Source organism: Methylobacterium sp. J-026, from assembly GCF_022829585.1.
GTDB lineage: Bacteria > Pseudomonadota > Alphaproteobacteria > Rhizobiales > Beijerinckiaceae > Methylobacterium.
Window position 1 is genome coordinate 1 of record NZ_JAKSYC010000066.1, and the last position, 55466, is coordinate 55466.

Here is a 55466-nt window from a genome sequence, read left to right on the forward strand (position 1 = left end):
GTCGCCGTGCCGCGGGTCCGGCCCCGGGACATCGTCCGCGCGCTCCGCCCGCATCAATGGGCGAAGAACGCCCTCGTCTTCGTGGGGCTGGTGACCGGTCATCATTTCGATGCGCCGAGCACCCTCGAGTCCTTCACCGCCTTTCTGTGCTTCTGCATGGCGGCGTCGAGCGCGTATCTGATCAACGATCTGCTCGACCTTCCGGCCGACCGCGCCCACCCGAGCAAGTCCCGGCGGCCCTTCGCGTCGGGGGCGGTGCCGGTCCTGTACGGGGTCGTCCTCGCGGCGCTCCTCGGCGCCGGGGCCTTCGCGGTGTCGTTCCTGCTGCCGCTGAAGTTCAGCTTGGCGCTCCTGATCTACCTCGTCCTGACGCTCGCCTACTCGTTCTATCTCAAGCGCCGGATGATGATCGATATCGTGGTGCTCGGCGGCCTCTACGCGATCCGCGTCTTCGGCGGCGTCGCCGCCCTCGGGCTGTCGCAGACGCCCTGGCTGCTGATGTTCTCACTCTTCCTCTTCACCAGCCTCGCCATCGTGAAGCGCTGTAGCGAGCTGACGGCCACCCTCCGGAACGAGGCGCCCGGCGAGAAGCAGACGCTTAACGGCCGCAGCTACGGAGCCGACGATCTGCGCGTCCTGTTCCCCCTCGGCGCTGCAGCCGGCTACGGCTCCGTCTTCGTTTTCGCGCTGTACATGTCGAGCCCGGAGGTGGCCGCGCTCTACACGCACCCCAACCGGCTGTGGCTGATCTGCCCCCTGCTCATTTATTGGGTCAGCCGCATGTTCCTCCTCGCGAACCGGAACCAGCTCCACAGCGATCCGGTGGTCTACGCCCTGACCGATCGCATCAGCCTCGCGACGGGGGCCTGCGTCGCCGCCGTGCTGGCCATCTCCATCTGAACCCAGGCCCCCGACGTGCTAGAACCTGACCGCCCGCGCGTCCCGCTCAGCGGGTGGGGCCGGTACCCGCGCCGCGACTGCGATGTCGCGGCACCGGGCGACCCGGCCACCGCGGCGGCCGCGCGTTCCCCGAGCCTGCCGCTCATCGCCCGCGGCAACGGCCGCTCCTACGGCGATGCCAGCTTCGGCCCGGGCCTGACCCTCGACATGCGCCGCCTGGGCCGGCTCGTCGCCTTCGACGAGGCGACCGGGGTGCTGACCTGCGAGGCCGGCACGCTCCTCAGCGAGATTATCGCGGTGCTGACGCCGCGCGGCTGGTTCCCGCCGGTGACGCCCGGCACCAAGTTCGTGACCGTCGGCGGCATGGTCGCCTCGGACGTGCACGGCAAGAACCACCACGGGGCGGGCTCGTTCTGCGATCACGTCCTCTCGGTCCGCCTCGCACTGGGCGACGGGACGATCCTGACCTGCTCCCCGACGGAACATGCGGATCTCTTCGCCGCGACCTGCGGCGGAATGGGGCTGACCGGCACCGTGCTGACGGTGACCTTCCGGCTGATCCCGGTGCACTCGTCCAAGATCTTGCAGGAGACGGTCCGCGCGCCCGATCTCGCGACCGCGATCGATCTGTTCGAGGCGGGGGCCGCGCGCACCTACTCGGTCGCCTGGATCGACTGCCTCGCCTCCGGGGCCGATCTCGGCCGGTCAGTGATCATCTTCGGGGAGCACGCCACGCCCGCGGACATCGAGCCGGGTCAGCGGGCGACGCCCTTCGCGCGCCCGGCCCCCCGCCGCAAACGCGTCCCGGTGGATTTCCCCACGGTCGCCCTCAATCGGCTCTCGGTCTCGCTGTTCAACAAGGTCTATTACCGGCTCCAGACGCCGGGCCGGAAGGTCGTCGACATCGATCCGTACTTCTACCCGCTCGACGCCATCCAGGACTGGAACCGGATCTACGGGCGCCACGGCTTCGTCCAGTATCAGTGCGTGCTGCCCCTCGAAACGAGCCGGGACGGGCTGACGGCGCTCCTCACGGAGATCGCCCGCGTCGGGCAGGCCTCCTTCCTGGCGGTGCTCAAGCGGCTCGGGCGCGAGTCGTTCGGCTACCTTTCCTTCCCGCGGGAGGGCTATACCCTGGCCCTCGACTTCCCGGCCCATGCCGACACCTTCGCGCTCCTTGAGCGGCTGGACCGCATCGTGATCGAGGGCGGCGGCCGGCTCTACCTCGCCAAGGACGCGCGGATGCGCGCGCCGATGCTGCGCTCCGGTTATCCCCGGCTGGAGCGCTTCGACGCCGTCCGGCGAAGCTACGGCCTCGATGGGCGTTTCCGATCGGCCCTCTCCGATCGCCTGGAGATCTAGTGTGACGCCATCGTCCGTCCTCATCCTCGGCGCGCGCTCGGATATCGGCCGCGCCGTCGCCCGGCGCTTCGCCCAGAGCGGCGCCTCGGTGATCCTCGCGGCCCGGCGCGCCGACGGCCTGGCCGACGAACTCGCGGATCTCAGGATCCGCTTCAAGGTCGCGGCCGAGGCGATCGAGTTCGACGTGACCGACGGGGAGGCCGAGCGCTTCTTCGACGCGCTCCCGGAACTGCCGCACACCGTCGTCATGGTCGTCGGCCTGCTCGGGGATCAGCCGCGCAGCGAGGCGGATCTCGACGCCGCGAGCGCCGTCATGGCGACCAATTACACCGGGCCGGCCTGCTACCTCCTGGCCGCGGCCCGGCGGATGGCGATGCGCGGCAGCGGCTGCATCGTCGGCATCAGCTCGGTCGCGGGCGACCGGGGTCGGCAATCCAACTACGTCTACGGCTCGGCCAAGGCCGGCTTCACCGCCTTCCTGGCCGGACTGCGCAACCGCCTCTTCCGCCGGGGCGTGACGGTGGTGACGGTCAAGCCGGGCTTCGTGGCGACCGCGATGACCGCTGGGATGAAGCTTCCGCCGCTGCTGACCGCGCAGCCGGACGAGGTCGGACAGGCAATCTTCACGGCCGTGACCAAGGGCAAGGACACGATCTACGTTCGGCCGATCTGGCGGCTGATCATGGCGGTGATCCGGAACGTGCCGGAAATCGTGTTCAAGCGGCTCTCCATGTAATGTACAGGGTTCTTAGAGACGTCATCTCTATCGCCGCCGAATTGGTTGCCATGTGGTTTTCGTTGATGCTGTCCATTTCCTGCTGAGCGTTCGTGGATGGTGTGGCGACGGCGCACTTATGATTGCGTGCATCGTCGGCATCGGAGCGTGATTTCAAGCCCTGTGTTTGCGCGAAACGCGGATTGGATCCCCCGGCGGTTTAAGTCGGGGCAGGTTTGCCGCACCGCGGGGTGATGAGACGGGTCGAACGTCCGGCCGTCGCCGCGGGGCTGCCCGGCCGCAGTCGAGACCGCACGGGCTGCCCGCGCCGGCTTGGGCGACACCAGGCCTCAGCACGGTTCGGGACTTGATAAATCCGGGCTTTGCCGTAAGCCGTCTCCGGTCGCCAGCGCCGAAGATTGACAGAAAAACCTCCTATCCCGCGTCGAGTATTTCAGCTCCCGCTCGGAACGGCTGCCCATGCATTGGAACGACGAATTCCGGCCATCGGTGCTTTCGAGACGGAGGTTGCCCTGGGAGATCATTGATCGTGTTTCAATATGCCTGTTCAGATCTGCATATTCTCATCGCTTAATCCTGAGAGAGAGAAATTAGATGGCGAGTCTGGTTGTCGGCATTCCGAGTTCGGGTCGGAAGGAGTTGTTGAGCCGCACGATCGAGCATCTCAGCCGGCAGGTTCTGCGTCCCGACAAAGTGATCCTCTGCACCCCGGAGGATGAAGAGAGTCAGACGCCGGAATACGACCCGACATTGAACTTGATTCATGTCCAGGCCCCGAAGGGATCCTGCTCGCAGCGCAACGCGATGCTGGACATGTTGAAGGGCGAGGACGGGATCCTGCTCATCATCGACGACGACTTTTTCGTGCATCGGACCTATCTCGCCGCGATCAAGACGATCATGCTGGCCCGTCCGGATATCGCGCTGGCCAACGGCTTCATCATCAAGGACGGGATCATCGGTCCCGGCATCCCGGTGGCGGAGGCGAACAGGATGCTGGAGGAGACGCAGCATGATCCCGCGCGCCCGGTGACCGTGCAGGAGAAGATCGTCGGCTACGGCTGCAACATGGCGATTCGGCTCGAACACGCCAGGAGCGTCCGGTTCGATGAGAATCTGCCGCTCTATGGCTGGCTGGAGGATGTCGACTTCTCGCACCAGCTCAGCAGAACCGGGAAGATCGTCGATGTGTCCGCGGTCGCGGGCGTCCATCTCGGGATCAAGATGGGTCGCACGCCCGGGAAGAAGTTCGGATACTCGCAGATCGTCAATCCGATCTATCTGATCCAGAAGGGGAGCATGAAGAAGAGACATGCGCTGTTCCTCATGCTGCGGAACATGGCGATGAACGTGACGCGGAGTGTTTCTCCCGAGCCGTATCTCGACAGGAGAGGCAGGCTGTTGGGCAACATTCTCGGATTGTGCGATGTGATCCGCGGACGGATCAATCCGCAGGCGGTGGCCCTATTGGATCGACCGAGACCGGGCGAACGCATGGTCCTATAGGACTGAACGCGAGCGCCTGGATGAAACCGATGCGGCAAGCAACGTCTTCCAGAGGGCCAGATCTGCGCGACGCCGGGTCTTGCTGCGGTGACGAGCGGGCGTCGAAAGCCGGTCCTCCGACTCCTTCCTCAGTGTCCGGGGGCCATTTGCAGGAGCCGCGCGGGGGCTTGTCGGGGCCGTGTCGTGTGATCTGGGCGGGATTGGTGTAATGTATGAGATCTTAACGTTAAGAGTAGACCGCTAAATCATGTTGATGGTCCGAAAAGCGCGCTTTCCCGGATCGGTAAGGCTTAATATTGTTGGCACACCAATCAACGGATTGATTTGCCCTAGTTCAGCCGACGTCAAGCAAGAGCCGCCGGCTCGGTGGCCGGAGGCCGGTGTAGAGATCCTGCACAGATCGGCAGGAAATGTCATGCTGTTGAGATCGAGAAAATCTTTGTTGGCATCGTGCCGAAATCCTATATTTGGTAATGAAACGGCCGCTCTATAGGCTGAGGACCGGAGTTATCGAATGGCCGATGTGGATGTCGTCGACAGGATTTCCGGTCTGATGGGGGGGCGGTCGCGCGTCAGATCGCTCGTCAACAGGCTGGGCTACGATACGACGGATTGGGTTCGGACGGTCATGTACCGGGAGTGCTTCTCGTTCATCGAGAGCCTGTCCCCGCATCGGCTCGATACGCTCGAAATCGCGGCCGGTCCGCAATGGAAGCGCAGGTTTCAATTCAAGTCCTATACCGCGGCCGATTATCCGGAATTCGATATCTGCGAGGGTCGGCTCGACCGGACGTTCGATCTCATTATCGCCGATCAGGTCTTCGAGCACCTGAAATGGCCGCAGCGCGCGGGGAAGAACGTCTTCTCCATGCTCAAGCCGGGCGGCACCTTCATCGTCACCACGCCGTTCCTGATCCGGCTGCACGACAGCCCGATCGATTGCTCGCGCTGGACCGAGACGGGGATGTCCTATCTCCTGCAGGAATGCGGCTTCGAGGCGCAGAACATCAAGACCGCCTCCTGGGGCAACCGGGCCTGCGTGCGCGCCAACTTCCGCCGGTGGCCGCGATACGGCTGGTACAAGCCGCTCCATAACGAGAAGAACTTCCCCGTCACGGTCTGGGCGTTTGCCCGACGCTGACCCGGTCGCCCTATAGGGGCACCGGGACAGAGTCTGGGCCGGCGCCGACGAGGCGCCGGCCGATTGGCGCCGTGATCGGCGCCGGGGCGCAGCCTCCGGGTGGCCTGCCCCGGGGGCTCAGGCCGTCGCCTCGGGACCTTCGGTGAATTCCCGCCACAGCAGCACGAGGGCCGCCATCACGGCCGGGCCGAGGAACAGGCCGAGCAGCCCGAACGTCTCCACGCCGCCGAGGATGCCGAGCAGCACCCACAGGAACGGGAGCTTCGTGGTGCCGCCGATCAGCGCGGGCCGGACGAAGTGGTCGGCCGCGAAGGTGACGACGAGGCCGGCCACCGCCACCACGATGGCGGCCTTCGTCGCGCCGGCCGCAACCAGGAGGATGGCCGCGATGGCGATGGCCAGGGCGGCGCCGAACGGGATCATGGCCGCCACGGCGGTGAAGGCGCCGAGCAGGACCGGGTGCGGCACGCCGGCGAAGTAGTAGACGATTCCGAGAATGAACCCTTCTCCGAGGCCGACCAGGACCAGACCGTCGACGGTGCCGTGGACCGAGGCGACCATCTGGCGGGCGACCCGCTCGCCGCGCGGGCCGAACAGGCGGTGACAGGCGGTCAGCGACTCGTCCCGCACGGTCCGCCAGTCGCGGAACAGGAAGAACAGGGCCACGAGGCTGAAGCCGAACAGCACGATCCGGTGCATCACCTCGCGCCCGAAATTGCGGGAGGCCCCGATCACGGAATTGTTCTCGAACCGGTGCAGCAGGTCCGAGCCGGCCTGGGCGTGGCCGAGGTTGTTGTTCCACCAATCGGTCGCCTGTGCGGCTCCGTAGGGCAGGTGCTGGAGAAATTCCGGCGCCGGAACGCCGTTCGCCTCGGCGTTGCGGACGAAATCGGCCACGTCGTGGGCCTCCCGGGCCGCCTGAACGCCCAGGATGGCCAGGGGGGCCAGGAAGACCAGCGCCACCGCTACCGTCATCAGGCTCGGCAGGAGGATGTTGTGCTTGCCCGGCGGGAACCGGTGTTCCAGGCGGGCATAGAGCGGCCACAGGGCGATCGCGAGCACCAGCGCCCAGGCGAGGGCCGGAAGGAACCCGTGCAGAATCCAGAGGCCGAGGGCGGAGAGCGCCAGGACCAGCAGCACGCGGGCCGCGCCCTGCGAGCGGGCGCGCTCGTGCGGCGGTCCATCCTGGAGTGCCGGAGGCGGCGCCTCGATCCGCGCCGGCGGGGCGAGGGGCTTTGTGATCGGTGGCATCCGTCTGATCTCCTGGGAACGCGCGGTCGGTCGCGCCCGTTCGCTCGGGCCTGCGCCGCCGTACGGTACGCACGTCTTCGCACGCGGCGGCGTGCGATGGTGGACACGCGCTGAAACGCCGGGGAACCGCTGCGGTTGCCGCCCCTGATACCCTCGTGTAGAGGTCGCCGCCATTCAGTGGGGCCGTGTATCGGGGCCCGCAGACGCGTAGGATGACCGCGCGGGGTGCGCGCGCCGGGCTGCCCGGCGCCAGGGGGCGCCCCGCCCGACCGATCCGGAATCCGACCAGCCCGCGAGAAGACATGTCCGACGAGCCCGCCCACGGCAGCGCCACCTTCGAGCGCGTGGCCGACATCATAGCCGAGACCGCCGACATCCCCCGGGACAAGATCACCCCCGAGAGTCACGCCATCGACGACCTCGGCATCGACAGCCTCGCCTTCCTCGACATCGCCTTCGCGGTCGACAAGGCGTTCGGGATCAAGCTGCCCCTGGAGCGCTGGACCCAGGAGGTCAACGAGGGCAAGGTCCCGGCAGAAGAGTATTTCGTCCTTAAGAACCTGTGCGCGCGCATCGACGGCCTGGTGGCCGAGAAGGCCGCCAAGGTCTGAGGCCGGCAGCCCGGTCCGCCCCGCCATGCGCCTCGAATATTTCGAGATGATCGATTCCGTGCGGCTCCTCGACCGGGCCGCCGGCCGCATCGAGGCCCTCGCCCGGGTGCCCCTGGAGAGCCCGGTCTTCGAGGGGCACTTCCCCGGCCATCCCCTGGTGCCCGGGGTGCTCCTCACCGAGACGATGGCGCAGGCCTCGGGCTATCTCGTGCTCGCCCATCTGGACTTCGCCCGGATGCCGTTCCTCACCGGGGTCGACAAGGCCCGGTTCCGGTCCTTCGTCGGGCCGGGGGCGGATCTCGTGGTGACGGCGCATCTGGAGCATGACGGCTCAGGCTATGCGGTGACCAAGGCCGCGATCAGCCACGCCGGGAAGGCGCTGTGCGACGCGGAGCTGCGCTTCCGGACCATGCCGTTCCCGGATGGGCTCGACGCGCCGATGCGCGCCCGCGCCCGGGCGATCGGCCTGTTCCCGGACCCGGTGCAGCCGTGAGCCGCCCCGTCGTCGTCACCGGCCTCGGCCTGGTCTCCTGCGCGGGCGAGGGCGTCGAGGCCCACCTCGTCGCCCTCGACGCGGGGGTCGCGCCCCGCACCGACGCCGAGACCTTCGCGCCCTACCCGGTCCATCCCGCGCCGGCGATCGTCTGGGACGGACAGATCCCCAAGCGCAGCGACCAGCGCCAGATGGAGGCGTGGCAGCGCCTTGGCGTCTACGCGGCGGGCCTCGCCCTCGACGCGGCCGGCGTGAAGGACGACGCCGCCTTCAAGCAGGCGCTCCACCTCGTGGTGGCGGCGGGCGGCGGCGAGCGCGACTACGCGGTCGACGGGGCGATCCTGACGGGGCTGCGGGATGCCGCCGATCCGGGCGCCTACCTGAACGAGCGGCTGCAGAACGACCTGCGCCCGACCCTGTTCCTCGCCCAGCTCTCCAACCTGCTGGCCGGCAACATCGCCATCGTGCACGGGGTCACGGGGGCGTCGCGCACCTTCATGGGCGAGGAATCCGCCGGGGTCGACGCCCTGCGGATCGCCCAGGCGCGGGTGGCCTCCGGCCAGATCGACGCGATTCTGGTCGGCGGTTCGTACAGCGCCGAGCGGCCCGACGTGCTGGTGATCCACGAGATGGGCGGCTACCTCGCCCGGGACGCGTTCCGGCCGGTCTTCGAACGCGCGGGGCGGGGCGGGTTCATCCTCGGCAGCTGCGCGGCCTTCCTGATGCTCGAATCGGAGTCCCACGCCGCCGCCCGCGGCGCCCGGCCGCTCGCCCGACTCGACCCGGTGGCGAGCGACCGCACCCGGCGCGCTCCGGGCAGCGTCGCCGGCAGCCTCGAAGCCCTGTGGGGGCAGGCGGGACTCTTGGATCCGGACCGGGTCCTGTCCGGCGCGACCGGGGTGGTGCCGATCACCGCGGAGGAGCGGGACACCCTCGCGCGGCTCGCCCCCGGGGCGCACCTGTGCGCCCTCGGCGACGTGATCGGGCACGGGCTCGAAGTGGCGGCCCCCTTCGGGGCGGCCCTGGCGGCCGCCCTGGTCGCCGCCGGCCGCGCCCGCGAGGTCGTCGTGACGGCGGTCGGGCATCGCCGCGGCGAGGGCGTCCTCCGCGTCACTCCAGCCTGACCGGTGCTGGTCTGCGGCGCGTGCCGAATGACACCCGCCGAACATCGCATTTGAATGCAGATGCGGGGCTGAATCCGCTTCGGCTCCGGGCGGGCGACCCGTTCCAGCCCCAGCACCGGGATTCATCGGGCCAGAAAGCGCCCCCGCGCAGACCCGTACACCCGCGGAAACATGCCTCTGCGCTTGCCAAAAAACCGAGACGGCGCTATCTCAACACCATCGGCACGTGTCCGGATATCTTGGACCGTTACGCCTTCGCAGGGCGGTTCTGACTTTCCTATCGCTATCGGTCGATACCGGCGCCGACCCGAACGGGTTGGAGCCATCACTCACTATGCCTGCGAAGATCAAGGACTGCCATGAGCACCGGAACCGTGAAGTGGTTCAACGAGACCAAGGGCTACGGCTTCATCCAGCCGGATGACGGCGGCAAGGACGTGTTCGTCCACATCTCAGCCGTCGAGCGCGCCGGCCTGCGGGCTCTGAACGAGGGCCAGAAGGTCACCTACGAGCTGGAGACCGACCGCCGCAGCGGCAAGCAGTCCGCCGGCCAGCTCCAGACGGCCTGATCTCCGACCGGACGTCTCTCTCCGAAGCCGCTCCCCAAGAGCGGCTTCTTCGTATCGACCATCCCTTTCGGGGCGTGGCCTTCGCCGCGCCCGACCCAGGAGTGTCTGTGAGCTTTCCGAACAAACAGGGCGTCGTTGATCGCCTGGAGACGGCCGCCAAGGCGCGGTCCGAGATGCTGGCCCGGTTCCGGGCACGTCCGACGGCCGACGATCCGGCCGTCCTGGCCCGTCAGTCGGCCCGCCGCGCCGTGGTCGATGCCCGCGAGGCCCGCATGGCCGAGCGCGCCGCCCAGCGCCAGGCCGAGATCGAGCGCAGCGCCGCCCAGGCCGAGGCCGATCGCCTTGCCGAGATCGAGCGCAAGCAGGCCGAGCAGCTGGCCGCCCAGGAGCGCGCGAAGGCCCTTCAGGCCGAGCAGAAGGCGCAGCGCGACGCGCGTTACCTCGCCCGCAAGGCCAAGGCCCAGAAGCGGCGCTGAACCGCCGCTTCGATATCGCGTCCCAGGAGGCCGGCATGTCCCACAAATTCAAGATCGGCGAACGCGTCCGCCGTCCCCGGCTGGGCCTGCCCGGCGACAAGGGCGAGGGCGAGGTGTTCGAGGTCCTCCGGCTGATGCCGGCGGATCAGACCGGCGAGCCCAGCTACCGGATCCGCACCCAGTCCGGCGAGCGGGCGATCCGCGAGAGCGACCTGGTGGCCGCGCCCCACCTCTGATCGATGCCGGTCCTGGACCAGCCCACCACGGGGGGCCGCGAGGGGTGAGTCGCCATGGCGATGCTCCCCGCTCCGACAGGTCTCCGGAACGGGCCGAACATTGCTTCAGCGTGATGGAACCCCAGCGGGCGGCAGCCGGTCAGCCGAACTGCTCGCGCAGGATGCGCTCGTCGAGGCTGTGCCCGGGATCGTGCAGCAGTACCAACTCGGTCGCGCGATCGAGGGAGGTCTCCACCGTGCAGACCCGGCGGAACTCCGTGTGATCGGCCACCGCCGCCACCGGACGGTGGGGCGCGTCGAGCACGTCGATCCGGATCCGGGCGTAGTCCGGTAGGAGCGCGCCGCGCCAGCGCCGGGGTCGGAAGGCCGAGATCGGGGTCAGCGCCAGCAGCTTGGCGTCCAGGGGCAGGATCGGCCCCCCCACCGACAGGTTGTAGGCGGTGGATCCCGCCGCCGTGGCGACCAGCACGCCGTCTGCGATCAGCAGATCAAGCCGGACATGCCCGTCCACGGCGATCTTCAGCTTGGCGGTCTGATGGGTCTGGCGTAGCAGATAGACCTCGTTGATCGCCCGCGCCCGGTGCGAGCGGCCCTCGGTGTCGAGCACGTCCATCACCAGCGGATGAATGACGCTGCGCTGCGCGCTGTCCAGGTGCTCCAGGAGGTCGTCGTCCCGGAACTCGTTCATCAGGAAGCCGACCGTGCCGCGGTTCATCCCGTAGATCGGCTTCGGGTTGTCCATGAACCGGTGCAGGACCTGGAGCATCAGACCGTCGCCGCCGAGCGCCACCACCACATCCGCCTCCTCGGGCGAGACGTGGTCGTAGCGGCGCATCAGGGCGGCGGCGGCGTCGCGGGCATAGCCGGTCGGGCTCGCCACGAAGGCGATCTTCTTAAAATGCGGCATCGGTCAGGCGAGGCCGGGCGGGGGCGTCGAGGTCGCGTCGGAGGTCACGTCACGGCTCCAGTGCTGACGAGCGAACCGCCCGGTTGACGTCGGTGCCCCGCATGTCCCTCTCTCACCGGACGCATGCGCGACCCGGAGGCATAGCATGGAGCGTCCGCTCCTCGTCTACACCACCTTCCCCGATGCCGCCTCGGCCCTCGACATCGGCGAGGCCCTCGTCCGCGAAGGCCTGATCGCCTGCATCAACGTTCTGCCGGGCATGCGCTCGGTCTACCGTTGGAAGGGCGCGGTGGAGCGCGGCGAGGAGGTGGCGGCGATCCTCAAGAGCCGCGAGGGACTGGCCGAGCCCCTGTCGGCCGCCCTCAAGGCGCGCCATCCCTACGAGACGCCGATCATCCTGCACCTGCCGGTCGCCGGCGCCGACGCCGAGACCGCGGCCTGGATCCTGGCCGAGACCGGGTTCTTCGGGGCGCCGGGGCCTTCGGCCTGACCGGCGGCCCCCGCCGGGGAGCGCCCGCGGGGCCGGGGCGATCCGGATGCTTCGAACCCGCGCCTGCCGCGTTCTCCCCCGGTCCGTCCGCTCGACTTGGGCGGGTCGGCGGCGACCGCGTTCGCCGGTGCGGGCGGAACGTACCGTGGCCGGCACGAGGGGGAAGATGACACCATGGCACCATCGAAGACCGGTCGTCGCGTCGCTGCGCTCCTCATGGCGGTCGCTCCAGGCTGCGCGGGTGTCCGGGCGGCCGACGGCCCGCCGCCGATGACCATCGTGCCGGCGCCGTCCGGTCCGGCGGGTCTCGCCACCGCCGATCCGCCCGCCCTCCGGTATGGCGTCCTCTACGCTGACGCCGCAGGACGCAGCCATGTCCAATATTGCGATCTGACGAACTTCACCTTCAAGAGCTACGCCCCGCCCGCGCCACCGCAATACGTCGGCACGCCGCCGGGCGACGTGGCGGCGATCGCCTACGCGGTGCTGCCGGTCGGCTATGTCGGCCCGTGGCACAGCGCGCCCGGCCCGCAATGGGTGATCACCCTCTCGGGACGCTGGTCGGTGGAGGCGACGGACGGCACCGTGCTGGAGCAGGGACCGGGGGAGGTCCAGTTCAACGCCGATGCGGGGTCGACCCCTCAGGGGCCGGATGGCCGGGCCGGGCACCTCACCCGGCAGGTCGGCGCCGCGCCGACCGTGCAGCTCATCGTGTCGTCGAAGAAGCCGCTGCCGGGGCAGGCCTCCGGCACCGGTCCCTGCGAGCCGGCCCCGAAATGACCGGCCGCGCGGATCGGAGCCAGCGGGACGCAGGGGCTTCTCAGACGCCGCTCACCGGATAGCTCCGGCCCTTCCAGGTCGCGGCGCCGGCGCGCTCCCGGCGCAGCAGCACGTTCCACTGGATCGCCAGCGCCACCACGACCGCGGCCGGGTGGAGCGGGATCGTCGCCAGGGGGGCCCGAACCGCCAGGGTGATGGCGCCCCGGGTTGCCAGCGACAGGGCGAAAGCGGCCGACGCGAGGGCCAGGGCGGCGGGCGGTGCGAGGCCGAGCAGGCCGGCCGCCACAAGGAGCGGCGGCATTAGCTGTCCGCCTCCGAGCAGCAGGGTCCAGACCGGTAGGGCCCGGGGCGTGGCCATGCCCTCGTGGGCGTTCTTGGAGAAGCCCGCCCAGGCCTGTGCGAAGGTCTGATACATCCGGCAGGTCGCCAGGGAGGCTGCCGCAACGAGGTCCGTCCGGTAGCCCGCTGCGCGGAACAGGCGCGGCAGGCGGACGCCATCGTGCAGCGCGGCGCGGATGGCGCCGTGGCCCCCGGTGGCCGCGTAGGCCGCCGTCTCGAACAGGATGAGCTGGCCGCAGGCCGCCCCGAGGGACGGGTCGGGCAGGCGGCGCATCAGCGGCACCGGCAGGTAGCCCAGCAGCAGGAAGTCGATCATCGGCACGGTGAGCTTCTCGCCCAGCGTATCGACGCGCTGCCGCGGAACGCCGCTCACCAGCGCCGCGCCGGTGCGGCGGGCCCGCGCCGCCAGGGAGGCGGCGGCTTCGGGGGCGAGGCACACGTCGGCGTCGATGAACAGCAGGTGGCGCCCGCGCGCGAGACCGGCCATGTGGCTGCAGGCGTGGTTCTTGCCGGTCCAGCCCTCGGGCAGCGGCGGCACGGCGGCGAGGCGCAGGCGCGGATCGGCGATGGCGCGCACGATCTCGGGAGTCGCGTCCGTGGAATGGTCGTCGCCGACGATCACCTCCACCGGCACCATCGCGCTGGCGAGCGCCGCCCGGACGGTGGCGGCGATGTTGCCGGCCTCATTGCGGGCCGGGATCAGGATCGAGACGAGGCCGGGATCCGCCTCCGGCTCCGGCCGGCGCAGGACGGCGAGGTTCACCGCCGCCACGACGGCCGGCAGGAGGGCCAGGACCAGGCCGAGCAGGGCGAGGGCGGTGAGAATCCAGTCGGTCATGCTCCACCGCACCGGGATGGGACGTCGCCGGTCCCTAGACCATGCCGGGCGGGCCGGGCGGAAGCGGTCATGCGGCGCGATCCCGCCCGTCCGCAGGGCGGTGGGCCGGGTCGAAGCGGCGCCCGGAGAGCCGGGCCGCCAGATGCCGCCAGAGGTCGTAGACGCCGCCGACGCCCTTGCGGCCCGAGATCAGGGCGCGGAAGCGTTCGGGTTCGCGGCTGATCACATCGGCGCCGAGCCGATCCAGGGTCGCGGTCAGATCGCCCTCCAGGCGGGCGAGCCGCGCCGGCCGGGGGAGGGCGGCGAGTTCCGCTCCGGGTATGCCGCGCCCGAACGCCGCGAAGGCCCCGGCGCCGCGCTCGTCCCAGAAGGCGTATTCAAGGGCGAGCGGCACGAACAGGGCGTCGGGGGCGAGCTCGGCCAGGCGCGCCACGCCCGGTCGCAGGCCCAGCGGCCGCGTTCGGGCGTCGGCGAAGCGGCCCTGCGCGGTGATCCAGAGCATGCCGTCCGGCGCCGCCAGGATCGCCCGGGCGGCACCCAGGAACTGCGCCGCTCCTCGCGGGCTGTCGAGGTCGACCGCGAAGGCGCCGATCCGCGCGAAGATGCGGTAGCGCGCCAGCGTCGCGGCGTCGAAGGGCGCCCGGCTCAGCCGCTCTGGGTACAGGCGGCCGGCCAGGACGAGGATCACGGCCGCGTCCCACCAGGCGGGATGGTTGCTGTAGATCACCAGCGGGCCGCGATGGTCGCGTGCCGGCGGCGTGCTCCAGAGCGGCAGGCGCAGGGCGTCGAGGTGGCGATGCAGGTAGCGCTCGAACCACGCCACCATGAAGTCGCGGATCCGGCGCGAGACGGGGGGCAGGGCGGCGATGCGCGTCCGTCTCCCGCCCCCCGGCCGGTCCGGGGCCTGCCCGGGCAAGCCCGAACCGGGATCGGGGGCGGGGGGAGGCGCGGCCGCCGCTGTCACGCCGTCTCGCGCAGGGCGCCGCGGGCGTCCTGATCGTGCGCGTCGGCGGCGATCCAGCCGGACATCATCACCATCGGCATGCCGGGTCCGGGATGGGCGGCGCCACCGGCGAGATAGAGCCCGCGGACCTGCCGCGAGCGGTTGCCGGGCTTGAACGCGCCCATCACCCGGCCGTGCGAGGCGAGCCCGTAGATCGCGCCGTTCAGGACGCGATAGCGCTCGTGGATGTCCTGCGGCGTCAGGTGGCGCTCGACCACGATGCGCTCCTCCAGGTCCGGCATGCCGGCGGTGCGCTTGAGCTTGTCGAGGATGGTCCGCCGGTAGTTCTGGAACAGCGGCCCGTCCGGGCGCCAGTCGTGGTGCGGCCGGAGATAGGGCGTGTGCACCAGGACGTAGAGGGCTTCCCCGCCCTCGGGCGCCACACTCGGGTCGGTGGAGGAGGGGGCCGCGAGATAGGCGGTCGGGTCCGGGGCCGGCTCGCCCTTGTTGTAGATGTAGTCGAACTCCTCCTCGGGGTCCCGGGAGAAGACGAAATCGTGGTGGTTCAGGTGCTCGTAGCGCCTGTTCAGCCCGAGATAGAGCACCACGCCCGAGCAGGCCGGCTCGGGGTTCTTCTTCGCGTAGGCCTTGCCGGCCGCGCCGCCGACGAGTTCCCGGTAGGTGCGCACCGAATCCATGTTGGAGATCACCGCGTCGAAGGGCGTCACGCCCGCGGCGGTCCGCACCCCCCGGACCACGCCGTTCGCGGTCTCGATCCCGGTCACCTCGGTGTCGGTCTTGCAGGTGGCGCCGAGTTCCTGGGCGAGCTTCGCCAGCCCTTCCGCCACCGCGCGGGTGCCGCCCATCGGGTACCAGACCCCGTCGGCGGTCTGCATGTGCGCTATGGCGCAGAGCACCGCCGGGGCGCCGTAGGGCGAGGAGCCGACATATTGCACGAAGTGGTCGAGCATCTGCGCGAGCCGCGCGTCCTTGACCTTGCCGCGGATCGTCGAGGCGACGGAGGCGTGCATGCGCAAGGACAGCACGTCGCGCAGCGTGCCGGGATTCATGTTGGCGCGGATGTTGATCGTATCGAACAGGTCCTCCACGGGCTTCCAGAAGAAGAATTTTTCTGAAACCCCGTGAAGGTGCTCCGAGATGGTGAGGAATTTCTTGTAGCCGTCACCGGTGCCGGGGGCAAAGCGATCCATGTCGCCGGCCATCCGCTCGATGTCCTGCATCAGGTCGATATGGGTGCCGTCGTCGAAGAAGCAGCGCCACTGCGGGTCGAGGCGGCGCAGGTCCATGTAATCGTGGACCGAGCGGCCGGCCTCCGCGAAGATCCGCTCCAGGACGCGCGGCACGGTCAGGATGGTCGGTCCCATGTCGAAGCGGAAGCCGCCCTCGTGCAGCACCGCCGCCTTGCCGCCGAGCCAGCCGTTCTTGTCGTAGACCGTCACGCGGTGGCCCCGCGCCGCCGCGACGCACGCGGCTGCGAGTCCGCCGAGCCCGCTGCCGATGACGGCGACCGTGGAATCCTGGCTCATCCTGACGTGTCGCTCCCCGGGCCGTGGAACCGGCCCGCAGAAGCGAAGCTAGACCTGGGGCCGGGCGGGTCAACGCGCCACCCCGTCGCGGTGACGAATCTTCAGCGGGCCGTCGTCGACAACTGCGCCAGGAAGTTGCCGATTTCCCGGCGGCGCAGATCCGCGTCGAGGACCTCCGGGCCGATCCCGTGCCGCCAGGCCAGGCGACGGGCCGCCTTCGGGTCTGTCCCCTGCAGGCCGGCGATCTCGTCGGCATAGACGGCCACGGCCCGCGGATTCTCCGCGAAACCGGCCTCCACCAGGGCCGTGTCGCAGAGGCGCAGCATCGCGGCCAGCTCGTCGAGAGCGAGTTCCGGATGGTATTGCGTCCCCCAGAACCAGCCGGCGCCGTGCCGGATCTCGAGGGCCTGGATGCCGAGAACACGATTGCCGGCGAGCACGCGGGCGTTCGGGGGCGGCTCCAGCACGGCATCCGAGTGAATCGCCGGGGCATCCCAGGTGGCCGGGCGGCCGGCGAGCAGCGGATGGGTTCGGCCCTCCTCCGTCGGCGTGATCGCCCGGGCGAACCCGTATTCGGGCCCGCGCGGGTTCTCGGCGGCCGTACCGCCGGTCACCGTGGCGGCGACCTGCACGCCCCAGCACGAGCCGAATACCGCGAGCCCCGCCTCCAGGGCCGTCCGCATCAGATCGAGCTGCCGGTGCACCGCCGGCGTGTCCTCCGCGACCTTGAGGGTCGATCCGGTGAAGATCAGCCCGTCGAAATCCGCGAGGCCCGCCGGCAGGGCGGCGTCGGCATCGGCCGGGCTGACGAGGCGGCAGGTGGTCCCTGGTGTCAGATCCCGCACGACCGCCGCGTAGGATTCGGCCGAGGTCCGGCCCGTAGCGGCGACGTGCCGGTCGCGGGCCGCGCGATCGTTGCCGTCGGCGATGAGCAGGCGCAGCATGGGGTTCCTTCGTCGAGCGGGCCCGGACCGTGCCCGATCGCGGCGACCGTGTCCGCGCGCGGCTGGTCGCAGGGCGGGCGCGGATCGTCGCGCCCCGGCCCGTTTCGAAGCGATGCCGGACGGGTGACTCGGCTCCCGGTATTCAGAATGGCAGAATACAGTATCCGATGATCAAATCAGCCAGTTTGCCGCTGTGATCGGCGGATATATGGGGCGACATCCAAACAGGGGATGCGCCATGGCTGTTTGTGATTGTATCCAGCGATCGCGAATGCGGTTACAGGATCGACGGGGGGTTGGGATGCACGATCTCGCTCAGGTTGAACTCTACTGCTTAGAGGCCCGCGCATTGATCGCGCGCGCCGAGGATGCCGCGAATCGCCTCGGCCAGAGCGAGGCCTGCGACGGGCATCGTTTGATGGCGACGCAAGGCCTCGTGGCGATCCGGCACCTCCACAGGATCATCGAAACGCACCGAAACCGCTTGGCCTTCGAGGCGCTGCCCAACGCCGTCAGCCAGCCCGTCCCGCCCAGACGGACTTGGCTATCCGTCATGCGGCGGCACCTCTCGAGCGGAAGCCGCGCCCTGGAAACGCAGGCCTGATCCGCTCCGGCCGCTGCGCACGCTCGTCCGTCCTGCGCCGGGCGGACATGTCGGATGGTGGCCTCCCCGGCTTCGCCGCCCTGTCGGGGGCCTGACGGCCACGAACATGCGACGCCGAGAGCGGGGGGCGGAACCCCGCGACAGCCGTCGGCGGTCCCCGGCAGTTCGTGCGGCCTGGAAGGGTGGTTCAGGGAGGCGACGCCGTGATGAGAGCCCTGTTGATATGGCCCGTGCTGCTCCTGATCGGCGCGGCGTGTCCGGCCTTCGGAAAGCGGCTGCGACCGGTCGTCCATCAGGCTCCGGAGATCGAGACCCTCGTCAACCGGGCGTCCGACTTCCTGGAGGAGCGCGGCACCGGCGCCTTTGCGGACTTCAGGAGCAAGGGCAGCCCCTGGCGGTATGGCGACGTCTACCTGTTCGTCGTCGACATGCGCGGGATCGTCCTGTTCAATGCCGCCGAGCCCGACCGCGAGGGGCGGGATCTGCTCGGCGAACGCGACGCCAACGGGAAGCAGTTCCACCGGGACTTCATCGATACCGTCAGCCGGTTCGGGTCCGGCTGGATCGACTACATGTTCCCGAAGCCGGGTCAGTCCGTCCCCACCGTGAAATGGAGCTACGTCTGCCAGACGCACGTGGCGGGTTCCGAGGCGCTCATCGGAGCCGGCGTCTATGTCGAATAGCGCTGCCTCGCCCGCTCAGACCGTCCGTCGGGCCGCGAGCGCGAGGGCGAAGCCGAGGCCGGCGAGGGCCAGTGCGGCCAGGACCGCCAGCGCCGGGGCGGCGGCGGTGAAGCCCTCGCCGAGCGCGTCCTGATAGGCGGTGATCGCCCAGGCGTTGGGGGTGAGCCAGCCGGCCTGCTGGAGCCAGGGCGGCATCAGGAAGCGCGGCACCATCGAGCCGCCTACCGCCGACAGCAGCAGCACCCCGAAGGTCGAGGCGAGGTGCGCCTGCTGGCGCGAGGCCGCCAGTGCGCAGGCGGCGAGCGCCAGCCCCGCCGCCATCGCGGAGACCAGCAGGCACGTGGCCAGGAAGGCCGGCCAGTGCGGCCCGATCTCGACCCCGTAGAGCAGCGCGGCGGCCAGGAAGATCAGGCCCGCCTGCACGACGCCCTGGAGCGTCAGGAAGCCGAACTTGCCGAGCACCACCACCGGCAGCCCACCCGGCCCGGCCATGAGCCGCTCGCTGAGGCCGGTCTCGCGCTCCTCGACCAACGACATCGCCCCCTGCATCGCGGCGAACAGCAGGAACACCGCGGTGATCGCGCCCGCATAGTAGCTGATCCGGGCGTTGGCGGTGCTGGCCGCGGTACTGCGCTTTTCGACCATGTCGGCGAAGCTGAACGGTTCCTTCTTCGCCCGCTGCTCGGCGAAGGCCTCGTCGAGGAAGCGCCGTTCGTCCGGGCCGATCTTGCCGGTGCGCTCCACGTCGGCGACGATCCGCGAGAGGACCACGTCGGGCAGTGACTCGTTCAGAACGCGCTGGAACTGGCCCAGGGCGATCGGTGTCGCCAGGGCCTTGGCGGGATTCTCCACCAGCACCACCGGGCGGTCGGCGGCGCCCGGTGCGCCCTCGGAGGGTGTCGCGATCAGATCGCCGCGCAGGGCGAGCGCCACGTCGACCTCGCCCGAGCGCACGGCCCGGACCACGCCCGCGAGCTCGGTCTTGGGCAGGCGCGTGACCCGCAGGGACGGATCGGCCGCGAGCGCGTCGGTGAGGCGGCGTGTCGCGGCGGTCTGGACGAGGTCGGCGAGTCCGAGATGGATGCGGATCCGCTCGCCGGTCGCCCCGGAGAAGATCGCCGCGAAGATCGAGAAGATCACGGTCGGCAGGACGAACGCCATAATCAAAGCGGCGCGGTCGCGCAGCAGGCTCAGGGCCATCACGCGGAAGGCGGCGCCGATCATCCGGCCGTCCCGTCCCGCAGGGCGGGGATTTCGGCGTCGGTCACCGCGCGGGGCCGGAGCGCGTCGAGGTAGAGGGCCTCCAATCGGGGGGCGCGCACCCGGACCTCGGCCACCGGCACGCCCTGAGCGCGCAGGCTGCCGAGCAGGGCCGCGCCGTCGAGGCCGGACCGCTCCACCGAGCGCCAGGTCAGGCCACCCGGCTCCGCGACCGCGAAGCCGGCCCGGCGCAGGGCCGCCTCGGCGGGTTCGTCGGCCGGGACTGTGAGGCTCAGTTCCCGCTCGGGGACGCCCGTGCGCAGCTGCGCCAGCAGATCGGTGAGGCGGCCGGCGCGCACGATCCGCCCCTGCGCCAGGAACGCGACCCGCGCGGCGAGGCGCTCCGCCTCGGCGAAATCGTGCGTGGCGATCAGGATCGCGGTGCCGGCCGCCTTGAGCCGGTCAAGGACGGCGTGGATCGCCGCCCGGGCGGCGAGGTCGACCCCACTCGTCGGCTCGTCGAGGAGGACGAGGCGCGGCCGGTTCATCAGGCTAGCCGCGATATTGACCCGGCGCCGGTAGCCCCCCGACAGGGTCCCGACCGGGCGGCGCGCCACCCCGCCGATCTCGGCCATCGCCAGGGCGGCCTCCACCGCTGCCCGCCGGTCGCGCCGGGGGACGCCCGCGAGTTGGCCGAACACGCCCAGATTCTCAGCCACGGTCAGCTTCGGGTAGAGGGCGATCTCCTGCGGCACCCAGCCGATGGCCCGCCGGGCACCGCCCTCCCGGTACGGATCGGCCCCGGCGACGCGCACGGATCCCGCGTTCGGGCGCAGGCGGCCGGCCACGAGGCGCATCAGCGACGATTTGCCCGCTCCGTTCGGCCCGAGCAGTGCCAGGGTCTCGCCCGGGTCGAGATCGAGGTCGACACGCTCCAGGACCCGCCGTCCGCGGAGGTCGAGATCGACGCCCGCGATTCGGACCAGGGGATCGGCCATCGCCTCAGCGCCGGGGCAGGGCGCGGGCGAGGCGCACCCGCAGGGCTGCGCCCGGCTCTCGCAGCACGAACGCGGCCTCGGCGAAATCCGGCCGCGCCCGCCGCCCGGCGGAGCCCGAGAAACCGTAGGGTTCGAGGGGCAGGCCCAGCCCGGTGCGGTCGAGGCGGCCATTGCTGTTCGCGTCCTGAAAGGCCGCCACCGCGTAGGTCCCCGCCGGCACGCCGCGGAAGGTGAACAGGATGCGGTCGCCGGAGGCCGGCGCCTCGTCGCCCCGGGCGCAGGCGGCCTCCGACAGGCTCCCCTGGCAGAGGGCGATGCGCACCGGGCCGCCGCCGGGTTCGATTCCGTCGATCTCGACCTGCACGCTCGCGGCCGCCGCCGGCAGGGTAGCGCTGAGGCAGACCGCGAGGACAAACCCGGCGAGACCGTTCCGCCGGCCCGCCGGCCTGGTCACGAAGCCTCGCCGGAGGTGGCGAGCGGTGCGGTCTCGGGGATGCCCGCGGTGGCGGCGGCGCGGGCGCCGGCCAGTTCCTCGATCAGCAGCCGGGCCGTGATCCGGGCGCCCTCGTAGATCACCGGCAGGCCGGAGCCCGGATGGGTGCCGCCGCCCACGAGGTAGAGTCCCGGCCCGAAGCGGTTGTGGGGCCGGAAATACAGCATCTGCATCAGGTCGTGGGCGAGGTTGAAGGTGGCGCCCTCGTGGACGGCGAAATCCTCCTCCCACTGGGTCGGGTCGATGATTCGCTCGTAGCGGATCCGCGACTCGACATCGCCGAGGCCGAGGAGTTTCAGCCGCTCCAGGATCAGGCTCCGATAGGTCTGACGGATCGACGGCCAATCGATCCCGGCCTTCAGGTTCGGCACCGGTACGAGCACGTAGAGGGCGGTGTGGCCCGGGGGGGCCATGCCGCCGTCGGTGTAGCCCGCGTGCTGCACGTAGAGGGACGGCTGCATCGGCAGCGTGCCCTCGGTGATCTCGCGGATGTTCTTCTCGTAGCCGTCGGCGAGGAGGATCGTGTGGTGCCCGAGGCTGTCGGGCATGGATCCCTCGAGGCCGAGATACAGCATGAAGGTCGAGCAGGAGAGCCGGGCCTTGTGGATCTTCGCGTCGCGCCAGCGGGGGCGGTGCCGCTCCGGGACCAGGGCCCGCACCACCTTGGCGAAGTCGCCGTTGATCAGTACCGCGTCGGCGTTGAAGGTCTCGCCATCCGCCACGACGCCGCTGGCGCGCTTGCCGTCGAAGGTCACCCGCTCGACGGTGCTGTTGAGCCGGACATCGACGCCCATGCGCCCGGCCAAGCCCGCCATCGCATCCGAGACGGCGCCGCAGCCGCCGACCGGGTGGTAGACCCCGTGCTCGTATTCGAGGAACGACAGGATCGTGAACAGGCTCGGGCACCGGAACGGTGACATGCCGAGGTACTTGGTCTGGAACGAGAAGGCGAGGCGGACCCGCGGGTCGGCGAAGTGGCGCTTGAGATCCTTGTCGACGCTGCGCCCGGGATGCAGGTAGGGCAGGGCCGCCAGCATCGCCGGGCTCGCCATGCTGCGCAGGGTGTGGAAGGATTGCTGGAGGATCGGCTTGAAGTAGTCGAGCTTGGTCCGGTTCTCCGTGAAGAACGCCTTGACGTGCTTGGCATCCTCCGGCGCCAGGCGGGCGATCTCCTGCTCCATGCGGGCAATGTCGCCGGTCGCCCGGATCGTGCCAGAGATGCCGTCCGCGCCCTCGAAGACGAGGTGGTATTGCGGATCGAGCCGTTCGAGCTTGACGTGATCCTCGAGCCGCTCACCGCAGCTCGCGAAGATGTCGGCGAGGATCTGGGGATAGAGGAAGAAGGTCGGTCCGATATCGAACTTGTAGCCGCCCGGCGCCGCCACGGTCTTGGTGCGGCCGCCGACCTGCGCGTCCTTCTCGAACAGCGTCACGTGGACTCCGGCCCGCGCCAGCAGCAGGGCGGTGGCCAAGCCACCCGGACCGGCGCCGACCACGGCTACCCGGCGTCCGGTGAGCGCCCGCAACCCATTCCCAGACTGAAGCAACGCCGCCGACTCCTGCCAGAATCCCCCGAACCACAACCGTTAAGCTAGACCGCTCGACGCCCGCGGCAATTGCTGCCGTTTGTCGCGCGCAGAACAGCACAGGCTTCGAGACCCGTGAAGGGCCGTCGACCGGTCCCCGCGGGGGTATCGCACCGGAGGGGCGGAACCGGGGCAAACCACCTCATGCCGAACGCGGCCTGTCGGGGCCGGGCTGGACCATGCGCCACAGCCACAGCGCGGTCAGGATCAGCGACAGCGTCGCGGCCGCTCCGGTCCATTCCAGGGCGCCCCAGCCGGCCCAGCGGCCGGATCCGAGGGCGCGCACCAGCAGCGGGCCAGCGATCTGTCCGGCGGCGAACGCTGCGGTCATCTGCGCCAGCAGCGGCGTCGGATCGTCGGGCCGCACCTCACGGGCCAACTGCAAACCGGCCATGGTCGCGACCATGAAGGTGCCGCCCACGAGCACCGCCGCGGTGGCGATGGCCGGGAGGCTCTGGACGAACAGGGGCAGGGCGGTGCCAAGCGCCATGATTCCCTGAGCCAGGGCCCAGATCCGCTGGCGGGACCCGTGCGGCGCGAAATGTGCCACGGCCGCGACCGACAGGGCGGCGGCGAGGCCGAAGAGCGGCCAGGTCAGCCCGAAGACGAGCGGATCGGGCGCCAGCGCCCGCGCCATCGACGGGAGGAACGTCGCCGGGACGATATAGCCGAACCCGAACGTCCCGTAACAGAGGACGAGGCTCAGCTGCCTGCTCCGGCGGCGCGGCACGGTCGCTGCGGCCGCGTGCTCCGTAAGCGGGGCCGTTTTCGTGTCGGGCCCGGAGGGCCGCAGCGCGGATAGCGCCCAGACGAGGAGCGCGCCGGCGCCGGCGACCGCGCCGAGTTCCAGCCACAGCCGGTGTGCCGGCTGGCGTCCCCCCAGCCATGTCAGCACGCCGGCCAGGGCGATGCCGAGCCCGACGCCCGTGTAGATCCAGGCCCCGGACCGTCCGGCCCGCTTCCGTGCGAGTTCGGCGAGGCACCAGCCGCTCGCGCAGACCAGCGCCCAGGCGCTGAACACGCCGGCCGCCCCCCGCAACGCGAGGCCGAGCAGCGCGGTCGCCCCGGCATCGACCCCGGACATCGCGAGGGTCGTCAGCGCGACGCCGACCAGACTCAGCAGCAGGCCGCGACGCGGGTCGCCGGCGAACCACGCGGCGGTCAAGGCGCCGAGGAAGTAGCCGACGTAGTTGGCGGCCGCCCATTCCGCGCCCGACGCGGTGCTCAGGGTGCCGTCCCGGATCATCAGCGGTATGAGCGGCGTGAAGGCGAAGCGGCCGATCCCCATGGCGACCGCGAGGGCTACGAGGCCGCTCCCGACGATCGGCCAGTTCGTGCGGCGCGGCGCGGCGGGGATGGAACGTGTCGTGCTCATCGACCGCCGATTGAACACGCGCCGACCGCCCTTGGAAAACGAATTCTCGCGCTGCACCGTGCTACCGGGCACCGGTGGATCTCGACGACCTGCGCCTTGGACGTGCGAATCGCTGGCCGAATTCTGTCTCCGCCTTACGTGTCGAAATCATCCGCCATCACGATGCGTTCCATGGGTCGTCTACGGCAATTCGTTGCAGAGAATGTCTACGCGAAGCTGTTCCGGTCTCCGCACTGGCGCGTCGGCTGGCGGCATGTCTCGGGTCCCGACCTGTGGGACACGCAATCGCTGGCGGACACGCGCTGGAACCGCCTGCCGGATCCCGGCATCCGCTTCTTCGCCGATCCGATGGCGATCGCGCATGGCGGGCGGACGATCCTGTTCGTGGAGGATTTCCACCATCACCGGCAGAAAGGCGTCATCTCGGCCGTCGAGCTGACCCCGGCCGGACCCGTCGGGCCGGTGCGCCAAGTGCTCGAAGAACCCTGGCACCTGTCCTACCCGCACGTGTTCGAGCACGATGGCGCGATCTGGATGATTCCGGAAAGCTGCGAGAACCGTGAGGTCGTCCTCTATCGCGCGGACCCGTTCCCGGATCGTTGGACCCGCGAGGCCGTGCTCATCGACGGAATGCCGTTGACCGACGCGACCCTCGTCCAGCACGACGGTCTGTATTGGCTGCTCGCGACCTTGGAGAATCCCGGTTCCGCCTCGGCGGATCTGTGCCTGTTCCACGCGGCGAGCCTCTTCGGCCCGTGGCGCCCCCATCCGGGCAACCCGGTGCTGCACGACGCCCGCACCGCGCGCTCGGCGGGGCCGATCGTGCGTCGCGACGGTCGCTTGTGGAGACCGGTCCAGGATTGCAGCCACCATTACGGCGCCGCCGTCGGGTTGGCCGAGATCACGCGCCTCGACACGGCCGGCTACGAACAGAATGTCCGGAACACGCTCGCCCCGTGCCAGGCTTGGCCCGGGCGGCGGCTGCACACGCTGAGCCAGTGCGGCGGCTTCGAATTCATCGACGGCTCGGCCAATGTGTTGCGCTGGTCGCCGTTTGCCGGCGGGACCTGAACCGCCGCGCAGGGTGCTTCCTGGCGACGGGGACGCCGATGGTGCTTAGGGCGCGCGATCGAGCGATGCGTGCGCGCCGTGGTCCGATCCGACGTGCTCGGCCAGGGCCTCAGACCGTCGTCCCGAGGGCTGGCCGTCGGGTCTCGGGAGAGGGACGACGCGCTACGAGGGTTGAAGCAGCGATCGATAGACGCCGATCGTCTCGTCGGCCATGCGCTTGCAGGACAGCCAATCGAGGTTGGTTCTCGCGGCCCGGCGCCACCGTTCCAGTTCCACCGGATCGCGCAGCACGCGCCGCAGCTCCTGCGCCAGGAAAGCCGGGTTGTGCGGCGGGATCAGGATGCCGGCGCGGCCATGATCGAGCAGTTCCGGGATACCGCCCACGGCGGTCGCGATGACGGCGCATCCGGCCTCTCGCGCCTCTGCGACGGCGAGGGGAAAGGCTTCGGTATGCGATGCGAGCACGAAAACCGAAGCCTCCCGCAAGGCTTGGTAGGGTTTGGCGATAAAGCCTTGGAAGTGGATGCGGTCCGAACCGTTCGCCTGGGCTTTGAGGGCTTCGAAATAGTCGCGGTCGGGTCCCGAGCCCAGAATCTGGAGCGTGGCGTCCGGAAACTCGTTCGCAATGTCCCCGAACGCGGAGATCAGATCACCGACGCCTTTCCTGCGGTACAGGCCCGCGACGGTGATGATCACGGGCGGCCTGCGACCCGGAGGACGCACCTCCCGTGCATGGACCTCCGCCCGGCGACGTGGCGATTGCAGGATGCCGTGCCGGACCACGTGCATCTTGTCGTAGCGGAAACCCCGCTTGTGAAAAGCCCGCCGCCCGCTCTCCGATAGAACGATGACGCGATCGCCGGCCTGCATCAGATTCGATGTCAATCGCCATTCGTTGTGGACGGTCGTGATCAGACCATAATCTCCGAAGCCGGCCAGATCTCGACCCAGCCGCATCAGCACAGCGCCGGTCATCATATGGGCATGGACGATATCGGGCTTGCGTGACCTGATGATCTCCCGGAGTCGAGGCAAGGTTCTGAAGAATGGCCATCCGGATCGAATATACATGTTTGCGTATTCATGATGAATATTAAATTCAGATAGAAGATCTAAATACCCGCCTCCGGAGCTGACGAACGACACGTCGTGTCCGGCCTCGGATTGCATGCAGGCCAGATCGACGGCCGAATTGACGATTCCGTTGCCTTTGTTGACCAACTCGTTTGCGGCGTGCAAAATTTTCATACACGGCTCCGTATCGAGCTTGTCGTGCCGGTAATAAGTTTTGCCAATACGATTAACATCTTGAGCTGGTTGTGATGCGCACCGTTGAAACTTCCATTGCCCGGGGGCTTGGGAGTGGCAAAACGGTATGGCCTAATTTCCAGCGGTATTATGATGACAGTAACTACGTAACACGACTCTAATCGCGCCTACCGCCCGGTATTTGCCGGATAAAATTTGGGCGGTTGCATGAAACGTCGCCGCGGCAACACCGCCTGACCGGCTGTGGCGCCTGAAAAGGCGAGCCGCGGCCTGTTTCCCTCGACGCGGCGCCGAACCGCGATTCGGCCGGGCTTGCATGGTCGCCGGGGGGCGCAAAGGGACCACGCATCTCCGTGACGGCCAGCGCAACGCCCCCGCCGCCCCGACGTTTTCGCGTGCGGACATCGAGCGTTGAAGATGGGGCGCGAGGGATCGCACGCTCACCGTCGCGCCCGTCCGCTTCGCCGGTCTCGGACCCGACACCGTGCCGCTTTCCGGGGGCGCGGTGCTCTCCGCGTCGAAGACCCCGTCAGTTGCTCAATCGGACCGACGCCACGGCGGTCGAGAACAGCTGGAGCATGGCGGCCGTGATGTCGCCGCCGGACGCGACGGGGAAATACAACCCGTCCGACGCGCACGATTTCAGCGAAGGCCCGATCTGGTTTTCGTAGGGTCGGACATAGGAGTTGTAGAAACTGTTGTCATAAAGCGGAAGATACTGCGTGTAGATGATGCCGATGCGGACGTTGTTGTTTTTCAGCGCCTTGCACGTCGACGGACTGAAGGGTCCGATGAAGCGATTGCTCTGATACTGAAAGCCCGCGCTCTGATTGGTGACAGTGCCCCCTGTATCCTCGACGCCATCGGTCACGAAGAACAGGAACCGGATCGGCGACGCCGCGGTCGAGCCGGTGCCGCTGGCCGGAATCGTCGTATTCATTTTGGTGATGGCGCGTTCGAAATCGGACTGATTGTCGGATTGATTATAATACGCGTAGGCAATGTCGATATTGGCAGCCGCCGTCTTGATCTGGCTCAGGGTCGCGGTCATCGCCTGAAGGCGCGTCTGTGTCGTGGAATCGTTGAAGGTCCACATCTCCATCTGGAACTGCTGCGGCAGCGACATGCTGGCATTGGCCTGATCGACCAGCGCCGACACGGCATCGCGCAGGACCTGGATCCGCAGCTTGATGTTGTTTTTCTGAGCGATGTGATAATTGTCGTTCAGGTTGTCGCCGGTCACATTGCCCGAGGAATCGAAGGTATGCTGATGGCAGGCAAACGCACAGCCGCCGGTGGCATTCTTCATGTTGTTGACATCGGTGTCGGTCGCGGCCAGCCCCATCGACGGGGAATTGTCGAGTAGAAGATAGAAATTGATATATTGGAACAAATTGCGGGTGCTCGAAGCGGTCCCGCCGATATTCATCGTCACGACCTTCATCATCGAGGCGAGACTGGTTTTCACGGTCGCGGTGTAGCTCGCCGTGAGGCTCAAGGTCGACGCCCCGTTGACCGGCGTCCCGGGGGTGAACGACGTGACGGTCACGCCGGGGACCTTGGCGGCCTCCGCGCGGAACTGCGTCTCCATGTTCTGAAGATTGGTCGTCGAGATGGAATTGGTCTTCTGCGACATGACCGCGAGCACGGCGCCGTCGAGGGCCGTGTCGAGCCGCGCCTTGACGGCGTTGCGTCGGCCGTAATCGATCGCCGCGGCCGAGGCGAAGAGGATCGGCATCGCCACCAGGGCGAGGGTTATCGCGACCTGTCCGGACCGGGCGCGGCCGTAGCTCAGCACCCGATGTCTGACGTACCGGTTCACCCGGCCAGGAAACGAGGACAGGGCACCCTCCCGCAATCGTGAGCGCGCTCCGGCCTAACCGCTTGCCGGTTCGCCGCGCGCGCTGAAACAAGGACGCAGAGCCAGCGATCAAGCATGGCTCTAGCTGTAGTTCGGGCAGGCCGTTCCGCCCGGCATGACGATCTCGTTCACGGTCCGCTCCGACCATGGGATCTGCCGGGTGAAGGTCAGACCGCCCGCACCGAAGATCCACTTGTACAGCGCGCTGCCGATGATCGGCGTGTAGGTCATCGTGACCTCGGCGAGGATGTAGCGGGCGCCGTCGAACTGGTAGGCGGCCGGCGTGGCGGGCAAGCCGTTCGTCCCGTTGATCTGGAGGGCCGGGCGCTGCGTCGCGTTCTGAGCCCAGCTGGAACAGACGCCGCCGTAGAGCGTGCCGTAGATGGACTCGACGCCCATGGCGTTGACGACGATCTGGAGGCCCGAGGCGTCCAGGGGACGAAGGATCGTGGTCGCGGCGCCGGCGATCGTCGCCATGTCGCCGGTCGAGGGCTTCGGATTGTCCGCGCGCCCCGACAGATCGCCGAGCGTCCGTGCGAACAGGGTCAATTTGCGGTTCGCATCGAGGATGCGGGTCAGCTCGATCGTGCCGAAATAGATGACGATGAGCACCGGGAGGACGAGCGCGAACTCCACCGCGGCGACGCCCCGCGCGTCGCTGCGGAAGCGCTTCAGGCGTTTCGCGGGGGCCGCCATCACGAGCATACGGATTGGGTGGTGTAGGGCTCGATCTTGAAGACGGTCGCGGCCTGCAGCACGCGCCGCTTGTTCGGCAGGCTCGCCGTGGCCAAGCCGAGGAGCGGGAAGAAGACCGGAATGTCGACGGCGGCCTGAACCACCATGATCGTGGAGGCCCCCCCGCAGGTGTAGCTCTGGAAGTTGGGGTTCCAGTCGCTGACGCCGCTGCTGCTGGTGGCCACCGGCGAGACCGCCGAGGCCGAGGCGTAGCTGGACGCCTGCGTGACGCTGACGCGGACATTGGCGCAGGTGAAGATCGTCACCCGCGCGGCGCCGCTCGGTTGCGTGCAGATCGCGGTCCGGAACCGGCTGATCAGCGTCGCCGCATCGGTCGTGCCGGAATTCGAGGTCTGGAACGAGCCCGTGTAGATCTGGCGCCCCGCCTCGACGACGGCCTGCTGGAGGATCTCCTGCTCCCAGGCGACCAGCCCGTTCTCGAGGCAGGCACCGACCAGGGCGAGGAACGGCAGCGCGACGAAACCGAACTCGACCGCTGTGGCGCCGCTCCGCTCGCGCCACAGCCGTGCGACGAGGGGCCGTGGCCTGAGCCATCGGGGAGCAGCGTAGCGCAATGATCTCACGGTCTGACCCAACGGGTTGGGGTTGTCGGACCGACTAGACCAGGGAAGTCTTACGTTTTTCCGTATGCCACCCTGAAGACCCGATCGATCGTCCGATCGCGCCGACCCTTATCCACGATCATCGCGCCGCCTGTTGTCCTGCCGAGTTGCACCGTCCGGGCGGCATCCCGGCGCTCATCGGCCGCCGCCGAGGCGCCCCTGGCCGCGGGCGATGCTGTGCAGGGCGATCCCCGCCGCGGTGGCGACATTGAGGGAGTCGAAGCCCGCCGCCATCCCGATGCGAACCGGCCGCGCCCGGGCGAGGAGCGCTGCTTCCAGCCCGGGCCCCTCGGTGCCGAGGATCAGGAGCGCCCGCGCCGGTGCGGCGCGCTCGTCCAGGGCCTCGGCCGCCCCGGGGCTGAGTGCCAGCGCCTCCAGGTCGAGGGCATCGGCGAGGCGCAGCCAGTCTTCCCCCGGGGCGAGCCGCGCGAAGGGCTGGATCAGGGCGGCCCCGGCCGAGACCCGGATGCTCTTCCGGTAGAGCGGATCGCAGCTCGCCGCGTCGAGGAGCACCGCGTCCGCCCCGAAGGCGGCGGCATTGCGGAAAGCGGCACCGACATTGTCGTGGTTGGTCAGCCCCGCGAGGCCGAGCACCAGGGCCGGAGCGGGCGCGGGCGGCACCAGCTTGGCCGCGTCGGGGTCCGATCCGCGCAGCCCGACTGCCAGCACCCCGCGGTGGATCGGGAAGCCCGTAACGGCGCTCATCACCGGCTTGGCGGCGAGGAGGACCGGGGGCGGCTCCGGATACGCGGCGACGGCCTCGGCGAGGCCGGCCCAGCGTTCCGGCAGCAGCAGGATCGATTCGGCGCGGAAGCGGCTGCGCCGGCCGAGCAGCAGCCGTAGGGTCACCTCGCCCTCGGCGATGAAGCGTCCGGCGCGGCCGACGAGGTCGCGCTCGCGCATGCGGGCGTAGGGTTCGAGGCGGGGATCGTCCGGGTCGGTGACCGTCTCCGGGACCGCGCCCACCTCAGCCCTGCGACCGCTCGGTCCGGCTGGCGAGCGGGTCGGCCTCGGCCCGGGTCGGCACCTTGACCAGCGCCTCGCCGTCGAGGACCGTCTCCCCCGCCACCGAGCATTGGCAGGCCAGGCGCGCCCGCCGCCGCTCGGGCATCAGCTCGGCAACTGTCACGGTGACCTCCACGACGTCGCCGATGCGCACCGGCGCGCGGAAGTTGAGGGTCTGCGAGATGTAGACCGCGCCCGGTCCCGGCAGGCGGGTGCCCAGCACCGCCGAGATCAATCCGGCCGTGTACAGGCCGTGGGCGATGCGGGTGCCGAACGGCGTGCGGGCGGCGAAGTGCTCGGAGAGGTGGATCGGGTTGCGGTCGCCGGTGATCTCGGCGAAGCCCACCACGTCCGAGGAGGCGATGGTCTTCGACAGGGTCTCCGACAGGCCGATCTCGAGATCCTCGAAATAGAGCACGCGCAATTCGGGCAGCATGGCTCGGCAGACCTCCGCTTCCGGCCGATGACGCGTTCCGCGCAGCCGGCTCCGGAACCGGCCTCGCACGATCGCGGCGGCGAATCCACCCGGACGAAGGCGGAAGGGCGTCGAACTTTCTTGAGTCGCGGACAGGGATTTCTCAACGGCCCTCGACAGGCGTGCCGGCCTCGGCGAAGACGCGTCCCGTGACCGTCGATGAAGCAGCCCGGCCCGCGCCGCCCGCCCTCCGCCCCGTCGTGGCCCGCGTCGCGACGCTGAACCTCGGCTATTTCGGCATCGAGATCGCGGTGGCGCTGACCATCGGCTCGGTGGCGCTGATCGCCGACAGCCTCGATTTCCTGGAGGATGCGGCGATCAACCTGCTGATTGTCGCGGGCCTCGGCTGGGGGGCGCGCAACCGGGCGCGGCTCGGGACCGCCATGGCGGGCATCCTGCTCCTGCCGGCCGTGGCGGGCGCCTGGGCGGCCTACGCCAAGGTCTCGGATTTCGTGGCCCCCGCCGCCCTGCCGCTGACGCTCACCGGCCTCGGGGCGCTCGCCGTGAACCTCACCTGCGCGCTGATGCTCGCTCGGCACCGCACCGGATCGGGCAGCCTGACCCGCGCGGCCTATCTCTCGGCGCGTAACGATACCTTCGCCAACCTCGCGATCATCGCCGCCGGGCTGGTGACCGCCGCCTATCCCACACCCTGGCCGGACCTCGCCGTGGCGGCGGGCATCGCGATCCTCAATGCCGAATCCGCTGCCGACATCCTCAAGGCCGCCGCGGCCGAGCGCAGAGCCGCACGATAACCGAAGCCATGCGAATCTTCCCCATTTCGGATCTGCACCTGGAGCGGCGGCGGCTGGACCTGATCCCGCCGCCCGCGGAACCGTTCGATCTGCTCGCCTGCCCGGGAGACCTCTACGAGGGGCATCCCGTGCGCGGTCTCGCGGCGCTGCTGCACCTCGCGCAGGGCCGCCCGATCGTGCTGGTTCCGGGCAACCACGAGCGCTACGCCCCGACCGGGGACAGGCGCACCGCGCCGGAGCTGCTGGCGGCGCTGGAGGCCGAGGTGACGCGGCTCAACGGCTTCGGCGCCCGGATCCACCTGCTCCAGGGGGCGCAGACCTGCATCGTCGACGGGGTGCGCTTCGTCGGCACCACCCTGTGGAGCGACTGGGCCCTCGCCGGGCGCTGGCTCGCCCCGGACGCGCCGGACCGGCCCGTCGACCCGGTGGCCTACGCGGCCGACCGCATGACCGATCCGGTCACGGGCTCGCGGGAATATCTCGGTTCGATCCGCAAGGCCGACGGCAGCCCCTGGCAGCCCGCGGACGCGATGGCGGGGCACCGGGCCGAGCGGGCGGCTTTGCACGCCGCGCTCCGGATCCCGCATGTCGGCCCGACCGTGGTCGTGACGCACCATCCGGCGAGCCCGCTTGCGGCGGACCGGTTCCGGGACGCGCCCGGCGTCCCCTGGTGGGTCCCGGCCTTCTACGCCAGCACGGCGCTGGACGACCTCGCCGATGCCGAGCGGCCGGACCTGTGGATCTCCGGCCATTTCCATGCCGGTCATGACCTGGCGATCGGGCGCTGCCGCTGGGTGTCGAACCCGGTGGAGGGGGCGGGCTACCGGAGCGATCGCTTCGTCGAGGTCGCGCGGCGCTGATCCGGCCTCGCCCAGGGCGGCCGGCTGCCTAAGCTGGTGCCCCCGTATCGGGGCGCGGCCGCGGTCGAGCCGCACCCGCGTGCCGCATTCCCCGGCGCGTCTTCAGAAGTGGTCGGGCGGGGACAGAGCCGCGCCGGACGCCGGACGCGACGTCTGAAGGTTCCGCATCAGGCGATCGCGGACGCTCGCCTGGTTCGCCCGCACCATCCCGGGCATCAGGAACAGGTCGACGACGAGCCAGATCACCCCGATGACGATGCAATTTTGGACGATCTCGAAGATCGCGCTGGCGGTACGACCGAGATAGAAGCGATGAGCGGAGAGGAAGCCGAGAAATAACCGAAGGATATAGGCTGGGATCAGGCTCGGTCGCTCATTGGCGACACGCTGTTCGATCAGGATCTGGTCCTGGGTCGTCGCACTCATCCGTTCTGTCCCCCGCTTGTACGGTCAAGCTTTGAGGCAGGAGCGCCCGATGGCAGGACCGGGCCGGCGGAAACGATCCGCCGGCCCGGACAACCTCAGCCGTGGACCAGCACGTTGCGGAACTGCCAGGGATCGCTCGTATCGATGTCCTCCGGGAACAGGCCCGGGCGGTCGGTGAGCGGCGTCCAGTCCGTGTACACCCCGACCACCGGGCCGAGATACGGGGTCTGGACTTCGAGGCAGCGGCGGAAATCCATCTCGTCGGCCTCGACGATGCCGGCCTCCGGGTTCTCCAGGGCCCAGACCATGCCGGCGAGCACCGCTGAGGTCACCTGCAGGCCGGTGGCGTTCTGGTAGGGGGCGATCCGGCGGGTCTCCTCGATGGAGAGCTGCGAGCCGTACCAGTAGGCGTTCTTGGCGTGACCGTAGACCAGCACGCCGAGCTCGTCGATGCCGTCGACGATCTCGGTCTCGTCCAGGATGTGCTGCTGCTCCTGCACCTGGGCGGCCTTGCCGAACATCTCGTGGAGCGACAGCACGGCGTCGTCGGCCGGGTGATAGGCGTAGTGGCAGGTCGGCCGGTACACCGGCGTCCCGCCCTCCTGCACCGTGTAGTAGTCGGCGATCGAGATCGCCTCGTTGTGGGTCACCAGGAAGCCGAACTGAGAGCCGGCGGTCGGCACCCAGGTGCGCACGCGGGTGTCGGCGCCCGGCTGCAGCAGGTAGATGGCGCAGGCCGAGCCCTTCTCCTGCCCGCGGGCATTGGCGGGCTTCCAGGTCTCGTGCGTGCCCCAGCCGAGCTCGGCCGGCTGATTGCCCTCGGAGACGAAGCCCTCCACCGACCAGGTGTTGACGAAGACGCCGCGCGGCTTCGGGGTCTTGGCGCGCTGGGTATCCCGCTCCGCGATGTGGACGCCCTTGACGCCCAGATCCTTCATCAGCGCGGCCCATTCAGCCTTGGTCTTCGGCTCGGACCGCTGCAGCCCGGTATCCTGGGCGATGTTCAGGAGCGCCTGCTTGACGAACCACGAGACCATGCCGGGATTGGCGCCGCAGCACGAGACCGCGGTGGTGCCGCCCGGCTTCTGGGCGCGGGCGTCGAGGATGTTCTCGCGCAGGGCGTAGTTGGTGCGGTCGCCCTGGCTCTTGGTCTTGTCGAAGTAGAAGCCCGGCCAGGGCTCGGCCACGGTGTCGATGTAGAGGGCACCGAGCTCGCGGCAGAGTTCCATGATGGCGCGCGACGAGGTGTCGACCGAGAGATTCACGCAGAAGCCCTGGCCGCCCCCCTCGGTGAGGAGCGGGGTGAGCACGTCGCGGTAGTTCTCGGGGGTCAGCGCCACCGTCTCGAAGCGCAGGCCGTGCTTCTCGGCGAGCGCCCGGTGGGTGTCGACCGGGTCGATCACCGTGAAGCGGGCCTTGTCGTATTCGAAGTGGCGCTCGATGAGGGGCAGCGTGCCCCGGCCGATCGAGCCGAAGCCGATCATCACGATGGGCCCGCTGATACGGCCATGGATCGGGTGATGGGTCGGCTGCTCGGACATACGGGAGATCCTCGGATTCTGACGGGCGCCGCGGGCGTCCGCGTGGTCTGGCCAGCGGGCGGGTTATGGCGGGCATGTGACACTGCGGCGACAAGCCCGCCCCGGCATCGCGGCGCGGTCGACGGACCCGTTGCCGGGCAGGGGGCTCAATGGCGGCTCACCCGGGCACGGTCAACCGTCCGGCGCACCGGGCCGTTAACGCATCGTTGACGGACAGCACAAGCAGCCATGATCCGAATGCATGCGCCGTCAGCGTACACTCCTGTGGTCGGCGCCGGCCGCAGGCCTCATATTGCGTTGCAACAAGGTCGCCGAGACGGCCGCTCGGCAGGGGTTTTCACGGAAACGTCCGAGATCCAGCCCGTCGGAGTCCGTCATGCTCGCACTCATCACATCCCGGATCCCCGGCCCGGTCACCGAGACCGTGGATCGCGATCCCGGGATCCTCACCCTCGTGTTCGTCTGCGCCCGCGCCGTCCGCAGCGGGACCGAGGCCGCCTTTGCCCGGCGCTGCGCCCTGGCCCGCGCCGCCGGTGGTCCGAACCCGCTCTGACGGGTCCCCCCGGCGGAGTGCTTTCGCCGGCGTGGATACCGGGGCGATTGCGTCGTTCCCGTTCGGGCTTTAGGCGGCTGTGCCGTTCCATGGTCCCGGGGTTGTTGATTCCATGCCGACGATTCGCGCGTTCCTGCGCCTCAGCCTGACCGTGACGCTGCTGCTCGCCGTTCCGCTGGCGGCTGCGCGGGCCCAGGATGCCGAACCGGAGGCCGCCGCCCCGGCCGATGCCCCGCCGAAGGCCCGGCCCAAACCCCGTCCGAAGCCGGTCGCACCGAAAACGGCGGTCAAGCCCGCCCCCGTGGAAGCCAAGCCTGCGGCGGCGGACGCCGCGCCGGCCGCTGCCGCATCGGCCCCGGCGCATGCCGCGTGGCCCACCGGCGCCAGTACCGTCAGCGAGAGCTACGGCGACTGGACCATGACCTGCACGCGCCCGAGCGAGAAGATCACCTGCATCGTCGCCCAGTCGCAGGGCGATTCGCAGACCGGCCGCCGCAAGTTCGGCTTCGAGCTCCAGACCCCGGCGAACGGTCGCTCCGAGGGGATCGTGCTGATGCCCTTCGGCCTGTCGATCGAGCCGGGCGTCACCTTCAAGCTGGACGAGCAGGCCCTTGGCAAGGGCGCGCCCTACACGGCCTGCGGGCCGGACGGCTGCTTCGTCCCGATCAGCTTCCCGACGCTGGCCCTCGACGGCATGCGGGCCGCCAAAACGCTCTTCGTGATCGGACAGAAGTCGGGCGGCAGCGACGCGGCGACGATCACGGTTCCGCTCGAGGGTTTCGCCCGGGCCCTCGACCGCGCCGTCGCCCTGAGCGGCTGAAAAGCCCGGCGGTCCGGCGAATTTACGGGGTACGGTTAAGGCAGCGTTAGCCGCGCCGCCGCAGGATGTTCGGGACATGTGGCGCCGCGCGCCGCGGCCCCGCCGGAGCCGCGCGCCGGAATCGGATCGGCGAGGCGATGAGAGCGGTGGGCGGGCGACCCCGGATCGGTCGAGGGCTCGGGGCCCGGCTTCTGCGCGCGGCGCTGTCGCTGGTGGCGCTGCTGGCGGCGATCGATCCGTCCCTGGCCGCCCAGCTGGTCGGCGCCAAGGGCGGCGAGACCGGCGCCGGCCCCGGCGGCTACGGCCGCATCCTGCTCACCTTCGACAAGCCCGTCGCGGTCAAGGCCAAGCTCGCGGGCGGCGTCCTGCTCCTCGGCTACAGCGAGCGCGTCGCCCCGGGCCCCGAGCACCTGGCCGAGGAAATGCCCGCCTATGTTTCGAGCGTCCGGCGCGATCCCGACGGGACCGGCCTGCGGGTCGCCCTCCAGCGGCCCTACCGGATCAACCTGCAATCGGCCGGCGAGCGGGTGTTCGTCGACCTGCTGCCGGAGGGCTGGTCCGGCCTGCCGCCGCCGCTGCCCCCCGAGGTGGTGGCCGATCTCGCCCGCCGCGCCCGGGCCGCCGAGGAGGCGCTCAGGGCCCGCGTACCCGAACCGGTGCGCAAGCCCCTGTCCCTGGAACTCGCTCTGCTCCCGACGCTGACGCGCCTGTCGCTGCGCCTGCCCGCGGAAGCGGTCACCACCCTCACCGCCGAGGGCGTTTCGACGCGGCTGCGGATTGTCGGACCCTGGACCATCGATCCGGGTCTGACCCGCGGCCGTTCCCGGCCCGGCATCGCCAAGCTGGCGACCGAGACGGATGCGACGTCGGCCAGTCTGCTCGTGACCCCCGAGGAGGGGTTCGGCATCGGCACGGAGCGCGAGGACGGAGCTTTCCTCCTGGACGTGGTCCGCCGCAAGCCGCCCGAGCCCGGCAGGACCGCCGTCGAGGTGCCCGGGCCCCCGAAGCCGGAGCCGGCGGTCGCGACGCCGTCTGCCCCCGCATCCGCATCCGAACCGCCGCGCCGGGCGGAGGCGCCGGCCGGTCCGGATCGACCGCCCGAGGCGCCGCCGAAGCGCCGGGCCGGGTCCGGCCTGGTCTTCCCGTTCCACGCCCTGCCGCCGGCCGTCCTGTTCGAGCGGGGCGGCGTCGCCACGCTGGCCTTCGAGACCGCCGAGCCGGTCGTGGTCCCCGCCGGGAGCCAGGGTCTCGTGCCCGTCGGCGCGCCCGGTCGGACGGGACCGCTCACGCTCCTGCGGTTCTCGGTGCCCCAGGGCCGCCTGGTCGATCTCACCGCGGTTGCCACGGAGAGCGGGCCCGCCTGGGAACTCTCGGCGGGCGACACCCTGAGCCCGAGCGACACGATCGACCCCCAGCGCAAGCCCGACCCCTCGGGCCGCATCGCGGTCTCGCTCGGCCTGCCGCGGCCCGGCTCGGCGACATGGCTCGACCTCGACGGCGAGCGCATCGCGGTGGTGACCTCGGCGGCCCAGCGCCCCGTGGGCAACCCGAAGAACCGGCGGTTCGTGGATTTCGAGATCCTGCCGAGCCGGCACGGCCTGGCGGTTCTCGCCGGCGCCGACGACCTCGCGGTGCGCCCCGACCTCGACACCGTGACGATCGGCCGGGCGGGGGGCCTCGCTGCCTCCGCGGTGGCGCGGAAGGCCGAGATGGTCCTGGCCGAGGCCGGGATGCTCGCCATCGCGCCCGACGCCTGGGAGCGGGCGCGGTCCGGGAACGTGCGCGAGACACTGCGCGGGTTCGCCAACGCGGCCGCCGCCGCGACGCCGACCGAACGCGGCCCGGCGCGGCTCGCGCTCGCCCGCGCCGACCTCGCCAACGGGCTCGATCCCGAGGGCCTCACAGCGCTCGAGGCGGCCGCCGCCGACGATCCGCTGCTGGCCGCCCAGCGTGACACCGCCCTCCTGCGCGGCCTGGCGCTCGTGCGGATGGGGCGGAACGCCGAAGCGCTGAAGGCGCTGACCCTGCCGATGCTCGCCGGGGATCCGGAGGCCGTGCTGTGGCGGGCCGTGGCATCGGCCGGCGCGGGCGATTGGAAGGCCGCCGAGACCGGATTCCTGAAGGTCCTGCCCCTCGCCAACAGTTACCCCCCTGACCTCGCTCAACTGATTCGAACCGCCGCGGCGGAATCGGCCATCGAGAACGGCGATGCCGAGACCGCCGCTGCCCGCGCCGAGGACGCCCGGGACCTCCCCCCTTGGATTCGCGACCGGCTCGCCCTGGTCCGGGCCCGCGTGGCCGAGGCGACGGGGCAGGTCGAAGCCGCCCTGGACGCTTATGCCGGGCTGGAGACGGCTGCGGTGCGTCCGGTCTCGGTCGAGGCGAGTCTGCGCAGGACGCTGTTGGCCCGCGCCGCCGGCAAACTGACGGCCGAGGCCGCCACGGAGCGGCTGGAACGTCTCGCCCTGACGTGGCACGGCGGCGCGATCGAGGACGGCATCACCGCCGGGCTCGACCGCCTCTATCTGGCCGCCGGGCGCTGGCGCGATGCCTTCACGGCCGCGCGCCGGGCCAACGCCATCGCGCCCAACGGCGACACCGCTGCGGCGCTCATGCGCGAGGCGCAGGTGGCCTTCGAGAACCTGTATCTCACCGACAAGGGGGACGCGCTGCCGGGGATCGAGGCCGTGGCGCTGTTCTTCGATTTCCGGGAATTGAGTCCGATCGGGCGGCGCGGCGACGAGGTGGTGCGCCGGCTGGCCGATCGCCTTGTGGGCGTCGATCTCTTGGACTCCGCCGCCGACCTCCTTCAGTACCAGATCGACAACCGGCTCACCGGCCCGGCCCGGTCCGCCGTCGCGGCGCGGCTGGCGACCGTGCGGCTGATGGACGACAAGCCGCTGCAGGCCCTGAAGGCCCTCGACGCGACGGAGATGCCGGAGCTGCCGCGCGACCTGAACCGGGCCCGCGGCCTGATCCGCGCCCGCGCCCTGTCGGACCTGACCCGCACCGACCTCGCCCTGGAGACGATCGAGGGGGAGAGCGGGCCCGACATCGACCGCCTGCGCGCCGACATCTACTGGGGCGCCCGCCGGTGGCGCGAGGCCGGCGAGACGCACGAGGCGCTGCTCGGCGAGGCGTGGCGGTCCGGGCAGCCCCTGGACGCGCAGTCCCGGGCCGATGCGGTGCGCGCCGCGATCGCCTACGACCTGGCCGGCGAGGCGATCGGCCTGGAACGGCTCAAGGCGAAGTTCTCGGAGACCATGGCGGCGAGCCCGGATGCGCGCACCTTCGCGCTCCTCACCGGCACCGATCCGACCCGAGCGCCGGGCTTCCGCGCCGTGGCGGCCCGCGCCACGAAGGCCGAGACTCTGTCGTCCTTCCTGGCCGAGTACCGCAAGCGCTACCCGGAGACCGCCATCCCCGACCGGGGGCGAGCCGTCGCTGCCGAGGGCGCCGAGCCGCAGGGCGCGGACCAGCAGAGCAGCGCCGGAGCCGCCGGCGCACCGCCGGGGTGAGCGGGCCGCGCGTCATCAATCCGGACGCTGTCCGGGAGACAGAAACGGGACGCGTCTGGACCCCGGAGCGGAACGCCGAGGCGCGATCGGCAAAGCCCTTGGATCGCCGGCCCCGGCGCCCTCATCCGCTGTAGCTCTGGACGAGCGAGCCCGCCACCAGGGTCCATCCGTCCACCAGCACGAAGAAGATCAGCTTGAACGGCAGGGAGACCGTGGCCGGGGGAAGCATCATCATGCCGATCGCCATCAGCACCGAGGCGACCACGAGGTCGATGATCAGGAACGGGATGAACAGCAGGAAGCCGATCTCGAAGGCGCGGCGCAGCTCCGAGATCATGAAGGCCGGGGTCACGATCTCCAGGCCGACATCCTCCGGCCCCTTGGGCGTCGGCACCTTGGCGAGGTCGAGGAACAGCTTGAGGTCCTTCTCGCGGACATTGCGCAGCATGAAAGTCTTGAACGGCGCCGAGGCGCGCTCGAAGGCCTGAGCCTGTGTGATCCGGCCCGCGATCAGGGGCTCGATCCCGGCGCTGTAGGCCGCGCGGCCGGTGGGCGCCATCACGAAGGCAGTGAGGAACAGCGCGAGGCTGACGAGCACCGCGGTCGGCGGCGCCGTCTGGGTGCCCAGGGCCGAGCGCAGGAGCGAGAGCACCACGACGATCCGGGTGAAGGCGGTGGCCATCACCAGCACGGAGGGCGCCACCGCCAGGACGGTGATCAGCGCGACGAGCTGGAGGGCGCGCTCGGTGGTGCCGCCGGCACCGAGGTCGAGGGTGACGCTCTGGGCGAGCGCCGGCCCGGCGGCGAAGAGCGCGACGGCGAGCGCAGGCATCGCGGCCAGGCGGAGACGCCGGCGCAATCGCCTCGGGCCGATGCGGGTCGGGACGGACGGGGCGTCGGGCATCGGGGTCACGGGCGGTCGCAGGTCGGCGCGGCGGGGCGCACGCCGTGGCGGCGCGCCTCGAGGTTCTGCCAGACGAGGAGCGCCGGCAGGCCGAGCACCACGTCGGGCACCCGGCGGGCGAGGGACAGGGCGATGGCCGTCCCGGGCGGAATGCCGAACAGGCCGCAGACCAGCACGAGCCCGCCCTCCTGAACGCCGAGCCCGCTCGGGACCAGGAAGGCCGCGGCCTTGATCGCCTGGCTCAGCGACTCGATCACCAGGATGTCGGTCAGGCCGACATTGTCGATCCCGATGCAGGTGAGGACGACGGCGATCTCGGTGGCGCCGAGCAGCCAGGCCAGCGCGTGCAGGGCGCAGGACTGGGCGAGGCGGCCGCGCCGGCCCGCCGCCCAGACCGCGTCCAGCGCCCCCTGGATCCGCGGTGTCGGCTCTGGGCCCGCCTCGGCCTCGCGCACGAAGCGTCGACCGAGCGCCGTAACCCGGTCCTCGACCAGCCGCACGATCCCGGTCCGCTGGAGGGCGAAGAGCGCCGCGACGGCGAACGCGGCGACGGCGAGCGTCCGCAGGGTCCAATCGGCGAGTTCGGCCGCCTGCGCCCCTTCGACCCGCCGGAGGAGCCCGGCGCCGAGGCCGGCGAACAGGGCGAGGGTCCCGACCTGAAACAGCAGGTCGGCGAGCACCGAGGCGGCCGCCAGGGAGCCGGCGACGCCCCAGAAGGTGAGGAGACGCGCCCCGACGACCTCGCCCCCCACCGAGGCGACCGGCAGCAGGACGTTGATGCCCTCGCGTACAAAGCGCAGGATCAGGCAGGCCGAGACCGGCGCGGGCGATAGCCCGTCCAGGATGCGCGCCCAGGCGATGCCGCACAGCACCAACACCAGCGCCCGCACCAGGGTCACCCCGACGAAGCCCGCCACGCCGATCCGCCCGAACGCCGTCGCCACCGCGTCGAGGTCGTTGGTCGCCACGAGCCAGACCGCGAAGCCGAGCCCGATCAGGGTGCCGAGCAGCGGAAGACGGCGCACCAGGGCGCGGACGACCCGGCGTTTCCCGGATAGGTGCGTGCCTGTCACGGCCGCGGCGTGCGCATGGCGCGTCGGGAGGCGGGCAAGAGCGACGGCTCCAGGGGTTGTGCCGGTCAGCGAGCCGGCGGCGATTCGGCGGGTCGTACCGCCGCTAGTGCGGTATTGGGGCCGAATTCGGGGGGCGGCCGCCGCGGCACCGGATGGAGCACGGCCGCGAGCGCCTCGGCCGGGCCCGCCGCGGGATCGAGCAGGACGACGCGGCCGGCCGCCAGGCTCGCACCGGTGGCGACCGCGATGGCCCGCTTCGGGCACGGGCCGAGGCAGCCCGACTCGACGATGCAGAGCTTCCGCCGCGCGCCCGCGGCATCCGGGCCGTCCTGCTTCCCGGCCTTCTTCAGGAGCGCGCGGACCGCGCGCGGCTTGAGCCCCTGCCGCTTGGCGCATTTGGAGCAGACGACCACGATCTCGGTGAGCTTGGTCTTGGCGGACCGGCCGGCCGAACGGCCAGGAGGGCGGCGATCCGTGTCGCCCGCAATTGACGGTTCTGTCATCATCGGGAGATTGTAGGGCGCGATAGCCCTGTCGGGCTACGGCCTCCGTCGCCGCGGCGGACGGGACGGGCGCCATAAAAAGGGCCGAAAAGAACGGGATTCCAGTTCCGCGCACGGGCCGCCCTCCGGCCGGCGCCGCGTGAGCGGAACCGGCGCAGACCCAGGAACAATGAGCGGATGAGCTTCGACGACGTCAAAGACGACACGCGCGAAGGCGAGATCGTGACGTTCGGCGCACCGACGAGGAGCGAGCTGCGGCGGAGTGCGGAGACGATCCGCCCGGTCCCGGCCGATCGGAGCGCCCGGGCCCTGGCCGCCTCGATTCGACGGCGCCTGGACTGGACCCGCCTGCCGGGCCTGCGCCCGCGCCAGGAGGACACGTCGACCTACGGCTCGCGGATCGTCCGCCGCGTCAGCCTGTTCGTCCTGCTGCCGACCCTCGTGATCGGGCTGTACCTGTTCGGCTTCGCCTCCGACCAATACGTCGCCGAGGCCCAGTTCGCGGTCCGCGGCAACGTCGAGCCGATGGAGAACATCGCGCTCGGCCAGTACACCAACCTGATCCAGAAGCATAACAGCCAGGATAGCTTCATCGTCCGCGACTATATCGGCAGCCAGACGATGGTCGAGGCGCTGGAGAAGAGCATCGGCCTGTCGACGATGTTCTCCCGCCGCCAGGCCGATTTCTGGACGCGGTTGAATCCGAATGGCCCGATTGAGGATCTCACCAAGTACTGGCGCAGGCAGGTCGATGCGCATATCGACTCGATCTCGGGCGTGATCCGTCTGACGGTCCGGGCCTTCACCCCCGAGGACGCCCTGACGATCTCCCGCGCCGTGGTGGCGCGTTCCGAGGCGCTGATCAACGACATCTCGAAGCGGGCGCAGGCCGACATGGTCGCCCAGGCCCAGGCCGATGCCACCACCGCCCAGGAGCGCCTGCGCAAGGCCCACCTCGCGCTGCAGCTCTTCCGCAATCAGTGGGGCGTGATCGATCCGGTCAAGACGGCCGAGGGGACGCTGGCCACCCTGACGCTCCTGCGGAAGGACAAGCTCAAGGCGGAGAACGACCTGCAGATCCTGCGCGGCTCCAGCCTGGACGAGCGCTCGCGCTCGATCCAGATCCTCGTCGCCAATCTCGCGGCCATCGACCAGCAGATGAAGACCCTGCAGGACGAGCTGACGAGTGCGGCAGGCGCCGCGGGCGGCGGTTCGAACCTGACCGAGGCCCTGCTCCAGTACGAGGGCTTGCTCGTGGAGCGGACCATCGCCGAGAAGCTGGAGGAATCGGCGAACATGCTGCTCGACCGCGCGCGGGTCTCGGCCAGCAAGCAGCACATCTTCCTGGCGACCTTCGTGCCGCCGGTCCTGCCGACCGACAGCCTCTACCCGGAGCGGGGTCACACGCTGATCGTGTCGTTCTTCTGCTTCCTGGTGATCTGGAGCTCGTCCTCGCTCCTGCTGGCGGGCATCCGCGACCAGCGTATGTAGGTCGCCGCGCGCAACAGGCCGGATGTCGGAACCGGCACGAGGCGCGGGCTTTCAGGTTCGCATCGTGCCGAAAGCCGTCGGCCACCTTTGAGGATGATGCGCGAGCCTCTGGATCCCGCACGGCGCGGTCTATAGAGGGTGGCGGCGCCCGTGCCCTGCTGGAAGAGCGAAGTCTAACGGTCCATGTCGGATTTCTCCGATCTCGTCGCGAAGGCGATCCAGCCGTCGATGACCCGGGCGGAGCGTGAGGCGGTCTACACCGTCGTGCGGCAGGCCGTGCTCCGCCTCCAGGAGCGGGAGGCGTTCCCGCCGGAGGACCCGCGCGTCGCGCTGCAGCGCCACCTCGTCGAGGAGACGATCCGCGACGTCGAGAGCGACGTCGCCCGCTATGAATCGCTGCGCAAGCTCGACGCCGCCTTCGCGGCCCAGAACGAGGCCAACCGCGCCGAGCAGGCCGGGCGCCGCTGAAGCAGCGTCGCGACAGCCAGTCACCGGCTCTCGGAGAAGGATGATGCCCGCCTGCGCCGCGTCACCCGGCCCGGCCGCTCAGCCGCAGGCCGCGCTCCGAACGCCACCGGGCTCGGCCACGTCGAGGCCCGATGAGACGTACTCGTTGAGCTTGTTGCGCAGGGTCCGGATCGAGATGCCGAGGATCTTGGCCGCATGGGTGCGGTTGCCGAGGCAATGGTCGAGGGTGTCGAGGATCAGGTCGCACTCGACCTGCGCCACGGTCCGCCCCACCAGTCCGCGGGTCGCCGCCTCGGCGGCCTGGGCGGCGCGGGTCGCCGGTCCCTCGGCACTCATCACCTCGCCGTCCGGGGACAGGATCGCCTCGGGGCCGATCGCGTCCCCCGAGGCCAGCAGCACCGCCCGGTGCAGGGTGTTCTCCAACTCGCGCACGTTGCCGCGCCAGGGGTTCTTCAGGATCAGGGCGCGCGCCTGCGCGTCGAGCGGGCGGGCCGGCACGCCGTTCACCGCGGCGTATTTCTTGGCGAAATGCGCGGCGAGCTCCAGGATGTCGGCCGGGCGCTCGCGCAGCGGCGGCAGCCGCAGGGCTACGACGTTGAGCCGGTAGAACAGGTCCTCGCGGAACGTGCCCTTCCGGACCTCCTCGGCGAGGTTGCGGTTCGAGGTCGCCAGCACGCGGATGTCGACCCGCACCGGGGCGGTGCCCCCGACCCGGTCGATCACCCGCTCCTGGAGGGCCCGCAGCAGCTTCGCCTGCAGGCGCACGTCCATCTCGGAGATCTCGTCCAGGAGCAGCGTTCCGCCATTGGCCTCCTCGAACCGGCCGATGCGCCGGGCGACCGCGCCGGTGAACGCGCCCTTCTCGTGGCCGAACAGCTCGGATTCGAGCAGGGCCTCGGGGATCGCCGCGCAGTTGACCGAGACGAAGGGCTTGGCCGCCCGGTTCGACTTCTGATGGACGTGGCGGGCCAGGACCTCCTTGCCGGTGCCGCTCTCGCCGGTGATCAGCACCGAGGCCTCCGAGCGGGCGACCTGCTCGGCGAGCTTGACCACCCGCTCCATGGACGGGTCGCGCCAGACGAAGGCGGCGCGGTCGGTGGCGACCGCCTCAAGGACCGCGGCGATCAGCTCGGGATCGGGCGGGAGCGGGATGTACTCCTTGGCGCCGGCCCGGATCGCCGCCGCGGCGGTCTGCGCGTCCGCCGAGACCCCGCAGGCGACCACGGGGGTGCGGATCCGCTCCGCCTCCAGGGCTGCGACCAGGTCGGCGATGGGCAGGGCCACGTCGATCATGATGAGATCGGCGCCGCGGGCGCGCAGCACGTTCAGGCCCTGCGGCACGGCATCGGCCTGCGTCACGGCGGCGCCGCGCTGCATGGCGATCTTCGAGGCGGTGATCAGCTCGCCGTTGAGCCGCCCGATCATCAGGAGCCGCATGGTTCGTCCCTCTCAACCATCGTGGCGCGGACAGCCCCCCGGCGTCCGTGCCGAAAACAGATCACTCGCCCTTGACGATCTCGGTCATCGTCACCCCGAGCCGGTCCTCGACGAGGACGACCTCGCCGCGGGCGACCAGCCGGTTGTTGACGAACACGTCGATCGCCTCGCCGACCTTCCGGTCGAGCTCCAGCACGGCGCCGGGCGCCATCCGGAGCAGGTCGCCGATCGGCATCCGGGCGGAGCCCAGCACCGCCGAGACCATCACCGGCACGTCGAAGAGCTGCTCCAGGTCGGCGGCGGTCTTCGGGGTGGTCGGCGCGTCGCGGATCGAGCCCGCCGCGTAGTCGGGATCATTCTCGCCGAGCTGGGGCAGGCTGAAATCGTCGGACATCGGGAATCCTTCACGGGCGCGTCGGGAGGCCGAGGGCGTCCAGCACCGCCGCCTCGATGCGGGCACGCTCCCGCACGATGCCGCCGTCGGCCCACTCGATGCGGGCATCGCCCGCCGCCATGTCGGGGTCGCCAAGCACGACGAGGCGGCCTTCGTAGCCGCGCTCGCGCGCCAGACGCTTCATCAGGGTCTCGGCCTCCTCGACGAGGCTGTCATGGACCCGCACCACCAGGTGGGGCACGCCGCGCAGGTGCTGGAGCGCGGCGCGCGCCGCCTCGCCGATGCCGGCGAGCGGGGCGGCCTCCAGGGCGTCGCCCGCGACCTTCCGGGCGATCAGCACGGCCACCTCGACGGCCTGCGCCTCACGCTCGGCATCGCGCGCGTCGGCCTGGGCGATCAGGCCCGCGGCGGCGAGGGCCAGGCGGGTCATGGCGTCGGCGAGCCGGCCCTGGACCTGCGCCTCGGCCTGGATCCGTCCGTCCTGGAGGCCGCGGGCATGGGCCTCGGCCTCGGCGCGCAGGGCGGCCTCGGTGGCGCGCAGCGCATCCGCGCTCGGACGCGCGCTGCGGAAATCCGTCTCGAACAGGAACGGCTTCGCGCTCCGGGACGCTTGGGCGCTCAATAGACCAGCTCCTCCTCGGCGCTATTCTTGGCGATCATGATCTCGCCCTTCTCGGCGAGGTCCTTGGCGATCTCGGTCATCTTGGCCTGCGCCTCGTCGACCTCCTTGAGGCGGACGGGGCCGAGGGAGGCCATCTCGTCCGTGAGGTTCTTGGCCGCGCGGGTCGACATCTGCTTCATGAAGAAGGCCCGGGTCGGCTCGTTGGCGCCCTTGAGCGCCCGGCACAGGGTCTCGTTGTCGATCGCGCGCATCAGGGTCTGGACGCTGCCCGGATCGAGCTTGAGCAGATCCTCGAAGGTGAACATCAGCTCGCGGATGCGCTTGGCCGAGCCGCGATTCGCCTGATCGAGGGCAGCGAGGAAACGCCCCTCCGTCTGCCGGTCGAAGGCGTTGAACACGTCGGCCATCATCTCGTGGGCGTCGCGGCGCTGGGTCTGGGCGATGGTGGACACGAACTCGACCCGCAGGGTCTCCTCGATGTGGCGCAGGGCCTCCTTCTGGACCGTCTCCATGCGCAACATGCGGTTGAGGCAATCGATGGCGAAATCCTCGGGCAGGATGGTCAGCACCTTGGCGGCGTAGTCGGCGCGCACCCGCGAGAGCACCACCGCGACGGTCTGCGGGTACTCGTTGCGCAGGAACGAGGCGAGGATCTCCGGGTCGACCTGGGCGATAGAGGCCCAGACGCGCTTGCCGGACGCGCCCTTGATCTCCGCCATGATCAGCGAGACCTGGTCGCTGGGGAAGATCTTCAGGAGCAGCGCCTCGGTTCGCTCGAAGTTCGACGAGATGCCGCCGCTGTTGCCGAGCTTGGTCACGAACTCGATGATCAGCCGCTCGACGGTCTGCACCTCCAGCGTGCCGAGCTGGACCATCGCGTGGCTGACCTTCTTGACCTCCTCCTCCTCCAGCATCTGCCAGATCGGCGCACCTTCCTCCTCGCCGAGCATCAGCAGGAGCGCGGCCGCGCGCTGCGGACCGGGCATCGTCGCGAAGGAGTCGCCGCCCACATTCGCCAGGGTATTCGCCAGACCTGCCGCCATCGTCCGTTCCTCGACGCCTTACTCTTCCTGGATCCAGCCGCGCAGCACCTCGACGGTCTCGGACGGGCTCGCCCGGACCATGTCGACCACGCGCTGGACGGTCTCGGCCTGGACCTGGCCGTTGATCTTGGCGAACTCCATCAGCCGGGCGGTGGGGTTGTCCCGCTCCACCACCGTGATGGTCCCCGCCCCGGCGCCCGTGATCGCCGCGGCGTCGAGTGCGCCTCCCATCCCGGGCCCGGCCAGGGACGGCGCGGCCGGCATGGGTGCCAGCACCTGCCGTATCAGCGGGCGCACCACGGTGAGCAGGACGATCAGGGTCAGGAGCGCCAGCACGGCGAGTTCGGCCATGCGCAGCACGTCCTCCTTGGTGGGGGTGAGCAGTGCCTGCATCAGCGTCGGCTCGGCGAATTGCGGCACGCTCGGGGCCTCCGCGAAGCGCAGATTCACCACCTCGATCTGGTCGCCGCGCGCCTTGTCGAAGCCGACCGCGCTGCGCACCAGGGCGGTGATCCGCTCGATCTCGGCCGGAGCCCGGGGGGTGTAGGCCTGCTTGCCGTCGGCCGCCGTCGCGTAGACGCCGTCGACCACCACCGCCACCGACAGGCGCTTGATCCGGCCCCCCTCGGCGATCTCCGTCTTGGTGACCTTGGAGATCTCGTAGTTCGTGGTCTCCTCGTTCTTGTTCGTGGCGTCCTTGGGGGCAGGCGCCTTGTCGGCGCCGTTGGCGCCGGGCAGCTCGTTGCCGACGCTCACCTGCCCGTCGGCATTGCCGGTGAGCGCCGATTCGGTCCGGGTCTGCGCAGACCGCACCACCCGGCTCTCGGGGTCGAAGGTCTCGGAGCGGCTCTCGATCCGGTTGAGATCGAGTTCGGCATTGACCTGGACCCGGGCGCGCCCCGGCCCGACGATGCCGGCGACCACGTCCTCGATCTGGCCGCGCAGGCGCCGTTCCAGGGTGACCTGCCGGTCCTCGTAGCCGCTGGCGCCGTCGGATTCGGCATCCCGGGCGCCGTCGGCCAGCAGCCGGCCGCGCTCGTCGACGATCGAGACCCGTTCGGGCTTCAGGCCCTCCACCGCCGAGGCGGCGAGGTGGCGGATGGCCCGCACCTGCCCGGCATCGAGGTCGCCCATCAGCTTCAGCACGATGGCGGCGCTGGGGTTCTCGCGGTCCCGCTCGAACAGGCGGCGCTCCGGCAGGACCAGGTGGACGCGGGCCGCCTGGACCCGGCCGATCGCCCGGATCGAGCGGGCGAGCTCGCCCTCCAGGGCGCGCAGGTGGTTCACGTTCTGCACGAAATTGGTGGACGAGAACGCGTCCCCCTTGTCGAAGATCTCGTAGCCCACCCCGCCCTGGGTCGGCAGGCCCTTACCGGCCAGGTCCATGCGCAGCTTGGCGAGGTCGGCCCGGGGCGCCATGATCGTCTGGCCCGTGTCGCCCCGGGTCTCGTAGCGGATGCCGCGGCTGTCGAGTTCGCGGACCACGGCGCTGGAATCCTGCATCGACAGGTCCGAGAACAGCACGCCCATGTCCGGGCGCGAGACCCGCAGGATGATGAAGGCGAAGAAGCCGATGAGCGTCAGCGTCACCGCCGCCATGGCGGCGATGCGGGCCGGTCCGAACTTCGTAACGAGATCGAGGACCGGCTTCACGGGCGGATTCGCTGCACTCTGAACGCGAGGCGGTCCCTGGCGGCCCGCTCGGCAGAAATTGCCCAGGCCGTGGTTAGCGGGCCGTTAATGCCGGGGCTCGCGGACGCACGAAGGGGTCTCCGAAACGCCGCGAAGCCGCGCCCGGGACCGGGACACGGCTTCGTGATGTTTCGGGACCGGCGGGCACGGGCGTTCGGTTCCATCCCCGCCGCCGCCGGGATCAGTGCCGGTAGTGCTGGATCCGCGTGGTCCGGAGGCCGGCCAGACCGTGCTGGTCGATGGAGAACTGCCAGCTCAGGAATTCCTCGGTCGTCAGGGTATAGCGCTTGCACGCCTCCTCCAGGCTGAGGAGGCCGCCGCGCACCGCGGCCACGACCTCGGCCTTGCGGCGTATCACCCAGCGGCGGGTGCTCGGGGGCGGAAGGTCCGCAATGGTGAGGGGGCTGCCGTCGGGCCCGATGACATACTTCACTCTCGGGCGGCTAGGTTCGGTCATGATACGCTCTACACTCGACTGACCTGTCGAGAGTCCAAGGTACTTGCGCCCGCTTAAGAGATGTTGAAGCGAGTCACTCGGATGTGATTCGTTAAGTGCCACTTGTGGACAACCCGATCGTCTGCACGCTGGACAGGGGCACTTTCTGCGAGCCGATCGACAGGACCGGGGAAGTTCCGCTGAGATCGACTTCGTCCACCGTCCCCGACAGGCTGGTGTCGACGGCGACGTTGGCGCCCGTGGCATCGGTCGCCGCGACCTTGATCGAGTAGTTCCCATTGGCTGCCGTCAGCCCGGCCGAAGTCTTGCCGTTCCACGTGTAGGACTGGCTTCCGGCGGCGAGGGAGGTGGTCTGGGTGGCCACCACGTTGCTGTTCGAATCCAGGATCGTGATCACCGCCTTCGAGGCCGCCCGGGCGGGCGTCAGGCTCCAGGAGGCCGAGCCGCCGGCGAGCTGGGAGGTGCTGCCGTCTGCCGTGACGGTCTTGCCGATATAGCTGGTGGCCGAGGCGGAACTGGCCGACTGCGACGCGGTCAGGATGTTGTCGAGTCGGTCGTTGGTCTTGAGCTGCTGCTCGACGCCGGCGAACTGCACCAGCTGCTGCGTGAACTGGTTGGTGTCCATCGGATCGAGCGGGTTCTGGTTCTTGAGCTGCGTTGTCAGCAGCGTCAGGAACTGCGTGAAATTGCTCGCGATCTCGGTGGCGTTTGCGCCGCCGCTCGACGCCGTGTTGGTCGTGGCCGCCGTGCTCGTGAGGCTGGATATGCCGCTGGACATGCCGTTCTCTCCTGTGCCGTGCCTGAGCGCTGGGCCCGGGCGCGATGATTCCGTGTCGATCCGCGAGGCGCGCCGGGCCGGCATCCGCCGCCCGGCCCGATGCCCTAGATCCTGATGTCGAGGCCGCCGTAGCCGCGCAGCCACCGGGTCGGGGCGGTCTCCTGCGGGGCCTCCGCCTGATCCCGGGTCCAGCCTGCCGAACCGCCCTGGGGGGAGCCGCCGGACCGGCCGTCGCCGCCGCCGCCGTTGCTCTGGGCGCTGCCGTCGCCCCGCAGCGACAGGTTGAGCCCGCCGGCCGACGGGTCGAGACCGGCCTGGGACAGGGCCTGCTGCAGCTGGCCGGCGTCGCGCTGAAGCAGCGCCAGGGTTTCCGGCCGGTCGACCACCAAGTGGGTCGTGACCGTGCCGCGGGCCTTGTCGATCTCCAGCTTGACGTCGATCCGCCCGAGCTCGATGGGATCGAGGCGGATCTGGAACTCGTTCGACCCGTTGAGCGAGCGCAGGCCGATGGCCATCGGCACCTGTCCGATGGGGATGGGGGGATCGGTCGGGGCGGGCGCCGCGTTCGGCGTGGTCGCGCTCGCGACCTGCGCGGCGTTGGTCGTTCCGACGGATGCCGCGGGCAATCCACCTGCAGAGGACGGGGCCGGGGACGGGGCCGTCGCCTGCGCCGCGCCCCCACTCTGACCGGCATCGGCCAGGGCGGCCAGGAAGTCCTTGCCGGGGCCGGAGGCGGCGGATGCGGGATCGCCCGCGCCGGTGGCAACGGCCCCGACCGCGGCACTCGGATCGAGCTGCCCGGATCCTGCGGCATTGACGAGAGCTTTCGCCCCGGTGCCCGCCCGGGCGATTCCCGAAACTCCCGTGGACTGCGCGGCGGCGGCCTCCACCGGGCCCGCAGCGGGCGTCGCCGTCCCGGATAGTGTCGCCCCGGCGCCGGCCGGGGTCGCGACACCCTTGGCGCCTATCTCCCCAGACCCGGATGCCTGGTCCCCGGACGCGACGGCCGCCGTGCCGGCCGGGCCGCCGCCCTTGGACAGCGCCGCGAGAAGGGTCAGCAACGTGGCGGCGGGGTTGGAGCCTGCGGCCTGTGCGGCGGGATCGGATTGCGGGGTCTGCACGGCCGGTTCGGTCCGGGCGGACATGTCGGTGCCCGCGGCCGGGGCGTCGGCTGCGGGATTCGCCGCGGCCGTCCCGGATTGCTCTGCGGCGGGATCGGTCTTCGCAGTCTTCGACAAAGCGGGATCGGTCTGCGCCTGCGCGCTCGAAGGCGCCCTCGGCGAGGCGGCCTCGGACGTCTTCGGGTGCGGGCCCGAATCGGCCGGGGGCTCTTGCGGGCGGGGGGCGTCGGCGGCCTGTGCGGACGCGTCCGACGACTTGGCGGCAACCGGCCGCCGGTCCGCGGCCCGGGTATCGGCCCGCACCGCGGCGTCCCGTGCCCGCTCGGCGGCCGCGCGGGAGGCGTCGGCCTCGTCGCGCTGGGCGGTCTGGCGAGCCCGCCCGGTATCGGTCGCGTCCCGCTGGCTGGCCGCGCGGGCCTGCGCCGCCGCGGCAGCGTCCCGGGTCCGGGCCTCGGTCAGGGCCGCGCCGAACCGGTCCTGCGACGAGTCACCGGCCCGGGCCGCGACCCCCGCCGCGTCCCAGCCCGTCCGCGTGGACGGAGCCCACGCGGTGACATTCAACCGATCCGCCGCACCGCTCGCCATGCCGGGTTCCTCTCGGATCCGATGCAGCAAGGCGCGCGCCACCGGCGCGGTGGGGCCAAGGCACTGAGAACACGGCGTTTCTCTCGCTGTCGGCGCGCCGCGATGCGGCCGAAGCTGCCGGATACCCGGCAGGATCTGCCGGGTATCCGGGCCGGCGGACGCGTTGCCCTGGAAAGCCGGGCCGAGTCCCGCTATAGACGCGGCGTGCAGCCGGGAAGCTTCCGGGCCGGCGGCTGCGGACCCATGTGATGAACGCCCTCGATCTTCCCAAAGCCCCCCACGAGACGCGCGTCGTCGTCGCCATGTCGGGCGGCGTCGATTCCTCCGTGGTGGCCGGTCTCCTGAAGCGCCAGGGCTTCGACGTGGTCGGCGTCACACTTCAGCTCTACGACCACGGCGCCGCGACCCATCGCAAGGGGGCCTGCTGCGCCGGCCAGGACATCAACGACGCCCGGGGGGCGGCCGCGCATCTCGGCATCCCGCATTACGTCCTCGACTACGAGGACCGGTTCCGCGACGCGGTGATCGAGAAGTTCGCCGAGAGCTACCTCGCCGGCGAGACGCCGATCCCCTGCGTCGAGTGCAACCGGACCGTGAAGTTCCGCGATCTGCTGGGCCTCGCCCGGGACCTGAACGCCGACGCCCTCGCCACCGGGCACTACGTGGCGAGCCGGGCCCTGCCGGGGGGCGGCCGGGCGCTGCACCGCGCCCTCGACCCCGCCCGGGACCAGAGCTATTTCCTCTACGCCACCACGGCCGAGCAACTGGATTTCCTGCGCTTTCCCCTCGGCGACATGACCAAGCCCGAGACCCGGGCGCTGGCCAAGGATCTCGGCCTGTCCCTGGCCGAGAAGCCAGACAGCCAGGACATCTGCTTCGTCCCGCAGGGCCGCTACAGCGACGTGATCGCCCGCCTGCGCCCGGACGCCGCCCGCCCGGGCGAGATCGTCGACCTCGCGGGCCGGGTCGTCGGACGGCACGCGGGCATCGTGCACTACACGGTCGGCCAGCGCCGGGGGCTCGGCCTGTCGGGACCCGAGCCGCTCTACGTGGTGCGGCTGGAGCCGGATACCGCCCGGGTGGTGGTCGGCCCGCGTACGGCGCTGGCGACGACCCGCATCCGCCTCTCAGACCTCAACTGGCTCGGCGCCGGCCCGGCCGAGGCCGTGCGCGACCTGCCCGTGGCGGTGCGCGTGCGCTCGACCCGGCCGCCGCGCCCGGCGACGCTCACGGTCGGGCCGGACGGCGCGGCCGAAATCGTGCTCGCCGAGCCCGAGGACGGGGTCTCACCGGGCCAGGCCTGCGCGATCTATGCGGATGACGGGCCCCGGGCCCAGGTGCTCGGCGGCGGCACCATCCGGCGCGTCGACGCGTTGTCGGCCCGGCCCCGAGAGGCCGCCTGATCCCATTCCCAGGATAGACCGAACGATGCTGAGCGAGCCGCAGACGGCCGGGCCGAGCACGGCCCTGATGCGCAAGGCCTATGCCCGCTGGGCCCCCGTCTACGACGTGGTCTACGACAAGCTCACCGAGCCCGCGGCCCGCGCCGCGGTCGAGGCGGCGGCCGAGCACGGCCCGCGGATCCTGGAGGCCGGCGTCGGCACCGGCTTGGCGCTGGGCTACTACCCGCGGTCGAGCTTCGTCTGCGGCGTCGACCTGTCCGAGGACATGCTCAAGCGCGCCCGCGCCAAGGTCCGGCGCCGCAACCTGACCCACGTGAAGGGCCTGCAGGTCATGGATGTCTGCCACCTGGGCTACGCCGATGCGAGCTTCGACGCCGTGGTGGCGCAGTTCCTGATCACCCTGGTGCCCGACCCTGAGGCCGCGATGTCCGAGTTCCTGCGGGTGGTGCGCCCCGGCGGCGGCATCGTGCTGGCCAATCATTTCGGCCAGAGCGACGGCCCCGTGGCCAGGGTCGAGGAGATCGTGGCGCCGCTCTGCACCAAGATCGGCTGGTCGTCGGACTTCAAGGCGACGCGGATCGAGGCCTGGGCCCGGCGCAACGGTGTCGAGGTCGTCGGGCTGAAACCGACCTTCCCGGGCGGGTTCTTCAAGATCCTGCGGATGCGCAAGCCCGGGTGAGCGAAGCCCCACCCGTCGCCGAGGGCCGCTGGACCCGCGTGCGGCGCTGGCTGCCGCTCGTGCTGCTGCTCGGGATCTCGGGTTTCGTGCTCGTCTCGGGCGCGGCGCAGATCCTGAGCCTCGACCGGCTGCTCGCCTCCCGGGCCTGGCTGCGCGGGCTCGTCGAGGCGGACTATGTCCGCGCGCTGGCGGCGGCCTACGGCCTCTATGTCGGGGCCGTGGTGGTGTCGGTGCCGGCGACGCTGATCCTGACCATGATCTGCGGCTTCCTGTTCGGGATCGTGCCGGGGGCGCTGACGGCGGTCTGCGCCGCCACGACAGGGGCCGCGATCGTGTTCACCGTCGGCCGCGGCCCCGGGGCCGACCTGCTCCGGCGGATGGGCGGCAACCGCCTCGCGGGTCTCGCCGCGGGTTTCCGGCGCGACGCCTTCGGCTACATCGTGGTGCTGCGGCTCCTCCCCCTGTTCCCGTTCTGGGTGACCAACCTCGCCCCTGCGGCGTTCGGGGTGAGGATGTGGGTCTTCGTATCGGCGACCGTCCTGGGCCTGCTGCCCGGCGCTTTCGTGTACGCCACCACGGGGGCGGGGATCGAGGAGGTGGTGGCGGCCCACGAGGCCGCCCGGGCCGCCTGCCTGGCGGCCGACGGGAGCGGCTGCGACAGGGCCCTGACGCTGCGGGACCTGATCACGCCCAGGATGGTGGCCGGGCTCGCGATGCTCGGCGTCTTCGCCCTGGCCAGCATGGTCCTGAGCCGACGCGCCCGGCGCGGCTGAGATACGCCATCCGCAGCGGCGCGCGATCTCCGATGTCGAAGGGCACATGCAACCGCTTGCGGGTCGCTACCGTATAGTGCTGACGGGCAAGAGCCTGTATCCCCTGCAAAACTGTGGCTTGCGAACATGTCTCCCGCGAAGGCCGGACCCGGCTCGAGCATCTGCACCCTCCACCCCGCCGATCCCGATCCGCGATGCAAGCGCGGAGCGTGACCGGCATGGCCGCTGATTCCGACACCACCGTCGCGGCTCCGGCCCTGCCGGTTGCCGCCCCGACCCGCGACGGGCCCGAACGGCGGCGGCTGCGCCTCGGCCTGTCCGGCCGGCTGTTCCTCGTCACCGTCGCCTTCGTGGTGGCGGCCGAGGTGCTGACCTACGTGCCGGCCGTGGCCAATTACC

The 55466-nt window shown here is 70.4% G+C and carries 57 protein-coding genes (1 of these 57 running past the window's edge); 27 read left to right on the forward strand and 30 right to left on the reverse strand.

Going from position 1 to position 55466, the window contains the following annotated elements:
* The 5 genes from MKK69_RS06100 to MKK69_RS06120 form a co-directional block, all read left to right on the forward strand.
* Positions 1-900: UbiA family prenyltransferase (locus MKK69_RS06100; RefSeq protein WP_243966841.1), on the forward strand; the 900-nt coding region annotated here is incomplete at its 5' end.
* Positions 901-915: 15 nt separating this feature from the next.
* Positions 916-2262, forward strand: a complete 1347-nt coding sequence (locus MKK69_RS06105; RefSeq protein WP_243966842.1) for an FAD-binding oxidoreductase — start codon at positions 916-918, stop codon at positions 2260-2262.
* On the forward strand, positions 2219-2998 hold the full coding sequence (locus MKK69_RS06110) for an SDR family oxidoreductase (RefSeq protein WP_243966844.1): 780 nt from the start codon (positions 2219-2221) through the stop codon (positions 2996-2998). The genes MKK69_RS06105 and MKK69_RS06110 overlap by 44 nt, the downstream gene beginning before the upstream one ends.
* Before the next feature lie 594 nt (positions 2999-3592).
* Complete coding sequence (locus MKK69_RS06115) at positions 3593-4504, forward strand: glycosyltransferase family 2 protein (RefSeq protein WP_243966845.1); 912 nt, start codon at positions 3593-3595, stop codon at positions 4502-4504.
* Positions 4505-5018: 514 nt separating this feature from the next.
* A complete protein-coding gene (locus tag MKK69_RS06120; protein WP_243966846.1) occupies positions 5019-5645 on the forward strand; it encodes a class I SAM-dependent methyltransferase in 627 nt (208 codons plus the stop codon).
* 117 nt (positions 5646-5762) lie between these two features.
* Here MKK69_RS06120 and MKK69_RS06125 read toward each other — a convergent pair whose 3' ends face one another.
* Positions 5763-6896, reverse strand: a complete 1134-nt coding sequence (locus tag MKK69_RS06125) for an AI-2E family transporter (RefSeq protein WP_243966847.1) — start codon at positions 6894-6896, stop codon at positions 5763-5765.
* Between the two features lie 302 nt (positions 6897-7198).
* Here MKK69_RS06125 and MKK69_RS06130 point away from each other — a divergent pair, with 302 nt between their 5' ends.
* From MKK69_RS06130 to MKK69_RS06155, 6 genes are all read left to right on the forward strand, one after another.
* Positions 7199-7507, forward strand: a complete 309-nt coding sequence (locus MKK69_RS06130) for an acyl carrier protein (protein ID WP_010683687.1) — start codon at positions 7199-7201, stop codon at positions 7505-7507.
* 25 nt (positions 7508-7532) lie between these two features.
* Entirely contained in the window at positions 7533-8000 is a 468-nt protein-coding gene (locus tag MKK69_RS06135) for a 3-hydroxyacyl-ACP dehydratase FabZ family protein (protein ID WP_243966848.1), read from the forward strand.
* Positions 7997-9124, forward strand: a complete 1128-nt coding sequence (locus MKK69_RS06140) for a beta-ketoacyl-ACP synthase (RefSeq protein ID WP_243966849.1) — start codon at positions 7997-7999, stop codon at positions 9122-9124. The genes MKK69_RS06135 and MKK69_RS06140 overlap by 4 nt, the downstream gene beginning before the upstream one ends.
* Before the next feature lie 359 nt (positions 9125-9483).
* On the forward strand, positions 9484-9693 hold the full coding sequence (locus MKK69_RS06145) for a cold-shock protein (protein WP_243966850.1): 210 nt from the start codon (positions 9484-9486) through the stop codon (positions 9691-9693).
* 107 nt (positions 9694-9800) lie between these two features.
* Positions 9801-10169 carry a DUF6481 family protein gene (locus tag MKK69_RS06150; RefSeq protein ID WP_243966851.1) on the forward strand — a complete coding sequence of 123 codons (369 nt, stop codon included), beginning with the start codon at positions 9801-9803 and terminating at the stop codon, positions 10167-10169.
* A gap of 35 nt (positions 10170-10204) precedes the next feature.
* Positions 10205-10405, forward strand: coding sequence for a hypothetical protein (locus MKK69_RS06155; RefSeq protein WP_243966853.1), 201 nt, complete (start codon positions 10205-10207; stop codon positions 10403-10405).
* Positions 10406-10544: 139 nt separating this feature from the next.
* On the opposite strand, the gene MKK69_RS06160 is transcribed toward MKK69_RS06155, so the two are convergent.
* The gene (locus tag MKK69_RS06160) at positions 10545-11312 is read right to left on the reverse strand and encodes an NAD kinase (RefSeq protein WP_243966854.1); all 768 of its coding nucleotides are present in this window, start codon (positions 11310-11312) and stop codon (positions 10545-10547) included.
* Between the two features lie 145 nt (positions 11313-11457).
* On the opposite strand from MKK69_RS06160, the gene cutA reads away from it, so the two are divergent.
* Together cutA and MKK69_RS06170 are read left to right on the forward strand one after the other, a co-directional pair.
* The gene (gene cutA / locus MKK69_RS06165) at positions 11458-11802 is read left to right on the forward strand and encodes a divalent-cation tolerance protein CutA (RefSeq protein WP_243966855.1); all 345 of its coding nucleotides are present in this window, start codon (positions 11458-11460) and stop codon (positions 11800-11802) included.
* A 174-nt stretch (positions 11803-11976) separates the two neighbouring features.
* Positions 11977-12582: a hypothetical protein gene (locus MKK69_RS06170; RefSeq protein ID WP_243966856.1), complete on the forward strand. Its 606-nt coding sequence runs from the start codon at positions 11977-11979 to the stop codon at positions 12580-12582.
* 40 nt (positions 12583-12622) lie between these two features.
* Here the strand turns inward: MKK69_RS06170 and MKK69_RS06175 are convergent, their stop codons facing one another.
* The 4 genes from MKK69_RS06175 to MKK69_RS06190 form a co-directional block, all read right to left on the reverse strand.
* Positions 12623-13759, reverse strand: coding sequence for a glycosyltransferase (locus MKK69_RS06175; RefSeq protein ID WP_243966857.1), 1137 nt, complete (start codon positions 13757-13759; stop codon positions 12623-12625).
* 67 nt (positions 13760-13826) lie between these two features.
* Entirely contained in the window at positions 13827-14585 is a 759-nt protein-coding gene (locus MKK69_RS06180) for a lysophospholipid acyltransferase family protein (RefSeq protein WP_243966904.1), read from the reverse strand.
* A gap of 134 nt (positions 14586-14719) precedes the next feature.
* Positions 14720-16249 carry a phytoene desaturase family protein gene (locus MKK69_RS06185; RefSeq protein ID WP_243966858.1) on the reverse strand — a complete coding sequence of 510 codons (1530 nt, stop codon included), beginning with the start codon at positions 16247-16249 and terminating at the stop codon, positions 14720-14722.
* Positions 16250-16350: 101 nt separating this feature from the next.
* Positions 16351-17193: a type 1 glutamine amidotransferase gene (locus MKK69_RS06190; protein WP_243966859.1), complete on the reverse strand. Its 843-nt coding sequence runs from the start codon at positions 17191-17193 to the stop codon at positions 16351-16353.
* A gap of 301 nt (positions 17194-17494) precedes the next feature.
* On the opposite strand from MKK69_RS06190, the gene MKK69_RS06195 reads away from it, so the two are divergent.
* Both MKK69_RS06195 and MKK69_RS06200 read left to right on the forward strand, forming a co-directional pair.
* Positions 17495-17797, forward strand: a complete 303-nt coding sequence (locus tag MKK69_RS06195) for a hypothetical protein (RefSeq protein WP_243966861.1) — start codon at positions 17495-17497, stop codon at positions 17795-17797.
* A gap of 206 nt (positions 17798-18003) precedes the next feature.
* Positions 18004-18480, forward strand: a complete 477-nt coding sequence (locus MKK69_RS06200; protein ID WP_243966863.1) for a cache domain-containing protein — start codon at positions 18004-18006, stop codon at positions 18478-18480.
* 15 nt (positions 18481-18495) lie between these two features.
* On the opposite strand, the gene MKK69_RS06205 is transcribed toward MKK69_RS06200, so the two are convergent.
* The 5 genes from MKK69_RS06205 to MKK69_RS06225 all read right to left on the reverse strand — a co-directional run bounded on the left by MKK69_RS06205 (position 18496) and on the right by MKK69_RS06225 (position 24132).
* Complete coding sequence (locus MKK69_RS06205; protein WP_243966865.1) at positions 18496-19704, reverse strand: ABC transporter permease; 1209 nt, start codon at positions 19702-19704, stop codon at positions 18496-18498.
* Positions 19701-20678, reverse strand: a complete 978-nt coding sequence (locus MKK69_RS06210) for an ABC transporter ATP-binding protein (RefSeq protein WP_243966867.1) — start codon at positions 20676-20678, stop codon at positions 19701-19703. The genes MKK69_RS06205 and MKK69_RS06210 overlap by 4 nt, the downstream gene beginning before the upstream one ends.
* A 4-nt stretch (positions 20679-20682) precedes the next feature.
* Positions 20683-21132: a DUF2141 domain-containing protein gene (locus MKK69_RS06215; protein ID WP_243966868.1), complete on the reverse strand. Its 450-nt coding sequence runs from the start codon at positions 21130-21132 to the stop codon at positions 20683-20685.
* The gene (gene crtI / locus MKK69_RS06220; protein ID WP_243966869.1) at positions 21129-22718 is read right to left on the reverse strand and encodes a phytoene desaturase family protein; all 1590 of its coding nucleotides are present in this window, start codon (positions 22716-22718) and stop codon (positions 21129-21131) included. Before crtI ends, MKK69_RS06215 begins: the two co-directional genes overlap by 4 nt.
* Before the next feature lie 181 nt (positions 22719-22899).
* On the reverse strand, positions 22900-24132 hold the full coding sequence (locus tag MKK69_RS06225) for a YbfB/YjiJ family MFS transporter (protein ID WP_243966870.1): 1233 nt from the start codon (positions 24130-24132) through the stop codon (positions 22900-22902).
* Positions 24133-24303: 171 nt separating this feature from the next.
* On the opposite strand from MKK69_RS06225, the gene MKK69_RS06230 reads away from it, so the two are divergent.
* On the forward strand, positions 24304-25203 hold the full coding sequence (locus MKK69_RS06230) for a hypothetical protein (protein WP_243966871.1): 900 nt from the start codon (positions 24304-24306) through the stop codon (positions 25201-25203).
* A 162-nt stretch (positions 25204-25365) separates the two neighbouring features.
* On the opposite strand, the gene MKK69_RS06235 is transcribed toward MKK69_RS06230, so the two are convergent.
* The 6 genes from MKK69_RS06235 to croR all read right to left on the reverse strand — a co-directional run bounded on the left by MKK69_RS06235 (position 25366) and on the right by croR (position 31132).
* Complete coding sequence (locus MKK69_RS06235) at positions 25366-26451, reverse strand: glycosyltransferase family 4 protein (RefSeq protein ID WP_243966872.1); 1086 nt, start codon at positions 26449-26451, stop codon at positions 25366-25368.
* 550 nt (positions 26452-27001) lie between these two features.
* Positions 27002-28270 carry a TadE/TadG family type IV pilus assembly protein gene (locus MKK69_RS06240; protein WP_243966873.1) on the reverse strand — a complete coding sequence of 423 codons (1269 nt, stop codon included), beginning with the start codon at positions 28268-28270 and terminating at the stop codon, positions 27002-27004.
* A 144-nt stretch (positions 28271-28414) separates the two neighbouring features.
* On the reverse strand, positions 28415-29029 hold the full coding sequence (locus MKK69_RS06245; RefSeq protein ID WP_243966874.1) for a TadE/TadG family type IV pilus assembly protein: 615 nt from the start codon (positions 29027-29029) through the stop codon (positions 28415-28417).
* A complete protein-coding gene (locus tag MKK69_RS06250) occupies positions 29029-29643 on the reverse strand; it encodes a TadE/TadG family type IV pilus assembly protein (RefSeq protein WP_243966875.1) in 615 nt (204 codons plus the stop codon). Before MKK69_RS06250 ends, MKK69_RS06245 begins: the two co-directional genes overlap by 1 nt.
* Positions 29644-29826: 183 nt before the next feature.
* Positions 29827-30594 (reverse strand): RNA methyltransferase, encoded by a 768-nt coding sequence (locus tag MKK69_RS06255; protein WP_279598215.1) that lies wholly within the window; start codon positions 30592-30594, stop codon positions 29827-29829.
* A 64-nt stretch (positions 30595-30658) separates the two neighbouring features.
* Complete coding sequence (gene croR / locus MKK69_RS06260) at positions 30659-31132, reverse strand: MaoC family dehydratase (protein ID WP_243966879.1); 474 nt, start codon at positions 31130-31132, stop codon at positions 30659-30661.
* Positions 31133-31320: 188 nt separating this feature from the next.
* Here croR and MKK69_RS06265 point away from each other — a divergent pair, with 188 nt between their 5' ends.
* Together MKK69_RS06265 and MKK69_RS06270 are read left to right on the forward strand one after the other, a co-directional pair.
* Positions 31321-31926, forward strand: a complete 606-nt coding sequence (locus tag MKK69_RS06265) for a cation transporter (RefSeq protein WP_243966880.1) — start codon at positions 31321-31323, stop codon at positions 31924-31926.
* A gap of 8 nt (positions 31927-31934) precedes the next feature.
* Entirely contained in the window at positions 31935-32786 is an 852-nt protein-coding gene (locus tag MKK69_RS06270) for a metallophosphoesterase (protein WP_243966881.1), read from the forward strand.
* Positions 32787-32888: 102 nt separating this feature from the next.
* Here MKK69_RS06270 and MKK69_RS06275 read toward each other — a convergent pair whose 3' ends face one another.
* Complete coding sequence (locus MKK69_RS06275; protein WP_243966882.1) at positions 32889-33212, reverse strand: TM2 domain-containing protein; 324 nt, start codon at positions 33210-33212, stop codon at positions 32889-32891.
* 95 nt (positions 33213-33307) lie between these two features.
* Complete coding sequence (locus MKK69_RS06280; RefSeq protein WP_243966883.1) at positions 33308-34753, reverse strand: homospermidine synthase; 1446 nt, start codon at positions 34751-34753, stop codon at positions 33308-33310.
* Positions 34754-35129: 376 nt separating this feature from the next.
* Between MKK69_RS06280 and MKK69_RS06285 the strand changes: the two genes are divergently transcribed.
* The 3 genes from MKK69_RS06285 to MKK69_RS06295 all read left to right on the forward strand — a co-directional run bounded on the left by MKK69_RS06285 (position 35130) and on the right by MKK69_RS06295 (position 39644).
* Positions 35130-35306: a hypothetical protein gene (locus MKK69_RS06285; RefSeq protein WP_243966884.1), complete on the forward strand. Its 177-nt coding sequence runs from the start codon at positions 35130-35132 to the stop codon at positions 35304-35306.
* A 112-nt stretch (positions 35307-35418) separates the two neighbouring features.
* Positions 35419-36126, forward strand: a complete 708-nt coding sequence (locus MKK69_RS06290) for an invasion associated locus B family protein (protein WP_243966885.1) — start codon at positions 35419-35421, stop codon at positions 36124-36126.
* Positions 36127-36263: 137 nt separating this feature from the next.
* Positions 36264-39644, forward strand: a complete 3381-nt coding sequence (locus MKK69_RS06295; protein ID WP_243966886.1) for a hypothetical protein — start codon at positions 36264-36266, stop codon at positions 39642-39644.
* A gap of 121 nt (positions 39645-39765) precedes the next feature.
* Here MKK69_RS06295 and fliP read toward each other — a convergent pair whose 3' ends face one another.
* From fliP to MKK69_RS06310, 3 genes are all read right to left on the reverse strand, one after another.
* The gene (gene fliP / locus MKK69_RS06300; protein ID WP_409564781.1) at positions 39766-40548 is read right to left on the reverse strand and encodes a flagellar type III secretion system pore protein FliP; all 783 of its coding nucleotides are present in this window, start codon (positions 40546-40548) and stop codon (positions 39766-39768) included.
* Positions 40549-40553: 5 nt separating this feature from the next.
* Complete coding sequence (locus MKK69_RS06305) at positions 40554-41621, reverse strand: lysylphosphatidylglycerol synthase domain-containing protein (protein WP_243966887.1); 1068 nt, start codon at positions 41619-41621, stop codon at positions 40554-40556.
* 65 nt (positions 41622-41686) lie between these two features.
* A complete protein-coding gene (locus tag MKK69_RS06310) occupies positions 41687-42127 on the reverse strand; it encodes a hypothetical protein (protein WP_243966888.1) in 441 nt (146 codons plus the stop codon).
* A 174-nt stretch (positions 42128-42301) separates the two neighbouring features.
* On the opposite strand from MKK69_RS06310, the gene MKK69_RS06315 reads away from it, so the two are divergent.
* Both MKK69_RS06315 and MKK69_RS06320 read left to right on the forward strand, forming a co-directional pair.
* Positions 42302-43615, forward strand: a complete 1314-nt coding sequence (locus tag MKK69_RS06315) for a capsule biosynthesis protein (protein WP_243966889.1) — start codon at positions 42302-42304, stop codon at positions 43613-43615.
* Positions 43616-43798: 183 nt separating this feature from the next.
* Positions 43799-44083, forward strand: a complete 285-nt coding sequence (locus MKK69_RS06320; RefSeq protein ID WP_243966890.1) for a hypothetical protein — start codon at positions 43799-43801, stop codon at positions 44081-44083.
* 78 nt (positions 44084-44161) lie between these two features.
* Here the strand turns inward: MKK69_RS06320 and MKK69_RS06325 are convergent, their stop codons facing one another.
* From MKK69_RS06325 to MKK69_RS06360, 8 genes are all read right to left on the reverse strand, one after another.
* Positions 44162-45520, reverse strand: coding sequence for a sigma-54 interaction domain-containing protein (locus tag MKK69_RS06325; RefSeq protein WP_243966891.1), 1359 nt, complete (start codon positions 45518-45520; stop codon positions 44162-44164).
* 61 nt (positions 45521-45581) lie between these two features.
* A complete protein-coding gene (gene fliN, locus MKK69_RS06330; RefSeq protein WP_243966893.1) occupies positions 45582-45914 on the reverse strand; it encodes a flagellar motor switch protein FliN in 333 nt (110 codons plus the stop codon).
* Positions 45915-45924: 10 nt separating this feature from the next.
* A complete protein-coding gene (locus MKK69_RS06335) occupies positions 45925-46536 on the reverse strand; it encodes a FliH/SctL family protein (RefSeq protein WP_243966894.1) in 612 nt (203 codons plus the stop codon).
* Positions 46533-47579 (reverse strand): flagellar motor switch protein FliG, encoded by a 1047-nt coding sequence (locus MKK69_RS06340; RefSeq protein WP_243966895.1) that lies wholly within the window; start codon positions 47577-47579, stop codon positions 46533-46535. Before MKK69_RS06340 ends, MKK69_RS06335 begins: the two co-directional genes overlap by 4 nt.
* Before the next feature lie 18 nt (positions 47580-47597).
* Positions 47598-49232, reverse strand: coding sequence for a flagellar basal-body MS-ring/collar protein FliF (gene fliF, locus MKK69_RS06345; protein ID WP_243966896.1), 1635 nt, complete (start codon positions 49230-49232; stop codon positions 47598-47600).
* Between the two features lie 220 nt (positions 49233-49452).
* The gene (locus MKK69_RS06350; protein WP_007569077.1) at positions 49453-49728 is read right to left on the reverse strand and encodes a DUF1153 domain-containing protein; all 276 of its coding nucleotides are present in this window, start codon (positions 49726-49728) and stop codon (positions 49453-49455) included.
* Positions 49729-49819: 91 nt separating this feature from the next.
* Positions 49820-50506 carry a flagellar hook assembly protein FlgD gene (locus tag MKK69_RS06355; protein WP_243966897.1) on the reverse strand — a complete coding sequence of 229 codons (687 nt, stop codon included), beginning with the start codon at positions 50504-50506 and terminating at the stop codon, positions 49820-49822.
* A gap of 104 nt (positions 50507-50610) precedes the next feature.
* Positions 50611-52212 carry a flagellar hook-length control protein FliK gene (locus MKK69_RS06360; RefSeq protein ID WP_243966898.1) on the reverse strand — a complete coding sequence of 534 codons (1602 nt, stop codon included), beginning with the start codon at positions 52210-52212 and terminating at the stop codon, positions 50611-50613.
* 248 nt (positions 52213-52460) lie between these two features.
* Between MKK69_RS06360 and mnmA the strand changes: the two genes are divergently transcribed.
* The 4 genes from mnmA to MKK69_RS06380 all read left to right on the forward strand — a co-directional run.
* Positions 52461-53615, forward strand: coding sequence for a tRNA 2-thiouridine(34) synthase MnmA (gene mnmA / locus MKK69_RS06365; RefSeq protein WP_243966899.1), 1155 nt, complete (start codon positions 52461-52463; stop codon positions 53613-53615).
* Positions 53616-53640: 25 nt separating this feature from the next.
* Positions 53641-54294 carry a class I SAM-dependent methyltransferase gene (locus MKK69_RS06370; RefSeq protein ID WP_243966900.1) on the forward strand — a complete coding sequence of 218 codons (654 nt, stop codon included), beginning with the start codon at positions 53641-53643 and terminating at the stop codon, positions 54292-54294.
* Positions 54291-55067 carry a TVP38/TMEM64 family protein gene (locus MKK69_RS06375; RefSeq protein WP_243966901.1) on the forward strand — a complete coding sequence of 259 codons (777 nt, stop codon included), beginning with the start codon at positions 54291-54293 and terminating at the stop codon, positions 55065-55067. Before MKK69_RS06370 ends, MKK69_RS06375 begins: the two co-directional genes overlap by 4 nt.
* A 194-nt stretch (positions 55068-55261) precedes the next feature.
* Positions 55262-55466 carry the 5' portion of a HAMP domain-containing sensor histidine kinase gene (locus MKK69_RS06380; RefSeq protein WP_243966902.1) on the forward strand. Its footprint extends 1145 nt past the window's final position, so only the first 205 of its 1350 coding nucleotides appear in the window; its start codon is at positions 55262-55264; its stop codon lies beyond the right edge, outside the window.

Excerpts from the sequence above, each read along its gene's own strand:
- MKK69_RS06285 (WP_243966884.1), top strand. The coding sequence starts at position 35,130 with ATGCTCGCACTCATCACATCCCGGATCCCCGGCCCGGTCACCGAGACC.
- croR (WP_243966879.1), bottom strand. The coding sequence starts at position 31,132 with ATGCTGCCCGAATTGCGCGTGCTCTATTTCGAGGATCTCGAGATCGGC.
- MKK69_RS06230 (WP_243966871.1), top strand. The coding sequence starts at position 24,304 with ATGGGTCGTCTACGGCAATTCGTTGCAGAGAATGTCTACGCGAAGCTG.
- MKK69_RS06210 (WP_243966867.1), bottom strand. The coding sequence starts at position 20,678 with ATGGCCGATCCCCTGGTCCGAATCGCGGGCGTCGATCTCGACCTCCGC.
- fliP (WP_409564781.1), bottom strand. The coding sequence starts at position 40,548 with ATGCCCGACGCCCCGTCCGTCCCGACCCGCATCGGCCCGAGGCGATTG.
- MKK69_RS06155 (WP_243966853.1), top strand. The coding sequence starts at position 10,205 with ATGTCCCACAAATTCAAGATCGGCGAACGCGTCCGCCGTCCCCGGCTG.
- MKK69_RS06295 (WP_243966886.1), top strand. The coding sequence starts at position 36,264 with ATGAGAGCGGTGGGCGGGCGACCCCGGATCGGTCGAGGGCTCGGGGCC.
- fliN (WP_243966893.1), bottom strand. The coding sequence starts at position 45,914 with ATGTCCGACGATTTCAGCCTGCCCCAGCTCGGCGAGAATGATCCCGAC.
- MKK69_RS06135 (WP_243966848.1), top strand. The coding sequence starts at position 7,533 with ATGCGCCTCGAATATTTCGAGATGATCGATTCCGTGCGGCTCCTCGAC.
- MKK69_RS06370 (WP_243966900.1), top strand. The coding sequence starts at position 53,641 with ATGCTGAGCGAGCCGCAGACGGCCGGGCCGAGCACGGCCCTGATGCGC.
- MKK69_RS06130 (WP_010683687.1), top strand. The coding sequence starts at position 7,199 with ATGTCCGACGAGCCCGCCCACGGCAGCGCCACCTTCGAGCGCGTGGCC.
- MKK69_RS06340 (WP_243966895.1), bottom strand. The coding sequence starts at position 47,579 with ATGGCGGCAGGTCTGGCGAATACCCTGGCGAATGTGGGCGGCGACTCC.
- MKK69_RS06280 (WP_243966883.1), bottom strand. The coding sequence starts at position 34,753 with ATGTCCGAGCAGCCGACCCATCACCCGATCCATGGCCGTATCAGCGGG.
- MKK69_RS06200 (WP_243966863.1), top strand. The coding sequence starts at position 18,004 with ATGAGAGCCCTGTTGATATGGCCCGTGCTGCTCCTGATCGGCGCGGCG.
- MKK69_RS06190 (WP_243966859.1), bottom strand. The coding sequence starts at position 17,193 with ATGCTGCGCCTGCTCATCGCCGACGGCAACGATCGCGCGGCCCGCGAC.
- MKK69_RS06120 (WP_243966846.1), top strand. The coding sequence starts at position 5,019 with ATGGCCGATGTGGATGTCGTCGACAGGATTTCCGGTCTGATGGGGGGG.
- MKK69_RS06205 (WP_243966865.1), bottom strand. The coding sequence starts at position 19,704 with ATGATCGGCGCCGCCTTCCGCGTGATGGCCCTGAGCCTGCTGCGCGAC.
- MKK69_RS06180 (WP_243966904.1), bottom strand. The coding sequence starts at position 14,585 with ATGGTGGCGTGGTTCGAGCGCTACCTGCATCGCCACCTCGACGCCCTG.
- MKK69_RS06290 (WP_243966885.1), top strand. The coding sequence starts at position 35,419 with ATGCCGACGATTCGCGCGTTCCTGCGCCTCAGCCTGACCGTGACGCTG.
- MKK69_RS06170 (WP_243966856.1), top strand. The coding sequence starts at position 11,977 with ATGGCACCATCGAAGACCGGTCGTCGCGTCGCTGCGCTCCTCATGGCG.
- MKK69_RS06185 (WP_243966858.1), bottom strand. The coding sequence starts at position 16,249 with ATGAGCCAGGATTCCACGGTCGCCGTCATCGGCAGCGGGCTCGGCGGA.
- MKK69_RS06175 (WP_243966857.1), bottom strand. The coding sequence starts at position 13,759 with ATGACCGACTGGATTCTCACCGCCCTCGCCCTGCTCGGCCTGGTCCTG.
- mnmA (WP_243966899.1), top strand. The coding sequence starts at position 52,461 with ATGAACGCCCTCGATCTTCCCAAAGCCCCCCACGAGACGCGCGTCGTC.
- MKK69_RS06310 (WP_243966888.1), bottom strand. The coding sequence starts at position 42,127 with ATGATGACAGAACCGTCAATTGCGGGCGACACGGATCGCCGCCCTCCT.
- MKK69_RS06145 (WP_243966850.1), top strand. The coding sequence starts at position 9,484 with ATGAGCACCGGAACCGTGAAGTGGTTCAACGAGACCAAGGGCTACGGC.
- MKK69_RS06160 (WP_243966854.1), bottom strand. The coding sequence starts at position 11,312 with ATGCCGCATTTTAAGAAGATCGCCTTCGTGGCGAGCCCGACCGGCTAT.
- MKK69_RS06350 (WP_007569077.1), bottom strand. The coding sequence starts at position 49,728 with ATGACCGAACCTAGCCGCCCGAGAGTGAAGTATGTCATCGGGCCCGAC.
- MKK69_RS06225 (WP_243966870.1), bottom strand. The coding sequence starts at position 24,132 with ATGAGCACGACACGTTCCATCCCCGCCGCGCCGCGCCGCACGAACTGG.
- MKK69_RS06245 (WP_243966874.1), bottom strand. The coding sequence starts at position 29,029 with ATGGCGGCCCCCGCGAAACGCCTGAAGCGCTTCCGCAGCGACGCGCGG.
- MKK69_RS06315 (WP_243966889.1), top strand. The coding sequence starts at position 42,302 with ATGAGCTTCGACGACGTCAAAGACGACACGCGCGAAGGCGAGATCGTG.
- MKK69_RS06255 (WP_279598215.1), bottom strand. The coding sequence starts at position 30,594 with ATGCGCGAGCGCGACCTCGTCGGCCGCGCCGGACGCTTCATCGCCGAG.
- cutA (WP_243966855.1), top strand. The coding sequence starts at position 11,458 with ATGGAGCGTCCGCTCCTCGTCTACACCACCTTCCCCGATGCCGCCTCG.
- MKK69_RS06125 (WP_243966847.1), bottom strand. The coding sequence starts at position 6,896 with ATGCCACCGATCACAAAGCCCCTCGCCCCGCCGGCGCGGATCGAGGCG.
- MKK69_RS06355 (WP_243966897.1), bottom strand. The coding sequence starts at position 50,506 with ATGTCCAGCGGCATATCCAGCCTCACGAGCACGGCGGCCACGACCAAC.
- MKK69_RS06360 (WP_243966898.1), bottom strand. The coding sequence starts at position 52,212 with ATGGCGAGCGGTGCGGCGGATCGGTTGAATGTCACCGCGTGGGCTCCG.
- MKK69_RS06235 (WP_243966872.1), bottom strand. The coding sequence starts at position 26,451 with ATGAAAATTTTGCACGCCGCAAACGAGTTGGTCAACAAAGGCAACGGA.
- MKK69_RS06320 (WP_243966890.1), top strand. The coding sequence starts at position 43,799 with ATGTCGGATTTCTCCGATCTCGTCGCGAAGGCGATCCAGCCGTCGATG.
- MKK69_RS06325 (WP_243966891.1), bottom strand. The coding sequence starts at position 45,520 with ATGCGGCTCCTGATGATCGGGCGGCTCAACGGCGAGCTGATCACCGCC.
- MKK69_RS06115 (WP_243966845.1), top strand. The coding sequence starts at position 3,593 with ATGGCGAGTCTGGTTGTCGGCATTCCGAGTTCGGGTCGGAAGGAGTTG.
- MKK69_RS06275 (WP_243966882.1), bottom strand. The coding sequence starts at position 33,212 with ATGAGTGCGACGACCCAGGACCAGATCCTGATCGAACAGCGTGTCGCC.
- MKK69_RS06270 (WP_243966881.1), top strand. The coding sequence starts at position 31,935 with ATGCGAATCTTCCCCATTTCGGATCTGCACCTGGAGCGGCGGCGGCTG.
- MKK69_RS06195 (WP_243966861.1), top strand. The coding sequence starts at position 17,495 with ATGCACGATCTCGCTCAGGTTGAACTCTACTGCTTAGAGGCCCGCGCA.
- MKK69_RS06110 (WP_243966844.1), top strand. The coding sequence starts at position 2,219 with ATGGGCGTTTCCGATCGGCCCTCTCCGATCGCCTGGAGATCTAGTGTG.